We start from the raw sequence: 45,026 nt of genomic DNA, 5'->3' as shown, positions 1-45,026 counted from the left end.
CTGGTCGGCGCGGTGCCGTCCGTTGGCCGGCGAGGGGTGCGGTGCCCCGAGGACGGGGATGACGCGGGCGTCATCGTGCAGGGTCAGATGGCGCATGACCCCGTCGAGCGCCACGGTCCCGTAGGTGACGACGGCTTCGAGTGCGGGCAGCAGCTCCAGCAGCTCACCGAGCGCGACCCGGCCCTGCTCGATGTCCGCGGAGCGGACGCGGCCAGGGATCTCCCACGGGATGAGGTTCCATCGGAGGTAATGGTCGCGGGAGAGTCCGGACTCGATGCGGGCCGCCCGGAACGCGGCGGCGGTGGGCCCGAGGTTGTCTTCGCTGCAGACGGCAGCGGATCCCGCGGCGATCGTCCGAGGACCGGGCGACTGCATCAGCACCAGGACGCGACTGGCGGTGCCGCCGGAACGGGGATCGAAGCCTGGGACGAAGCGTCCGGTTGCGGCCGTGGCATTCCGCCATGTCTCGGCGAGGGCGTTGAGGGTTCGGACATCCACGATGGTCGTCGATCCCGGTCAGGCGGGTCGCGGTGGTGCGAGCAGGGTGCCGCGGATCACGGAACCGTGGAATGTGCGGGCGGCGACGATGATCCACGCGGCGACCAGCCCGACGTAGTAGAGCACGGCGAGGCCGGCGACGACCGCGAGACCGGAGTGCAGGGCGAGCCCGTTCAGTCCGGTGACGCAGGTGCCGACGGGGAACGTGAAGGACCACCAGGTCAGGCTGAACGGCAGGTGTTCGCGGGCAGTGCGGATGGTGATGGCGAGGGCGATGACGGTCCAGAGCAGCGCGAAGCCGAGCATCGCGAACCCGTACACCAGCGCCACGACCAGCAGGGCATGCGCGGTACTCGCATCGACAACGGTGGGGGCGTTCGATGCGAGGAGGTTCACCGCGGTGATCGACTGTCCGACCGGCCCGAGGACGATCCACAGAGTCGGGACCATGCCGGCGGCTCCGACCTTGTGCTGCGCGAGACGGTTCCAGATCAGGGTGATCACGACCAGCGACGTGATGAGGCTGAGGCCGAAGAAGCCGTAGCAGGACCATAGGAGCGTCTCCCGCGCCTGTCCGGCGGGCGCGTATGGCAGTAGCAGGGCGCCGGTGGAGGCGGACACCATCGGCGGGACGATGGGCATCAGCCAGCCGCCGAACGCGGAGTCGGGCTTGTTCTCGTGGCGGGTGAATGCCAGGTACGGCACGAGCACTGCCGTGAGCAGTCCTCCGATGGTGCCGATGGTCCACAGGACCCAGTCGATGGTGACGGCGGCGGGCAGGCCGACCCAGTCCTTGCCGAGCAGGAGTGTCCCGGCGCCGACGGTGAGGAACGCCATCGGTGGTGCGCCGTAGAAGTGCGAGATCACCGGGTTGAGCTGGTGCCCGGCTGCAGTGCTCCGGTAGCGGATCCAGTGCAGCACCGTCGCGGTCGTGAGGGCGACGAGGAGCACCGCGGCGATCGCCCACACGACCGTCGCCGCGAGGCGCAGCCCGGGGAACTGCAGCGGCAGTGACGCAGCTGCGACAGCGACGATCCCCGTGCCCATGATCGACGCGAACCAGTTCGGTGTGAGATTCGACACGATCAGGCCTGGCCGCTCCAGGTCACGGAACAACGCCGTCTGCGGCCGTTGGGGCAGCTGGCTACCGTTCGCGGGTGCAGGGTCCGTGCGGAGCGTTGTCATGGGCCAAGCCTGCGCGAATCCTGCCTCTGGCGGTACCCGGAACCTCTTGGCAGGGCACAATCAATGATTGTGGCACTACGGCGACTCACGGACCGAACCCTCGACCTCGACACACTCGACGTGCTCGCACGCGTCGCCGAGACCGGCTCCCTCTCCGCTGCCGCTGGAGCGCTCGGCGTCACGCAACAGGCAGTGTCTGCTCGGATCCGGGTCGCCGAGCGCATGGTCGGTCACTTGTTGGTGCACCGCTCGACCACGGGGTCGGTGCTGACCGAGACCGGCAGGCTCGTCGTCGGGCTGGCCGGACCGGTCCTCGACGCGTCTCGCCACCTCGAAGCAGGAGTGGCTGCGCTGCGGACTCCCACGGGTTCGCTCGTCGTCGCAGCGTCACAGACGATCGCGGAGCTGCTGCTGCCGGGCTGGCTGCTCGAATTCCGCCGCCGCGAACCCGACGTGCGGGTGCGCCTGATCGCGGGCAACTCCGCCGCGGTGACGGACCTCGTGCAGTCGGGTGGCGCGAACCTCGGGTTCACGGAGACCCCGGTGACGGCGGCAGGTGTGTCCGCGCAGGTGATCGCGGACGATGAGCTCGCGGTCGTCGTTGCGCCGGAACATCCCTGGGCTCGGTCGACCGGGATCACTGCGGAGGTCCTGGCGGCGACGGCTCTGCTCCTGCGGGAAGAAGGTTCCGGAACTCGCGCGACCCTCGCCGCATGGCTCAGGGAGGCCGGTTTGAGCATGTCGGTTCCGGCCGCGGTGCTGGAGACCACGAGCATCATCCGGGCGAACGCGCAGGCTGGAATTGCACCGGCGGTGATGAGCCTTCGCACGGTCGCCGCCGACATCAACGACGGGTCGCTGGTGCGGGTCCCGCTCGCTGGGCCGCCACTTGCCCGGCCGTTGCGGGCGATCTGGTCGGGAGAGCCTCAGCCAGCTGGTTCTGCTTTCCTGCGCGTCGCCCACGAGGTGACCGGTCGGGGTCAGCGCAGCCCGTAGGGCAGCTCCGGATTGTTCTCCGCGATCTCGGTGAGCCGGTTGTACTTGGCGACGCGTTCTCCGCGGGCGGGTGCGCCGGACTTGATCTGTCCGGTTCCGGTGCCGACGACGAGGTCCGCGATGAACGTGTCGGTGGTCTCGCCGGACCGGTGCGACACCATGCTCCGCATCCCGAGCGAGCGTGCGACGCCGATCGCGTCGAGGGTCTGGGAGACGGTGCCGATCTGGTTCGGCTTGATGAGCGCCGCGTTCGAGAGCCCGTCCTTCCCACCGTCGCGGATGCGCTGCGGATCGGTGACGTAGAGATCATCGCCGACGATCTGGAGCATGTCGCCGAGCGCGAACGACATCGCCTTCCAGCCGCCGTGGTCATCTTCGGAGAAGCCGTCTTCGATGCTCCGGATCGGATACCGGCTGATGAGGTCGCGGTAGTAGTCGACCATGCCTGCGCGGTCGAGCCGGCGGTCCACGACCCGGTAGCTACCGTCACCGAGCGCGAACTCGTTCGCCGCCGGGTCGAGTGCGATCGCGACGGTGTCCACGCCGGGCTCGTAACCGGCGGCACTGATCGCGGCGACGAGGAGGTCGAGGGCCTCCTCGGGCGCGGCGATCGACGGGGCGAAGCCGCCTTCGTCCCCGAGACCGAGACTGCCGAACCGTTCCCGGACCAGTGCCGCCAGCGCGTGGTAGACGTCCGATCCGATCCGAACCGCGTCGGTCATGGTCTCGGCGTTCACCGGGGCGATCATGAACTCCTGGAAGTCGAGCGCGTTCGCTGCGTGCGCTCCGCCGTTGAGCACGTTGAAGTGCGGGACGGGCAGGCGGGGCGTGCTGCCGGTGACGTCTGCGATCCAACGCCAGAGCGGCAGCTCCGCTGCGGCGGCGAGAGCGCGTGCCATCGCGATCGAGGTCGCGACGACACTGTTCGCGCCGAGCCGGCGGTGGTTCGGGGTGCCGTCGAGGGCAGCGAGGGCGGCGTCGGCCTGCCCGATCGAGGTCCACGACTGGCCGGTGATCATCGGTGCGACGTCCGTCGTGATGAGGTGCAGTGCCTGGCTCACGTCGCGGCCGCCGTAGCTGCTGCCGCCGTCGCGAAGCTCGACAGCCTCATGCGCGCCAGTGGATGCGCCTGCGGGGGCGTCACCGGTGACGACGGTGCCGTCCTCGAGCTCGAGACGCACCTGGATCGTCGGGTAGCCGCGGGAGTCGAGGATCCGGGAGCCGTGCAGGCTGCTGATGGTGACGGGGCGGCTGGTGTGGGTCACGTACTCGCCCTGATGGTGGGTGGTGTGGTGGACGTTGCTGATGTAGTCGTTCACGGCGGTTGTCGCCTTTCGGGTTGGTCGTGCGGGTGTGGGCCGCGGGGAGGCGGAGGGACGACCTCCTGGCGATCACTGGGCGCCAGTTGCCTCCCCACGGCGGTTCAGGGCGCGCACTGGATGGTGTCGGGTGCGCGGGTGCCGGTCAGGGGTGCGGGGTGAACCGTTCCTGTGCGGCGCGGATGATGGCTTCGGCGTCGACACGGTTCGCCCACCCGTTGGTGGTGACGTGCTTGCCGTGCTCGATCTCCTTGTAGTGGGCGAAGAAGTGCTCGATCTCCGCCAGGACCGGCTCGGCGACGTCGGAGATGTCCTGGACGTGGTCGAAGCGGACGTCTCCGGCGGGGACGGTGAGGATCTTGTCATCGCCGCCGTTCTCGTCGACCATGCGGAGCATCCCGACCGGGCGGACGTCGATGACGACGCCGGGGAACGTGGGCCGGGGCAGCAGCACGAGCGCGTCGAGGGGGTCGCCGTCATCGCCGAGAGTGTCGTCGATCGAGCCGTAGTCCTGCGGGAACACCATGCTGGTGAACACCGCCCGGTCCAGGCGGATCCGTCCGGTGGCGTGGTCGACCTCGTACTTGTTGCCGCTGCCGCGGGGGATCTCGATCGTGATGTCGAAGTGCATGAGCTGTTCGTCTCCCAGTCGGATGGTCAAGTGAGGGTGCCGAGGGTGACGCCCCCGGCGGCTGCGGCGACGGAGACGACGAGCATTCCGAGCCCGTTCACGGCAGCCGCGGTGGTGCGGCCAGTGCGTGCGAGGCGGACGGTCTCGAAGCTGGCGGTGCTGAACGTGGTGTAGCCACCCATGAGCCCTGTTCCGAGCACCGCGACGGGGGTGGCGCCGAGGTGACCGGCGGCGCCGGTGATCAAGCCCAGCAGGAACGAGCCGGTGATGTTGATCGTCAGCGTCCCGACCGGGAGCCGGAACTGCCGACCCCGGTTGATCGCACCATCCACGAAGAACCGTGCGGCCGCGCCGACACCGCCAGCGACCGCGACGCTGAGGAAGGCCAGGGCGCTCATGATGTGGCCCCGTTCGGTCGGACCAAACCCGCGATCGCGAGGCCGCTACCGGTGGCGATCGCGCCGGCGAGGACCGTCAGGAGCGCGTACCCGGTGCCGGCCAACCCGCGGCCAGCGAGGAACAACACCGCGGTGCTGGTCGCGAGGGTGCTGTAGGTGGTGAACCCGCCGAGGACACCGGTTCCCAGAAGCAGGCGCAGTGTCCGGCGGCGACCCTCGTCAGGTCCGCGATGCGCGAGGTGTTCCAGCAGCACACCCAGTAGGAGCGCGCCGGCGATGTTGATCCAGAAGATCGCCCAGGACACCTCCTGCTGAGCGGGGAACGCGGTGCTGAGTCCGTCGCGTGCGGCGGTACCGATGGCGCCGCCGAGTGCGACGACACCGAGGTACCGCCACCGCAGATGCACTGGCCGGTCGATACGTTCCGGGTCGTTGGCGTCGATGTCTGGGTCGGGCGGGAGCTGCCCATCGGGCAGGTGCGTGTCCGTTCGGGAGGTCATCTTCCACCTTCCGCAGCGACCGCTGCCGCTGCTGCTCGTGCTGCCGGATGCAGGTACTCCCCACCCCGCGGACAGAACCCACCGTCGCCGTCGAACCGGTAGATCAGGGGTTCGCCCGTGGGGAGGTTCAGGTCCGCGAGCTCACCGTCAGTTAGGCCGTCCATGCAGGCACACAGTGCCCGCAGTGAGTTGCCGTGCGCGACGACGAGCACTGTCTGCCCGTCGCGGAGTGCCGGGGTGATGCTGTGCGACAGGACGGGTTGGACCCGGCGGATGACGTCGGAGAGTGTTTCGGTTCGACGAAGTGCCGCCCACGGCAGTCCACGAAGCGCCGGCGTCCGCCGGAGCGCCAGCCACGCGCGGATCGACATGCGTGGTGGCCGTCCCGTGCGGGTCCGACGAACAGCGAAGAACTGCTCCGCCCCCAACGCCGCTTGCGCATTCTGCTTGGACATGCCGGTGAGGGCGCCGTAGTTCCGCTCGTTCAACCGCCACGTCGACTCGATCGGCGCATCACGTCCGAGGACGTCGGTGACGAGCTCCGCCGTGTGGAGCGCCCGCTCGAGCGTCGACGTGAGCACGAGGTCCGGTCGGATGCCGGCATGCAGAAGTAGCAACCCAGCCCGATTCGCTTCGGCGCTGCCCTGTTCGGTCAGCGCGACGTCTCGCAAGCCGGTGAAGGTACCGGCAGCGTTCGCAGTGCTCTGTCCGTGGCGGAGCAGAACAAGCTGGCCGGTCACGGGGTGTCCCACGGCAGTGGGGCATCGAACCCGACCGGATCAACGGGCACTACGAGCACTGAACGGTGCTGCTGATGGGTCAGCCGTACCGCGACCGACCCCGTGAAGAACTCCGCGATTCGACCCGCTCCCGTCCTGGCCCCGACGACCAGCATCGCCGCGTCGCGGTCTTCGGCCACCTGCGACAGTGCCCGGCTCGGATCCCCGACACCCGGGACGAACGTGACGTCGACGCCGTAGGTCGTTGCGGCAGCACGTACTGCCGCCTTGTCACTGTCCGACAAGCCCTGCGGTGTCGTGTCAGCGGTGTCAGGGTCGATCGGTTCCACCATCACCGACCCGTCCGAGCGCGTACCGGCATCGAAGAGCGATGCATCCACGCTGACGCACACCAGCGTCGTACCGAAGCGCCGCGCGATAGACGACGCAACCTCGATGACCCCCGGAGCGAGGCCGGGCAGGACGCCGACGACGACCGGTCCGGAACCGATTGGTGCTGTCATGACACTCCCTACCTCAGGCGCGCAGAAGCGCGACCAGCTGAGATAGGGACTGTTGTCGACAACTGTCGAGGTTGGGTCCGGCAAGCCCCACTACCGGGTCCGAAGACACCACCATTATGCACCCGAACCCCAAGTCACGCGGGCCGTCTCGCGCACCCGCGACGTCCCGACACCGAAGGAAGCGATTCCGACGACACGGAGCGAAGCTGCCCACAGGATTCCAGGGTCAGCTGTGGCCAGCTCGGCTGTCCGGTGGACGATCCCCTATCGGACCACCCACAGATCATTGACTCATCTTTTACGAGAAGATGGAAACATCTTTGATGTATGTTGTTAGCACCAGTCACCGGAGGGAACCCCATGATCGTTGTTTCACTGAAACGCAGTTACCCCAACCTCATTGCCGACCTCGATTCACCGAGCGTGGGAGTGGTGGAGTATCGACTTGAAGGAATCACGCGCGGCAACTGGCCTGCCATGCGCGCCGAACTCATCGACGGCTACCTCGACTACGTCGTCGGCACATGGGACGGCGTGATCGTGTCGGCGTACCCCACGAACGCCGTCGAAGTCCTTTCGGACGGACGGATCAAGTTCGGGTACGAGGAAGACGAGACCTCGAAACCGGTCGACGCCTTCACGGATCGGTTCGAGCGAATGAGCGTCAGCAACAACTCCGGCGAGCCGGCCGAATGGCTCATTGGCTGCCCGATGCCAGGTGGGCCGTGGCGACAAGGCGAAGCACGCGGCACCCGACGGTACGACCTGGATTCCTACCTTGCCGACTACCCCGAGCTGGCCGCCCGCCGGGAAGAAGACTTCGGCGGGCGTATGGCGATGAATCTCCTGGCCCACTACGCCGGACAACGGGCGATCGACGTCGAGGACTACCCGGCGTTGACGCCAGTCGGCGCTCACGAGCCCGTGACGCTGACGCCGGCTGCCGCAGCGGACGTCACCGTAGTGCGTCAGCCTGGCGGAACCGTGGTGGTCACCATCCCGACCGGAACCCGAGCACAGATCCTCATCGAGCCGTAGTCCAAAGGTGAAGGCCGGGAACGCGGACAGCTGCTTCCCGGCCTTTTCAGACGGCGGGAGCGGATCCGACGGCAATCGGACGAACCGCCAGGACGCCGATCCCCCCATGCGGTAGAATGGTCCTGTACCACTTTTCGAGAAAAAGTCAAGTAAATCCGACGTATTCTCAGAATTCGTGGTATACTTATATATGTAGACAAATCCGTCTTACATAAGAAAGAACCCCTCAGCTCTTAGACCAGCCTCAGGGTTCTTGAACAACACCGGTCAAGTTCAAGCTTGACCAGAAAGATACAGGTAATACAAGTGTTCATCGTAAATATTAGCCGAAACGGCGAAACTACGCAAGTCAAGTTCCCACTGGTCTCCGTGCTCGTGCTCGTCGGGCTCGTGGTCCTCTGCGTGGTCCACCCTGCCTTCATCCCCGTTCTGCTTGGTGGCGGAGTGTTGGGTACGGTCGCCAAGCTCATTGGGGGCGGGTCGTAGGGTTCAGGCGTCCGGCGCTCCGGTGCCGGACGCCCCCCCGCGGGGCAGTTTCCGTGTTCGAACATATGTTCTAATCTGTTTCAATGGGAGCAAATCGTCGATACGGCTCGGACTTGTCGCGGGAGGCCGTGAATGCCGCTGCGACTCGCCCTCGTCCAGTGTCATTGACGGAGCAGGAGCGTCGAGCCTCAGGTGCCGGCGTCGAACTGCCCGAGCATCCGGAGAAGGTCCTCGCGTGGGTGCGGTACCCCGAAAGCTCGGTCCAGGTCGAAGGTGAAGCCGTGGCATTCAACGAGCGAGCCGTGCTCGTTCGTTTCCCGATCCTCGGTGGCGGTCAGCAGGAAGCATGGGTCTGGCGATCGGCAGTGACCAAGCGACCGTGAACTCCGTGTTCAACGGAGCGCCAAATACTACAATCCTTACTTGTGTTGTTGACACAAGGGCTGCTAGTATAGAATCATGACGAAGCCGCAGAAGTACCGGGACGTGAGCAAGTTCCTCCGCTCGCAGGGGTGGGAGCACATCCGAACACGAGGGAGTCACCACATCTGGTCATCCGCGGACGGCACCTCGAAAATCTCGATCCCGGTCCATGGCGACACGGTGAAAGTCGGCATCGTTCGCCAGGTGCAGGACGCCTTTAACAACACCCCGAGCAACTGGAACTGAGAGGAACGGCCATGACAACGCAGCTCACAGCGCACGCCACCCGCGACGAGGACGGCACCTGGACGATCACGATCCCGGAACTTACGTCGGCCGCGCCCAGCGGGGCGACGATCGTCGCCACCGGTTCCGCACTCACGTTCCGAGGCGTGAAGAAGGCGGCTTCGGATCTCGCCGCGGTGTGGCTCGACGTCGAACCCACAGAACTCGAGGTGACAGTTACGGTCGACGCGCCCAGCGCGATCGTCCAGCTCGTCACCGAGAGCAACGACGCCAACGCGGCCGGCAAAGCTGCGATCGAGCGCGCCGACACCCTGCGCCGCGAGGCAGCACGCAAGCTCCGCGAAGAGGGCTACCCGATGGAAGCGGCCGGCGCCATTCTCGGCGTGAGCTACCAGCGCGTTCAGCAGCTCGCCGGCCCGTCAACCCGTCTCGTCAAAGAGTCTGCATGAGCGAGAACAGCGTCGAGCTCCGGGACGATTACGACCTGCTGGCCGTGCCGGCCGCCGGCCTCCGCGACGCGCACCGCGCCGGAGAGACCGAGGGAGCCGAGGCGGTGTTAGCGACTCTCGCCGCAGCGGTACACCGGCCCAACGCCGAACTCGTGCCCCAGCTGCTGGAAGCATAGAAACATGGCGCAGCGCAGCGTCAAGCCACCGCCGTGGAAGCAGTTCGGCTGGTATGTCACGCTCGGCGTGATCCTCTACGTCATCGTCGGGGGCATCGCGCTCGCGACGGTCCCAGACCAACTGTTAGCGAATTGGTTCCCGGACCTCTCCTCCAAGGAGCGAGCCGCGTTCCTCGGCCCAGCAACCAACGCGGTACTGTTCGCACTCGGCGGCACGATCGCTCTCGTCGGTGTCGGGCTCAGTCTCTCCCGCCACCGCCAAGAGCTTCAAGCGGCAGATCGCGATCGCATACGTTTGCGCGACGATCAGGAACGTGAACGGTCGCGGATCCAGGAAGCCGCCATTGAGCGCGGCACGGAGGCAGAACGCGCGCTGCGGGATCGCTTCGTCACGACGGTGAATCTTCTTAGTGATCCATCCCCCGTTAATCGCCAGGCGGCGCTCTTTGCGCTCGGCGCTCTCGCTGATGACTGGGACGCTTTCGGCAAGCCCGACGAGGTTCAGGTGTGCATTGAGGTGCTCACCGGATATCTACGAGCACCTCGCTCCGACGACATGCTCCTTCCGCTATCCGAAGAGGAACACTCGCAACTCGAAGCCTCTGAGCGACGAGACGCTCAACGCACAACCCCGTGGGAGGTCTCCGTCAAACAAGCTGGTTACACCGTCATCAGGAATCACCTCAAACGAGAAGACGCTCCAGACTGGAGCAGCCGACACCTCAATCTAGACGACGCTCACATCGATTTTGAGGTCGACCTTAGGGGTGGAGAGACCACAGAAAGCGGGCGCTTGTCTCTCCAGAACGTGAAGATCAAGGGCGGCGGGTTCGTAGATCTCTCGAGCTTCTCCGTTCGCGATAGAGCGCGTCTGGATCTCTCTGGCGTGAAGATCACGAACGCGACGAACGAACGTCTTACAGGCGTGAATCTCCACAACGCAACGATCGTCGATGGGGGATGGGTGAGCTTTCATTCTGCCGAGGTTGGCCGTGGAACGGTCGTATTCCTTGACGGTGTGACGGTCGACGGAGAGGGGGTTCTGTTGCTTCAAGAAGCGAGCATCAGGGGGCTCGTGGGTGTTCGAGGCGTGACTGTCCACACGGCTGGAACCGTGGATCTCGTGTACATCGAGGTCGGCCTGAGTGGGGTCGTCGACCTTCAGGGTACGAGAATCTGCCCCGGGGGGAGGATTTCTACCAAGCACGCGAGAGTCATCGGCAGTGGGATCATGGACATCGGCGGCGTGACAATCGAATCGGGTGGGTCGTTGGTGCTGCCGGACGGGTCAGAGCGGACCTAGCGATATGGCCAATTAGGTCTCGGCTCAGCTGGTGATGTTTAGCGGTTGATCGGTGTAGGCGAAGTCAATGTGGACGTGGTTGCAGGAGTCCACGATTTCGGTCAGGTGGGGCCAGGTCTGCCCGCTGCGGCATTGAATCTGGCCGACCCGCGTTCCGTCAGGCGCGACCGATGACAACAGGTCAATGAGCGCGAGGCTCTCAGAGTTCCGCCCATCGAGGGCTGCCCCGCCGACGACGGTGAAGTCCACGCCCATTCCGCCGCCCTTGACCCAGTGGGACGATCCTTCGCCGGCCCCCAGTAGCGAGCCGGTGCACTGTCGGTTGAGGTCGGACAGGCCGATGTTGCCGAACTTGTCGAGTGCCAGGGTGATGAACTGCAGCGTGCGGACGTCGAGCTTGCAGCCCTCGACGGCGGTCCCGTTGGCCATGTTCGTGATCTGCTCGGCGTAGCGCGATTCGAGCAACGTCAGCGTGCCGTTGTCCATCGCCGCTTGGAGCCCCTGCGCGAGCTGCTGCGCGTCGCCCGAGACGCTGCACCCGCCACCGCTGGAACCGCCGCCAAGCTCTGCGAGGTAGGCGGTCACTTCCACGGACGCGGCGCGGAACTTCGTGTAGTGGTAAGGGTCCGCGTTGATCTGCACGGCGTTGATCGCGACCGACGGTTCCAGGCCCTCCCAGCCGGCCACGCCGACGAGTCGCTGGTAGAACGCCGTCGCGGCATAGGTGGGGTCCATCACTTGCTCTTTGCTGCCCCAGTCTCCGAGGCACCATTGCTGTTGGAACAGGCCCAGTGAACAGGTGGGGGAGCCGTCCGGGTTGGTCACACCGTCGCCCTCGTCGCCATAGCCGATGTTGACGAGCGAGGACTCCCCGATCGCGGCCTGCACGCCGATGGTCTGTGCGGCCGGCGGGAGGCCCAGCGCAGATGCGGCGTTGACGATTGCGGCTGCGTTCGCGAGCTGCGATTGGGAGAAGCCGGCGACGTTCGCGTCAGCGGGAATCTTCGTCGCGTCTACGACGCCGGTTGCTGCGGCGCAGGCGTTCGCGGGGCTCCCGAGGGACGCCACGGCGAGCACCAAGCCGAGGATGAGCGCGGCCGGCGCTGCGATCGCTGCGGTGATGACACCGGCAAATCCGCGCTGGTTCATTCGGCGGGTGACATTCGCTCGGCCAACCATGGGTCCGTCGTGTACGAGCGGGTGACGTACACCTCATACATGCCGGCATCGGTGGGGACGTTGATGCGGAACGTGAACGAGTCGTCGCCGTCGCGCACGGCAGGTTCACCGGTGACGGCCGTGCACGGCACGACGGCCGGGTCCACCGTCTCGTATGCGGTGACGCCGCGGGCGGTCAGGAGCGGCGACAGCTCCGCGATCCACTGCGACTTTGGCAGCGTCGGCCGGCAGTACGTGGTGAGCGCGTCGACCGCCGCACGAGAGGCGTCCGTCGCCGCGTTCGGGTCCGGCGCAGCCTCGTCGTCGGATGCCCCGCCGGTCGGCGCAATCGTCCCGGGACCCGGCGTCCCGAAGGGGTTACCCGACGCGCTCGGCGTCGAGGAAGGTGAGCGGGTGGGGTCGGGCTCCGTTGCGCCGACGCACCCGGTCAGAGTGATGGTTCCGAGGGTGAGCAGCGCGAGGACGCCCCCGGCACGCGCTGCCCGAATCATTCGCCCGTTCCGCTCTCAGGGGCGGCGGTCGGAGCCGGTGCGGCGCGACGGCGCGTGCGCGGCCGCGGAGCAAGACCAAGACTCTTTAGCTCAGCTTCGGTCCATCCAGCTTTGAGTGCAGCCCTGCGGTACTTGCTCGCCTCAGCTTCGGCCGAAGTGAGTGCGTCCTGCACCCGGCCGACCTCAGCGACCGCGGCTTCCAACGCTTCTCCCGCAGCGATCTTCGCTGCAACCTGTTCATGGACGAGTTCCTGCACTGATTTGGTCATGTACCTCAGAGTACGTGCACCCACAGACCAAGGCAAAGATCCGTTGTGATTCAGCTTCCCAGGTGCCGAACTGCGTTCGAACCTGAAAAGCTTCACGAACGGATGCACGTATGCTACGGGCTTCGCGCCGTAGTAGTCTGCCGGTATGCGCGGCGGACTGGTGTTCTTTCGAGGGGCGGGAGCCGCTGCGCGCGCCTACCTCGAATCGGACCACTCGCACGCCGACGAGTACTACTTGGCCGACGCGGGAGCAGTCGCCCAGTGGACCGCTTGGGACACCAGGGGCCTGCTGACGGCTGACGCGACCCTCTCAGGGACCGACTACCAGGCGTGGGTTGACTGGAAAGAGCCGGAGACCGGCGCGAGCCGTGGACGGCCGCGAGAAGAGACCCGCGTCACCAAGGACGGTGAAGTTGTGGTCAACCCGGCGTCACCGCGATTCGTTGAGATGACCGTCAACTGCGACAAGAGCCTGTCAGTCGCCGCGGCACTCAACCCGGCGGTTTCGGCAGCACTAGACGAGGCACAGGCCGCAGCGGCCGAGGCCATGAACAAGTACATGGCGCAGAACACCGTGACGCGGACAGGACCGCGCGGAGAGCAGAGGCTCGTGCCCGTGGAACGGCTCGAATCGGTGTCGGTTGTGCACCGTTCTTCGCGTGCCGGCGACCCGCATCGTCACGTGCACGTTCAGTGGAATACGCGCGTGTTCGCGGAGGGCAAGTGGCGGGGCATGCACACCGCTGCGACGTTGAAGCAGCAGGGCGCATTGCGCGGTGTCGGTGAGGCTGCGATCCACTCCCACGACGGCCTGCAAGAAGCCCTCGCAGCGGCCGGGTTCACGTTCGACCCGAGCACTGGGAAGGTCACGAACCTTGAACAGCAGGCGCGCACGATGTCGAAGCGTGCGAACCAGATTCAGAGCAACCTTGCCCGGTTCGAAGCGGCATGGCGCGAGCAGCACCCAGGGCAGGAGCCGGACGCCGCGGTGCTGCGCCGTTGGGACCAACAGGCATGGGCGTTCGAGCGGCCGCAGAAGGTGCAAGCGACCGAGAGCGCGGAGAGCAAGTGGCTCACCGAGCTGCGCGACGCCGGCCTGCAAGTCGATGGGTTCGAGCCCGTCGAGCTGCCGGCATCGACCACCCTGAACCAGCTCGACCGTGCGGCGATCGCGGAGCACGTTGTCACCGTCGCGGGCGCTCGATCGTCTGCCTGGTCGCTGGCGGACCTTGAAGGCCACATCGGCGTCCTCATCGGTGCAGCAGGCGTCACCGCTGCGCCTGAGCGGGTCGTGGACTACGCCCGCAACATGGCCAAAGAAATCGCGGGGAGCTTGCCGTCGCTGCCCGTCGAAGTGACCGGCCAGCTGCCGAACTGGGTGCGGCACTACACCAGCGAGCACGTGCAGCGGATCGAGCGGGAACTCCGCGAGGGGTTCGCCGCCCGCGGCCTCGAATCCGGGCTCGCGCTCGACGCCAACGCCAAGCCGTTGAAGGGCCTGAACGCGGAGCAGTCACTCGCCGCCCGGGCGCTGGCGACCCGTGCACCGCTCGTCGTCATCGAGGGCGCAGCGGGGTCCGGCAAAACGACGATGCTCGCCGCGGCGAAGGAGCTGGCCGCACGCGAGGTCGGAGCGTCCGAGGCAACCCGGTTCGTCGTCCTCGCGCCGACGCTGCGCGCCGCGAACGAAGCCGCGGCGTCGATCGGCGCGGCCGCGTCGAGCGCGCACAAGCTCGTCCACGAGCACGGGTTCCGCTGGGACGACGACGGCCGTTGGACGCGCCTCGAAGTGGGCGACGTCGATCCCGTGAGCGGGGCCGTGTACGAAGGACCGTCCGAGGTGTTCGCCGTCGATGCCGACACCCGTCTGGTGATCGATGAGGCCGGCATGTTGGATCAGGACCTCATGCACGCGGTGATGACCGTCGCGGGCGAGGGCGACGCGAGTCTCGCGCTCATCGGTGACCGGGCGCAGCTGCCGGCGATCGGTCGCGGTGGGGTCCTCGACATGGCCGTGGCGGCGTCACCGCGGCCGCTCGACCTGTCGGAGCTGTACCGGTTCCGCGAGGAAGGGTATGCCGACCTGACGTTGCAGATGCGCGATCGCGAGGCACCCGGCGCGCTGTTCGACAAGCTGCACGAGCGCGGCAACATCGTCATTCACGACACCGACGAAGCAGCGTGGGCGGCGATCACGAGCGACGTCGCCGCGAAGGCCGAGGCCGGCGCGACCGTGGCCGTGGCCGTGGCCACGAACGAGCAGGCCGCAGAGGTCAACGCACTGGTGCAAGCCGCACACGAGCGCGCCGGCCGCACGCGCACCCCTGCGGTCGAGGTCGCCGGCAGCGACAGCCTCACCCTGCGGATCGGTGACCGCCTCATGACCCGGCAGAACAACAGCGAGCTGGGCGTCGCGAACCGAGACACCTGGACGGTGGATCGGGTGCACGAGGACGGGTCCGTGCAGGTCAGTGCCGGCGCACGCAAAGCGCGGCTCCCGCGCGAGTACGTCGAGGAACACACACACCTGGCCTACGCCTCGACGGAGTACGGCGTGCAGGGTGCGACCGTGGACTACGGGCACGGGGTCGTCAGCGACGGATCGTCCGCTCAGGCCGTGTACGTCGCCGCGACCCGAGGCCGCGCACACAACGCCCTGCACATCGTTGCCGGCGATCGCGCCGACGCCCGCGACCTGTTCGTCACGGCGATGGGGCGCGAGGCCGGCGACCGGGGCACCGCGGCCGCGATCGCGGCCGTCGAGCGAGACGTGGAAGGAGTGGTGTTGCCAGACAGCTACGACCGTGAGCTGCGCGCCGCGCGCCTGGCCGCAGAAGAACGAGTGCACCGCGCGGAGGTCCGGGCGTGGGAGAGCGCCCGCGAGCAATGGCAGAGCCGCCACCCGGAGACACCTGTGGACGACTACGCAGCTGCGGTGCAGTCCGCCGGCCACGAGGCGGACGCAGCCACCCAGCACCGGGCGCAGCTCGAAGGGGCTACCTCGAGCGAGGCCGTCGCAGCGGGGGAGCAGCAGTGGGTGACCGACTACGCGGCCGTAGAGCGGGCAGAGAGCGCCGCAGCGTCAGCGTCGGTGTTCCGGCGCGCGGCCGCGCAGAAGGAGGCCGAGGCGGCGCGCAGAGCGTTCGAGGACCGGCACCGGGTTGCGCCGACGCCGCGGCCGTCGGAGGCGCAGCGGCAGGCATGGGCGCGCGCTGCGGTCGCCGCCGGCGCAGGCGGGAAGCTGGGTGCTGCGCGGGCCGCAGAGCAGCGCGCGATCGCGCACCACAACGGGCTGCGCCGCGATCCAGCCCCGACCGCGAAGCAGCCGGCCGCACCGCAGCCGGGCACGCCGGCGCAGGAGAAGTCGAAGGACAACGCCCACGCGGAGCGTCAGCGCGGAGCTGCCGTGCGGGAACAGCAGCGGGACGCCCGGCTGGCGCGTGAGCGTCAGCAGAGCGTCCCGGACAAGTCGCCTTCGATCGAGCGTTAACTCAGCGGAGCATTCTTGAAGTAGCCGCGGTTCTCGCGCAGGACGGTTCGCGCCTCGTCGGCGTGCAACTCGCCGGCACGAACGGACCGCCACAACTTGAACAGCTCACGAGTGTCCAGCACAGTTCCATCGCTACTGTCCGCGAAGTCCGCAACGTCTTCAGGTCGTTCCGCCAAGGGTTCTGGGCGCTGTGAGGGGTCCATTTCCCGGTACGTGTTGACGACATACCACGCGGCGTCCGGCAGCTTCTTCTCGGTAGCCGCATACATCGTCATAGCGCGTTGAACCTGCATCAGATCGTTGGACTTCGCGGCTCCGGTGTACCCCTTCACCTCGACAACCGCGGTCCAGGCACTGTCACTCACTCGCAGATCCTCCCGCTTTTTACCCTTGTGTTGCGGCATCTGATCGGCGTCGATCACGTCGAATCCCAGATCTTGAAGCATGCGGTGCACGATGGCAACAAGGTCCTCACCAGTGGCTTCAAGGATCTTGCGATCATTGTCTCCATCGACGCGGGCCGAATCCACCTGCTCCGCCAGAGCCGCTCGTTGGATCGCCGCTTCAGCCCGTCGCTCGTCCTCTCTCTCGTCGAAGTCGATGAGGGCTGTGCGGGCACGCCGTTCATCCGGGGAAGCCCAAGCATCCGACGATCGCCACTCAGCCGTTTCAGGGAACAGATCAGGGCGAAGTGCGCGCCAACGCGAAACTGCATAACGGAACCAGTCCGCGAGATGAGAGCGCGCGGACGCCGGGAGCCAGAGGGTCGATTGGTAAAAGTCGGCCGTCTTCGGGTCATTGTTGTTCTCAAGAATTGCCGCGAGGACGTAGGGCCTGGCAAGCCTCTCGCGCAGGAGTGGGTACGCAGTATGGCCCGGACTCACGGGGAGGTGGATTCCTCTATACCTGGCACCGGCTTCGGGCACGCAGCTGTTCCGAATGAGGGCCGCGAGCCTCTGTTCCTCGGCGAAAGACGTGATTTCCAGGTTCCTAGCCGGCTTGTCCTGGATCCATGACCTTGAAGCGGAGCTAGCTCCATACTCATCAGAATTCTCGACGGGCGGCGGCATGAACATGATCCGGAATCGGACAGGCGAATGGCTGAGTGTGCGTGCGTTTGTCGTCAACAGCACGTCGTGTTCTTCAGGGTGCCAGTCCGCGTGGAATTGCTCGAGCCCTCCGCAGAGCGGGCGGAGAACGGCCATTTCGGCGTCGCTGAAACCATGCGCCATCACGCGAGGGTGAGGCACCTGCTCAAAAAATTCATTCATCTCGACACATCTTGCCGGTTCGAGGCCGCCGCGGGGGCCATGTAACTGTTGCGGCCAAGTGTTAGCCCGGCTGTCTCACCGAGTCGAGGCGTGCGGGTTCAATGTGCTTGAACTCGCACCCAGCGAATACGCCCCCGTCGTGCCGAGCGACCAGGCGCGGCAGGTGATAGTCGAGGACGTCGCGGATGAACGTGTGCAGCTCCGCGTCCTCCCCGGCGATCATCCGCTGCCACTCGTCCTGGATCGCAGCGAGGCGGTGCACGGCATCGGGGTGCTCGCGCCAGCTGGCGCACCACACTTCGTTCTTGCCGAGGGTGGTCAGACGCGCCAGGAGCACGCCGTCGACGAACTCAGGGAGGCCGGCGGGAACGTCGGTCAGGGGCAGGTGTTCAGACAGCATCGGTAGAGCCTTCCTGGGTGTTGAGCGTGGCTTGGATCAGGTGCCCGTGCTCATCGGTTTCGGTCGTGTAGCGAGGGTCGGCCACGAGCATTCGCGCGCCGAGCTCACGGAGTGCGATCGGCGCTGCGCCGTCCTCGACCCGCTCCACAGCAGCAATGTGGGCGTAGAAGTCATCGACAGTCACCAGCGGGATCTCCACCGTCAGCGTGAGGTAGTTCTCGGTGGTCATGCGGCGTCCTCCAGAGCCTCGGCGTCGTCGTTCGCGGGTGTCGCCGCGGTGGTCGTGTTGAGCTTCACCAGCGCTTTGTCCTCCCACCACGGGACCGCTCGCACGAGTGCCGGCCGGCACCCGGACGCGAACACGACCATGCGGCCCAACGACAGGGAAGCGAGGTCGGCCACATCCATGATCCGCTCGGACCGGCGGGACCGGCTGACGGTGCGCTGACCGTTGCTCGTGCTGGCGGACGACTCGTTGTACTCGTAGTCTCCGATCAGCTCGGAGAGGTCGCGCAGGAACGCGTTCGAGGCGTTGCCGCCACCGAACACCCGCACGGTGGAGGACGCCCAGAGCTGACCGAAGCCGGTCACGCCCCAGACGTTCTCCCCCTGCTCCTGCGATTGCAGGATGGTGATCACGATGATGCCGCGGGAGCCGTAGTGGCTGTACTTGTCGGGCAGGTCCGGGATGCGGCAGATGTTGCCGGCCTCATCAAGAATCGCCATGAACGGCACCCGCATACGGCCGGAGGGTTCAGCCTTCGCGGCGTTCTCCGCGGCCGTCAGGACCGCCTTGGTGAGCGCGGCAACGAGGGGGCCGGCCGAGCCGGGTCCTTCCTCGCTGAACAGGTAGAGCGTGTCGGCCTTGGCCACGACGAACGCCTCCGGATCGAACTCGGGAGCGCCGGGGATCGGCTGAACCCACGCCCGAATCGAGTCGGACGCGAGGAAGCTCAGCGCTTCGCGGGCGTAGGCGTAGACACCCGACCGCGTGCGCTCGGTCAGGTCCACCATCGCCTTGATGCGCGACGCCAGGTGCGGATAGTCATCCTTCAACGCGAGCTGCGGGATCGGGTTCTCCGGGTGGTTCAGCCATTCGAGGACCGTCGGCAGGTACTCACCCGACACGGCCGCAGCGAACAGGTAGTCCGACATGAGCGTCCGCCCGTTCGAAGAGAAGAACGGGTCGTCGTTGCCGGCCGCGCCGTAGGTCGCGGCCGCGAACACCGCGGCAAGGGCCGCAGCGTCCTCCGTCGTGCGGACCTTCGCCAACGGGTTCCACCAGGTGTCGTATCCGCGGTGAGCGGAAGCGAGGCGCTGCGGGTCGAGGACGTGGACTGTCCCGAGCGCGGACCGCGCAGCGAGGGTGTCAGCGAGAATGTCGGGCTTCATCGACGTGATGAGGCACGTCCCGGGCGCTGCGAGCACATTGGGGATCACGGTTGCTGCGGACTTGTTGCGCCGTGGTCCTGCGATCAGCGTCACCGTGTCTTCGTAGGAGGCCCGGACGGGCACCTTGCCGGCGACGGTATAGCCGACGGTCACGCCGACAAACTCAGCCGGGATACCCATCCGGGCATGGCGCTTTCGCAGTGCCGGCGGCAGCAGCGGGGCGATCGCGCGCCCGGTTCCCATCTTCGGAGCCGCCCGGTCGGCCGGCGTCCGGTTCTTCGCTGCCCGCACCGCGGCAACGATCGCCAGCACTGCAATGGCTAGGAAAATGGCGCCGATGAACACCGCGGCCGCGGTGTGAGCGCCTGTCCACGGGTCGCCGCGGCGGATCGCCTCTATCGGGTCAACGAACGCCAGGCCGGCCCCGGACAACCAGGCTGCGATCGTCCAGATGGACGCCACGCCGGCCGCGACCGCCACCGCGCACAGGAGCGCGATGACGGGAGCGGCGGATTCGGTTCTACGTGTGACTGCGGACATGGTTAGGCCCCCCGGCGGATCAAGTCAGCGCGCCGCTGTTCACGGAAGCGCTCATCGGTGATGTGAAGGTTCTTCTGGGTGCGCGTCTGCACCATCTGCACCGGCACCCCGGGCCGGCCCTCGACCTTGAACAGGATCTTTCCGGCACCAGGCGGGGCCGTGCTCGCGTCGTCCTCGTCCTGCGGACGGCGGGGCTTCTTGCCCCACGCGGACGCAGCGTTGAAGCTCGACACGAGCTGGATTTCCTTGTCGGTCAGCGGCTTCACCTTCGACAGCTCGCGCAGGTCCTCAGTCGTCAACGCCATGAGCCCCAGCAAGCCGGAGCGCTCCGCGAGGCCGGCGGCTTTCACCCGGTCCTCCGGGTCCGGGAGCGACAGCATGTCCTTTGGCGAGTGGGTGACTTTCAGCTCCGCAGTGCCCTTGGAGCGGTTCGTGCGCGACAGCTCATCGACCCGATCAACGATGCCCTTGGCAGCTCGCATCGGGTGCCAGAACTCATCCATGAGCGTCGTGTACCCGGTCCACTTGACCGCCGGCATGTAGAAGTCCCCGGCCTCCGCGGCTTCCGCTGCGAGGGCGGCTTCGTGCTTGGCCAGCTCCCAGTGTGCGTCGATCGAATCCATGCCGAGCGACCACGAGACGAGCATGGCCGTGGACAGCAGCGTGGTGGCGTTCGCGGGGATTGAGGACGTGTCGAAGCAGAATCCGCCCCGGTTGCCCGGGTCAATCTCGATCGATTCCGTACCGCCGAGGAGCCGGCCGAGGTCGCCGGAGAGTAGCGCGCCGATCGAGTCGCCCAGCTCCGAATACTTCGCCTCGAATCCCTCAGCTGTCCCCTGCCGAGCGACCGATAGCACGCGCTCCGGCGGCGCGGCAAAAGCTCGAGCGAGGTCCCCGGTGACGGGGGTCCCCTCGCGCTCCAAGATCGACTGCACGAGCGCTTGCACCACAGCGTCCTCCGAGTCCCGGAGGGCGTGGCCACGGCTCAGCCGTAGGGCGAGCTGGGTTTGCTTGATGATCTTCCACAGCGCCAGCTCCCGCAGCTCTGCCCCGGTGGCCCCACCGATACGCGCAGCCGCCCGACCCAGTGGGCCGAGCGACAGGAGGTTCAGTTGGTGGCGGGCGTTCGGACCGAAGTCGAACACCGCCCCGCCGGCCTGCTCGACCAGTGGCGTGTGCTCGTTGCGCTTCAACGGGTTGAACACCGCCGGCACCATCCCGCGGCCCATCTGCCCGAGGATGATCGTCTGGGCGGTGGAGGACTTGCCGACGCCGTTGATGCCGAACAGCATCATGGACGGCGACGAGATAATGTCCTCCCGGTAGAGCGCCTCATGATCGATTGCAACGGCCGTGTGAGTCAGCAGATCGGTCCCAGAAGGAGCACCAGACACCGGCCGGGCAGTGCCGGCAGTGAACGGGTAGATGCCGTTCGCCTGAACGGAGGACCCGTACCAGAACGGCGCGGCCGGAACGCGACCCCACCGGCCCCCGCCGTGGCCGGCGAACCCGGCGGGGGTGAGTGCACGAGGGCGTGAGCGCGCCCACGCCGGCAGACGCTTCATGACATGCCCTTCATCATCGTTTCGACCTGCGACTCGTGCAGCCAAGGCAGCACGCCGAGCGGGAGCGTGGTGTGGAACGCTGGCCCCGAGTCGTAGTCACAGAACCGGTACGAGAGCGCCGACTGTGACAGCAGCGATTTCATCTTCACCAGCGCCTCCCGATACGCCCGCTCATCGGCCTCGAACGTGGCCGTAACGGCGATCGCGAACCGTGTCACCGAAGCCCCTTCCGTGACCTCGGATTCCAGCTTCCCGGCCTTCGCCATCATCGCCTTGTCGTGCGCCGTCAGGCGAGCTTTGGCGGTCGCCGCGGTCGATGCGCTCGCGCCCAACCGCTCGACCATTTGCACGGTCTTCTCCGGGGAAACCGCCCGGTAGAAGATCGCGACCCGCTTCCTCAAGAACCGCTCGGACGGGCGGAACAACGCCGACATGGTGTCCTCGGTGATGTGCAGTTTCGGCGGGGCCAGCACGAGTGCTGTCATCGACGCAACGCCGTCGTGCAGGCAGATGCGCTTGGCCTCGTCATCGAAGTAGTCGGGGCCAGCCTGCGTCACCCGGAGACCGGAGTGCTGCCCGCGCAGCGCATCACTCGCGAACTCGGCCGAGCGTTCGGGGTCGTAGGCGACACGCAGCCCCTCCGCCAGGAGTTCGCTGGTGGCAATGGTGACGGCTCCGCCGCCAGCGTTGCGGAGCGCATCGACTTGATACGGCAGTTTGGACGCGACCTCGGCCACGGCGTCCTCGACGGAAGCCGCCAGAGACGGGATCGACCAGGACAGCGTGACCCACGTCGCTACCTCGGAGTATTTCGCCGGCAGTTCCTCGCCGGCTTCCAAGCTGTGACGACGGGCGACCTCAGGGGCGTCGGGGTCGATGTCGGACACGATGCGTTCAATCAGGGGGCCCTTGTCACGCAGTGCCGACTCAACGACGACCGTCGCCCCGGCCAGCGCCTCATCGGCGGACAGCGAGGCGATCCAGCCACCGTAGGCAACGACGTCCCGGTCGATCATCTGCTGTGTCTGCATGTCGGTGCCGTCGGCGTTGCAGGACAGCACCGCCGTCAGCGTCTTGGTCCGAGGGTTGTGCAGCAGCGTGAACGGCCGGCCGAGCCCGTCGGTGCCGTCGATTTCGCGAAGGTTCGCGAGGATGCCCGGCAGCGAGGTGATCGCGTCCGCCGGCAGGGTCGAGAACAGGCCAGAGTTGAACCTCGTCTCACCACGGTCGGCGCGCATCACGCCGGACAGCGCGGTCATCACACGGTCCGCGATGGTGCGGCCGGTCGCGTCTCCCCCGAAGCGGATGACGAACACCAGCTCGAACAGCAGCGCAGCGCCGACCAGGATCACGCCCTCCAAGAACAGGCCGCGGGTTGAGATCATCGCGCCGACCACCAGCGACCCGATCAGCACCGCCCAGCCGGGCACTGTCAGCCCGCCGAGGGTCATGCGGGTTGTCGGCAGCCAGACGCCGAACCGGACCCGCTGCGGAGCTTCTGCTTGCTCACTCATCGATCATGTCCCCCACTCCCCGGCTACCGCCGGGCATCGCGTTTCCAAGATCACGTGCGGTGTCCCAACCGGACCGCCCAGAACCCGAGGATCCCGAACTACCGGACGAACCGGACCCGCCGGCCGTACCGGCTCCACCCTTTGAGCCAGAGCCGCCGGCCTGTCCTGCGCTGCCCGTGGCACCAGGCGCGCCCGCACTGCCGGCAGCGCCCGAGCCGCCGGCACTTGCAGCGGACCCAGCGGCTGTGGCCGCGCTGCTACCGCCCTTGGCCGCGGCCGCAGCGGCAGGAGCCGCAGCGCCCGCCGTGGCCACGGCGGAACCCGCAGCAACCGTCGCGACAACGGCCGTCTTCGCGGCACCCATCGCCATAGCGCCGGCACTCGCTCGGCCCATCGCAGAGGTGATCGGGACGACCAGGCGCATGATCGCCGCCAGCGCGAAGATCGCGAGGATGAACACGGCAATGCCGTACATCGACGCCTCAGCGCCGTCCTTCCCGTCGCGAAACTTGATCGCGAGCCCGTAGATCGCGGCGGCAACCGGTGTGTACAGCAGGAACGCCAGCAGCCATCCGGTGGTCTTCTCCCACATTGCTTCGTGCTTCTCGAACAGCGCCCCAGAAGCCGCGATCGGCCAGAACGGCAGGAGCACAGAGACGGCGATCGCCCGCAGAATCATGATGATCCACTGAATCCCCACGGCCAGCAGCCCGAAAATGCCGAAGATCAGCCCCATGGCCACGTTGGAACTGAACGTCGCCGCGTCCCAGAGGACCGCCGGAGTGCCCTCCGTCGCCGCGTCCAGGATCGACTTGGCCAGGGCGTTCGACCCCACCTGCAGAATGCCGAACAGGGTCGTGCCGACGAAGATGATCCCCAGGGCACGGAACGTTCTTTTGGCGGCATCTCCGAGGTGGTCACCCCGCGCCGAGAGCATCGTGCGGATGCCGGCGACCATGAGCCCCAGCGTCAGCAGGACAGCCTGAATTGGCAGAGCGATAGTGGCGAACCAGTCCGCTGTGGAACCGCCGACAACGCCGTCTAGACCCGAGTTGATCCAGGACGTGAAGAACCCGTTCCACAGGTCATTCGCGCCGGCCAGGACGTCCTTCGCGAACTTCTCCAGCTCGCCGCCGACGAGGTTCGAGACGCCGCAGGAGACGTCGATCAGACCGCAGTCGTCAGCCATTGCCGGCAGCCGTCCAATCGGTGAAGTCGCCGTCGCGCTCGTCGGTCGGCTGGCCGGTCGAGCCGTTGTCCAGCGGCTTCAACTTCCAGTCACCGTCAGCCCACACCATCGGCGCGGGAATGCCCCGGTAGCCCGTGGTGCTGCCCGGGGCTCGGAGGACGAGGCGGATCGACGCGCTATCGCCGTCGTACTGTTCAACACGGAAGCCGACGAGCGAGAATCTGTTCTCCTGCATCTGTCGGGCGATCGGAGAGTATGCGTCCGGTGCGGTGTTGGCCAGCACGTAGTCGCGACCCGGGGAGTCAGCCAGGTAGAACTTGGCCACGTCGAGCTGTGTCCGATCGGTGGTCGAGAAGTTGATCGCGGCCGCTGCGAGAGCTGCACCGACCGGCGAGTGCTCGAAGCACGAGGCGAATCCCTCGGTCGTCTCGGTCGGCCCAACGGTGTCCGACACCGGCCAGGTGACGCCGCTTACCGTTGAGACTTCCCAGCGCAGGTCCGCCGGCACCTTCCGGTTGTCGCTGGGCGGTGCATCGCAGCCGATCCCAGCCGCTTCCGTCGGCGTCGCGCTCGGAGCCGGCTTGGTGTTGGCCGGGCTCGACGTGTTGGCCGCGTCGGGTTCCCCGTTCGGGACGAGGAAGATCACCAGCACGGCGATCAGCACGAACGCCAGGAAGACGATCGCAGCCCACATGGTGACTTGGTTCGTCCGTCGGCGGTCCATCAGACACCCCCAGGGGTGCAGCCGGTCGGCGTGGAGAGGAAGATCGAGACGATGCCGGCCGCAGCGGAGACGACGATCAGGCCGCCGATGAACCAACCGAGCTTGCTGAGCATTTCGCCGCCGTCGCCGCGGCGGGCCGAGTAGAACATGCCGATGCCGATCATGATCAACGCGATGACGCCGAGGGAGACCGCGACGATCCTCATCCAGAACACCCCTGTGTCCAGAGCATTCTGCGCTGCTTCCGGCATGCAGTACGGGGCGGCGACAAACGAGGTCGATACCGCGTCGAGAACTTCAATCATGGTGTGTCCTTCCAGGTGCTGCGGATGCCCGCAGCGGTTTTCGCTGCGGCTTTTGCCACGGCTGGGGTGTGTGAAACGGTGAGCGTCCCGCGGAGCGCGGGAATCCACGGTGCGCGGACGATCGGAGCGACGCCGGAGAGCACCTTGATGCCGCGGCGCACGTCCGCAGGTAGGGCGCCGGGGGCGTCAGGGACCATGAGCACCGCACCGGCCCGGTGCGTGAGCTTCTTAGCCGCCTCGACGCCCTGCAAGGTGGTCCGAGCGACGACGAGCAGCCGGCCGCTGTAGCTGCCCGGGTCGGCCAGCTCGACACCATCGAGCAGTTCCGTCCAGGTGCTCACGCCGGAACCGTGGTGAGCGCCGAACAGGTGCCAACCCGGTTCGACCGCTCCCCCGTCGGTCGCCGGCCGCGCCTGCGCCGGCCGCAGCCAGTGCAGGATACGCGGGTCGGTGAGGGCGTTCGTCGTGACCGCTCCGTCCGCGCCCAGGGTGAGCGTGAAGGGCTCTTGACCGGTCGGGCGCACGTTGAGCTCGACGGCTGTTCCGCCGGCCGCCGGCACCGCCTCGAGTACGGTTCGGGCGGGGTGCTCGCCGGTCGGGACCTCGACGGTTCGACCGTCAACGGCCCACATCGGCCCGTTCAGCTGCGCGAGGGTGACTATCGACATGTCAGAGCCCATCGACGATCGCCGCCGTCGCTGCGAGGTACGCGCGCTGCGTGGCAGGTGCCAGGTTCTCGTAGACGATTTCGTCGCCCTCTGACAGCGCTTCGTCGTAGGGCACGTTCACGACGTCGCGGACGTAGTGACCGAAGTGCTCCGCGATGTATCCGCGTCGCTCGTCGCTTGCTTTGTCGCGGTTACTGCCCTTGCGTGCCGGCGCGGCCGGCTCTGTGAGGATCAGCACGCCGCGGGCGAGCTTGGACTCCAAGCCCTGCGCGATCAGAATGTCCACGGTCGCGGCGAGCTTCTTCGTGGAGTCGCGCTTGTTCAGCGCGACGAGCACGATTTCGTCAGCGATTTCCACCGCAGCCTGCCAGGTGCTCGCCGTGGCGGCGTTGCCGGTGTCCACGAGGATCAGGTGGTAGAACTGCCGCAGCATCCCGTGCAGCTGCACGAACGCGGCACCGTCGATCACTTCCTGGTTCGACGCCTCGTTCTGCGAGACGAGCGCGTGGAACCGGTTCTCACCCTGCGGCCGCATGTAGTTCGTCAGCTCGGGCGAGTTCGACGGGATCGCGAACCGGTCGATGTTGGCCAGGAGGTCCGTCGCGGTGTTGTCGTGCGACGCCGCCATGGACAGCTGCTCTAGGGTGCCCTGATTCTCGTTGTTGTCCCACGCCAGCACGTTCCCGCCGCGCACCCGGCCCAGCGTCGCGCCGACCAGGAACGTCGCCGTGGTCTTCGTCGCGCCGCCCTTCAGGTTCACGAACACGATCGTTTTGTGACCGGACAGTCCCCGCTGCGCGGCCGCGCGCCAGGCGCGTCGCTGCAACTCCGCGCAGCTCGGCGGCAGGCGGAACGCGTGACCGCTCATCTCGTTGACGACACCCCGCCACCCCTCTTCGGCCGGCCCGGGGGCGCGTTCGGCCCTGTGCGACCCGAAATCGGCCGCTGAAGGCTTCCGGCGCGTTTCTGGGGTATTGGTATCAACCTCGACCCGCACGGCCGGCACGGCGTGGCTGGTGGCCCTTGATTCGGCCGACGTCGCCCGCGGGCGCTCCCCCGTCGTCGTGGGTACTTCCTTCGATGCTTCGTCCGGGTGAGCGGCGACGGCGATCGTGCCCTCCGCGCTCACGGTGAACCAGGTCTCCCCGCCCTCACCAGAGCTGCGCACGAGCACAGGAGCGCCCTGCTCCCTCGCTGCTGCGGCGAACAGGGCAATAGCTGCGCCGTATGCACTGCCCCCGTCGGCTGCGTGTACCAGTTCCCCATCGACTCGGACTGTGCCGTCAGCTTCGCTGACAAAATCACGCCACACTGTGGCCCCCTCTAGTTCTGCGCTCGTTACCGCGGCCGGGTGGCCGGAACCAGGCGACCTGAGGGGCAATTAGTCCCCCAAACAACCGACACAACGGCGTCAAATCTGGATATGTACGTTCTAAACAGATTCAGACTATCAAATTTGAGGCTCAAACGAGGGAAATCACCGGTTTGCGCTGCGTAAGGGGAAGCTCCTTCCCTCTACGATTGACAGATGCCCGCATTTCCGAGCGAAACCTACTTACAGCGCGCCCTAGCGCTGGTGCTTCGCTCGCACACGGCCGCGGCTGACGTCACTCCGACCGTGCTCGCTCGACGGGTCGGTCTCAACCCGCAGACCGTCCTGCGGATCTTGCGAGGGCGACGCCCGGCGACGGTCTACGAGTTCCTCGCCCTGTGCAGCGGTCTGGATCTTCCGCACGAGGCGCTGCTCTCCGACGCGATCGAGCGCGCAGCAGTCGCGGAGGCTGACGACGTGTCGGACGCGCAGGAGATAGACGACCGGCTTCGCCGCAACCTCTAGAGCGGCTGGCACTACTGTCTTTGGGTGCAACCTTCTTCGAGCCCGCGCAGTAGCCTCCGTGTCGCCCAGGTGCTGTCAGAGATATTCGGGCCGGCACCCCTCCTAACGTTCGCCCTCGTCCAAGCTGGGGCGCAAACCGGGGCGCGCGGCATCTGGACCGCGCTGCTCGGATCGCTGTTGATCGCCGTACTGCCCTACGCCGCGCTCATTCTCCTCGCCCGTTCGGGCCGGGTGAGCGGGCGATTCGTCTCCGAACGACGCCAGCGCGGACCGATTCTGGCCTGCGTGCTGGTGTCAGTCATCGTCGGGGTATCGCTGCTGATCTGGCTCGGTGCCGGCGCTCAGCTCCTCGCAGTCGGGATCGCCTCGATACTCGGGCTCCTGGTTGTGACAGCCGTGAACCTCGTGTGGAAGCTCTCGATCCACGCAGCCATAGCCGCGTTCGTTGGCGTCCTGCAGTTCACCTATCTGCCGCCCCTCATCGCGGGCGTGTTGCTGCTCGTCCCAGTCGCAGTCGGCTGGGCCCGCGTCAGGGAGAGCGCACACACTCCCCTCCAGGTCCTAGCTGGGTACGGCAGCGGCGTTGCCGTCTTCCTCTGCTACCTGCCGATCCTGGCCCTGGTAACGAGCTAGCTCGAGCCCCACAGCCCCCGCGAGGAAGAACCCGACCGCGATCCACGTCGGAACGGTGTAGATCCCTCCGACGTCGACGCCCGGGACCAGTTCGAGCGCTTGGATCGGGAGCGTCAGCACCGTGATCGAGAACGCAGCGACCTGTAGTGCCGAAACGACGCGCAGCGACCGAGAACGCTTCTGATTCGCTACGGCGGCAGCCATCGGTGGAATGATCGCCAACGCGATGAAAGCCGGGTACACCCGGCCCATCGTGCCGTAAGCGGTGATCGTCCACTGGCGATCCACCGCGGACATGCCGGTCGCACTGTCCGACGTGTCGCTCAGGGCAAAGAACAGAATCGTGAGCCCGAGCACGAGAGCAAGAACCACCAGGCCCACCGGGCCCTTGATGAGCCGTCGAGCCCGCTCGCCAAGGTGGGCGTCAGCCAGGCCCAGACCGATGAAGAAGAACGCTGCGGTCAGCATCAAGTGCAAGATCAGGTTGGCGACGTTGTGGCCACCCAGCAGCCGGTCGATCACGAGGTATGGCTGTGGGATCGCGAGGCCGATCGAGAGCGTGAGCAAGAGCGTCGCGACGAACGCGTTCGTGCCCTCGCCTCGGAGCAGCCGAGGCAGCTTGGTCACGAGCACAACGCAGCCCACGGCGAACAGCGCAGTGATGATCGTCAATTGAGTGGCCTCCTAGTGGGTACCCACTAGTACACAACGGGTTCACCACCCCAGGCGGCCCTGCGGGGGTAATCACCTATCCCAATTTCTTGACTGACTGTCAGATTTGACTGTGACCGTCACTATTGACGTAGAGAATCCAGTATCGTGGCCCGCATGAATGGGACGATCGTGGCGACCGCTGACTCTGCCGGCCGCTCACACGTCCGCAACACGGAATCCGACACGCCGCGAGGGCGACTGTTAAGCGGTCCCTTAACGCGGGATCATGTGTCCATGACTCAGGGGACCAACGCAGGTGTGAAGCGTAACCGTCTCGCTACCGGCACGACGGCGAAGACTCGCAAGGTCTACCTCGACCCGACGACCGATGCGGAGCTGTCCGCCGTGTGCACAGCGTCCGGCAACGTCTCCCGCTCGCTCTACCTGGAGCAGCTGCTCGCCCTGGTCCGAGCTGAACACGGGAGCCTGCCCGTGTTCTCGCCCACGCTTGAAGTGACGGAGGCCACCGACTCAGCCGCCGCTTAAACGAAGAAGCCCGGTGCTTTCGCACCGGGCCCCTCAAAGATTCGTAGCTCAGAACCTGCACCGACCAAAGTTTCGGTTCGAGCTAATCCCCTAGAAACAGATCCGGATCCGCCCGGAGGCTTTTCCGTACCCACCCACTGGAGGTGATGGAGCCATAGTAACGCACGAGGACACGGTTGTGTCCGTCTTTCTGAACCCTGCGCCCGGCGTGTCCATCGCCAGGGTGCGCAAATGCTGAACCCGAGCACTCGCCACGGTGCCTCCGCCGAGTCGTGGACCCTCACCGGCGCTCTGAGCCCCCGGCCGACCGTCCGCGTGGCTGCCGTAGACGCCTACGGCGACGTCCTGAACACCTACACCGGCTGGCAGCGCATCACCGGGACCGAGCCCGTCCGCCCGTGGGCGGTCTACCTCGCCGGCCGCGATGGGCTGTTCCGTCTGCTCTGCTTCGACCTCGACGCCAAGACTCCCGGTGCGGCCGCCGCAGCTGCTCGCGACGCCGACGTGCTCGCCGGCCTCCTCGTCGACGTCGGCCTACAGCCCGTCGTCTGTGCCTCCGGCCCGTCCGGCGGCCGCCACGTCTGGGCCGCCTTGGCCGAAGGCGTCGACGAGCGCGCCGCGGCCGAGCTGGCTCGCTTCGCGAAGCACGTCTGCCCGACCCTCGACACGTCGCAGCTCAACAACGCGGCCACCGGATGCGTGCGGCCGCCAGGGGCGCCGCACCGTGCCGGTGGTCACTCCACCGTCCTCAGCGGCGAGCTGCGCACGCTCACTGAACCCACGGGCACCGTGGCGCAGGTTCGCGCCCTCACGCAGCGCCTCGCACGCCTCGTCGACGACGCCGAGCCCGCCCACACGATTGACCCCCACAAGCCCCTGCCACTCGACGATCACTCCCGGCTGTTCCTGCCCGGCCCGCGTCGTGAGCTCGCGGCCGTGAGCGCGGCCGCGCTGCGCGAGGATGCCGCCCACGGCGACGCCTCGGCAACCCTTTGGCGGGTACTCATCGGAGCCGCGGCCGCCAGGTGGCGGCACGCCGACGTCGCCGCCCTCGTCGACACCGCGCCGGGCCTGGAGCACGTACGCAGCTACCGCGACGGCGGCACCCGCCGCACACGCGGCCGCACTGACGCCGCCCGAGTACTGCGCCGGCAGTGGGACAAGGCCGTGAAGTTCGTGGCCACGACCGATCGACAGATCGGGGACGATCCCACATTCGACCGCCGGGCCGGCGCGATCGCCGCCCACGTACGCGAGCTGCAAGCCCGCGCCGACGCCTCAGCAGGCCGCTGGACCCGCGGAGGCGGCCCTGCCGATCGCCGCATCCTCGACGTCCTCTGCCTCATCACCCTGCAAGCCCTCAGCGCCGCTGTGGAGGCCGACACCCGCCGCCTGGCCCTGTTGGCCGGAGTAGGACGCGAGACGGCGCGCACGGCGCTCCTGCGTCTCTCCGATGACGGATGGATCGCCCACGTCCGCGCAGCCGATGGACCGCACGGCGCGCACTGGACGATCGACCCCGCGCAGGTTATCCCCAGCTTCCAGTCAGACGTCGGTCACAAGCGGACCCGCGCCCCGCAGGGGCCGGGGCCGCAAGATCAACTCTCCCCGACGACCACTGGTGCCGCCGAACGTACGGCCCTCCTTGCAACTCTCACTGACCGGACTACTGCCGCTGCACACGACCTCTTCACGCTGGGACGTCCTGCCCTTGGCCACCACGCCGGGAACACCTACGCCCGAACCAGTTCCGAACCTCAGACCCTCGATGACATCAGCCGTGCCACCGGAGCCAGCTTCACCCGAACCGCTCTCACCCTCGACCGGCTGACGTCGGCCGGCGTGCTCGTGCGAACCGCACAGGGCTGGCGCAGGACCGCCGTCGACCGGCGTCGAGCCGCTGCCGTCCGAGCCGGGGTCGACGGCAGCCTGGCCCAGCGAGCCGAGCGCTACAGCATCGAGCGCGAACTGTGGGCTTGGTGGCGTGCCGAGGACACCTGGATGCGCGCACCACGGCGCACCAGCTCGAAGCGTCGACCAGGCCGCGGACAGCTCGCCCTCGTGCCCGAGGACGGCACCAACGCCTACGGCCCGCACCCTCGCCGCGGCGACGGTCGGTTGGACTGGCGAGAAGCGCGCCGCGTCGTCCAGGACGAACGCGGAGGGGTCGCCCAGCGTGCTCCGGTGTTCGAGCGCACCGAGCCCCTCGACGCCACCGAGCAGATGCTCAGCGACCTACTCGGAGCCGTACGGATCGCCTGACGCAAAAAGATGCGCAAGATCCCTGACACCTTTTCGTGACCGAGCCCACTCATCAGGTCTCCCCGCCCCCAATCCGGTTCGATACAGTCAACCGAGGGGGCATAGATGACATCCCAGAGTTTCGACACGCTAGTGCGGGCGGTCACTGATGCGTCCGTGTCCAACGCCTGGGCCACGGCGGTCCAGGAATGGGAAGTCATTGAGGTCGAGGAAGACCCAGCCGGCCGGGGAGTCTGCGTCTGTGGTCAGCAGAATCTCGTCCAACTGTTCACGATCGAGAACGTCAACAACCAGGCAGTTCTCTACCCAATCGGCAGCACGTGCGTCAATCAGTTCGGCCGCAACGATCTGAATCGGCAGGTTGACCTTCTCGGCGACCTGTTGGCGCTGCGGAAGACCCTCCGCGACGGAAAGTCGATCGAACTCACCGCCGACCACTTCTCACGAGCGATGCTCGAGTACTTCTGGTTTCAGGACGTGTTCACTCCCGATCAATGGAACAACCACGACGGCGAAGGCGACTACGAGTTCCTGTTGAAGATGTTCAACAAGCGTGACAAGGACGCCATCAATCGCCGTCAGCAAGCCAAGATCTACATGCTCCTCACTCAGAAAGTCTTGCCGTTCGTGGCCTCTGACTCACGGATGAAGTAGTAGCGCCGGGGCGGCCGAGGGCCGTGCTCGACAGCCGCTGCGCGGCCGGCTCCTGTCGCGCCTGCGGCGCTCGTTCTTTTACCGTGAAGCCTTCGGCAGCATACGGTCGGCCAGGCTCCATGCAAGCGGCTACGCCGCCGGCTCCCCCGAGACTTTCCCGCCGCGTCGCTGCGCTCCTTATTTCGGCCAGAAACTCTCTCCTCCCCCGCCCTTCGGGTTGCACTCCACCAGGCGCTCCCTAGCGGCGGATAAACCGCCTTCACGGCAAAAAAACGTGGAGGGGGTCGGGATGTTGGCCCCAATAGTACTAATACCGTTGGAGGTAGTGAGATGGTCCGCAAGGTCAAGAACACCAAGAGCCCCGAAGAGCGTCGCGCCGAGGCCGAGGCGCTGCAAGCCACTATCGCGGAGCAGGTCGAGGAGCTGCGCGAGTCCGAGGTGTGGGCGCGGTTCCTGACGTTCGCCCAGTCGTTCCATCGCTACAGCCTGGGTAACCTCCTGCTGATCTTCGCCCAGTGCCCCGAAGCGTCATACGTCGCCGGATACCGGACATGGCAGCAGCTCAACCGCCAGGTGCGCAAGGGAGAGACGGGCATCCGCATTTTCGGCGGGCGTGACGTCCGCGAGACGGCCGAGAACGAGAAGACCGGCGAGGAGGAAGAACAGCGCCGCGTGCGATTCTTCCCGGTCTCCGTGTTCGAGCTGGGACAGACCGACCTGATCGACGAGGACGAAGGCGACCCGAGCAACATCGCCCAAACACTCACCGGAGACGATCCGGCAGGCATCTTCCACGCCGTGACGGACTACCTCACCGGCAAGGGCTGGACCGTCGACCGCGAGCCCATCGCCGGAGACGTCAACGGCTACACCGTCATGGACGGGACGCAGCGCGTCGTGGTCGACGCGGATCTCTCCCCCGCCCAGGCCGCCAAGACCGCGCTTCACGAGGCTGCCCACGTGTTGCTGCACTCCGACGATGAGCCCGGCGAGTACGTCGCGCACCGCGGCATCAAGGAGACAGAAGCCGAGAGCGTCGCCTACATCGTCGCTGGGATCCTCGGACTCGACACCAGCGACTACAGCGTGGGCTACGTCGCCGGGTGGAGTAACTGCGAAGCCGAGACCATTAAGGCGACCGCCGCGAACGTGCTCCGCACCGCGCACACCCTGGCCGACGCCCTCACCGAGACCGACGAAGACGACACCGCCGCTTAGCTCAATAGTACTATTACCGTTGCTTTCGAGCTGCGGTAATAGTACTATTAGGGGTAGACAAGGAAAGGGAACCACCGTGACGAACCGCACCGCCGAGACCGTGACTATTACCACCCGCCCGTGCATGTTCTGCCGCCGGACGACTGACGTCGAGCTGACGCCTGAGCAGGCCGCCGCCGTTGAGGCTCGCACGCCTATCCAGGACGTCCTGCCCGACGTCGCGCCAGCCACCCGCGAGCTGCTGATTTCAGGCACGCACCCGAGCTGCTGGGAAGAGGCGTTCGGATGATCGGGCAATGTCATGACGGTGGTAATAGTACTGATAGTACCAATAGTGCTGTGAATGTAGGGAAGGGTCAGGACACAATGGGCGACATGATCGACAAGGAGCTGGTGGTCTACTCGAAGACGAGGTGCGTGCAGTGCATGGCCACCTATCGAGCACTCGACAACGGCGGCATCCCCTATCGCATCGTCGATCTGAGCGAGAACCCGGCTGCCGTCGAGTACGTCAAGGAGCTGGGGTATCAACAAGCACCGATTGTCGTTGTCGACGACGATGACCACTGGTCCGGCTTTCGACCTGACCAGATCGAGCGCGTCGGCAAGCTCATCCAGACTTGACGCGACACAACGGTAATAGTACTATTAGTACTAACAGAGTCGAAGGGAATCAGCATGACAAACCACGAACCAACCCCCTATGACACCGGCGCTCGACTGGAACCGCTCGTCTGGGTTCGCGACGGAATCACCGGCAACGAAAGCCCACGCCCGGCCGCGGCCGACGACTACGGCCGTGTGGACTTCGAGGACGACTCCTCGTGCACGATCGCCACGGCGTACATAGCCCGCGAGGGGGAGTCTCACGTGCTGCACGTCGACAGTCTCAGCGACCCGCTCGCTGTCGCCACGGACCACGGCCGCGTGCTCGTGCTCGACGGGGACACCGTGGCGGGCCTGGAGGAGCTGCTGCGCCTGGCTGAGCGAGGCCGTGCCGACTTCAAGCACCAGGCGAGCTATGGCGACTACAGCGCCGAAGACCGAGCCGATGCAGACCGGCGTTGGGCCAGTGCCCGAGCAGTAGCCGAGATGTTGCACCCTCATCTGACAAAGTGACGCTAATAGTACTGTTAGGGTCGCTTGCAATACGCGACCCTAACGGTACTATTAACCCTATTGGAGGCAATACCCATGACCGCTCAGATTCGCGCCTACTGCAACCAGAAGGGCGGGGTTGGCAAGAGCACGACCGTGTTCCAGCACGCACGCCGCGCCGTGCTAGCTGGACGCCGCGTCCTCGCCATCGACCTTGACCCGCAGGGCAACCTCACCAGCAACGCCACCGCAGAGCCCGTAGAAGGGGATCAGGCAGGCCTCGCAGACGCGCTCAGTACTCGAGCCCCCGAAACTCTCCGCGACGTCATCGTGGCGGGCGTCTGGGACGGCCTCGACGTCGTACCCACGAGCGGCGTCACGCTCGGCGCAGTTCGCGACGAGCTCACGATCGCCGGAGCAGGTCGAGAGGTTCGTCTGCGCGAGGCTCTGGCCACCGTGGCGGACGACTACGACCTGATCCTGATCGACTGCGCCCCATCGCTCGACCAGCTCACCATCAACGCCCTGACGGCCGCTCAGGGCGTTGTCGTGGTCACGCACGCGAAGAAATGGAGCTTGGATGGACTGTCGCAGCTCCTCGACACCATCGAGAGCGTCAGGAGCTACTACAACCCCGCATTGCGTGTCGCCGGAATCGTCGTCAACCAGTACGAGGAACGCACCGTGGGCGCTCAGCAGTGGCTCAACGACCTCGAAGACGTAGCCGAGGCCCGCGACCTGCCCTTGCTCTCCCCGCCGATCCCGAAGCGCGTCGTAATCTCCGACGCCACCGAGGCCTCACGAGGCCTCGACGAGTGGGGGAGCGCCGAGGCAACCGCGCTCGGAACGCTCTACGCCGATCACCTCGCCAGCATCGAAGGAGAGCCCTCATGAACCGCCCAGCACCCCGCAAGTCCAGCCTGACCGGATCGAACCCCATCGCCCCGCCCGCAGCCGCTGCCACCGAACCGGCCGAGGTCGCTGCACCGCCGGCCCCCGTAGAGAAGGCGCAGAGCAAGCCTGCCTCGAAGCCTGCGGCAGCGACTGTCGAGGCGAAGAAGTACCGCCCCAAGGTGAGCTTCTACCAGGACCCTGCCGACACTGACCGCGTTCGCGGCGCGATCCTGCACACTCAGGTGCAGGAGGGTTCACGGTCGCTGTCGAAGTTCATCGACGATGCCGTGATGGAGAAGGTCGCCGCACTTGAAGCGAAGTACAACGGCGGACAGCCGTTCCCTGCCATTGGAGCGCGTGAGCTGCCCCAGGGGCGCCCCATGGGGGAGTAGTCGCGTCCGCGACTACAGCCTGCGGAATCGACGAACTCGCCCGTCCTCGAGAACTTGTCGGACGCGAGAACCCAGCTCCGCGCGCAGGTTCCGCTCGTCCTGCAGGACGGCCGCGAAGTCGTTCGGCACCGCGCGTTCCTGGCGTTCCCAGTATCGGAACTCTGAGTTCACGTACTCGTCCTCGATCCGATCGAGGGCGGTGATCCACCGTTTGTGCACCGGATCGATGTCACCCGATCCGTAGGCCGCGAGCAGAGCGGCAGCCTCCGCCAGCTCCTTCGCGGACAGAGCCCGAGCGGCCCGCTGGTGCGGAGCGTATGGATCGTCCGGCTCATGTGTCACGGGGTCCCGTCCCAAGTCGTTCTTCTGCCGAGCCTGGGTCAGGTTGAAGATCCGGTCCTGCACGCCCTGCCCGTTCATTTCGACGATGTGAAGCACGCGAACCAGGGCCTTTGCTCGCTCGCCTCCTCGCTGAGCATCCAGTGCAGTTCGTCGGTTCATTCGGGCTCCACTGAGTCCCACAACGAGAGCCGTCAGCGACGCGACGCTAGCGCCGACGATCGCCCCCGTGCCGGGGTCGATCATGAGTCGATCCGGGGGAGCGTTACCTGAGCGTCGACGTCGATCGGGTTCCGATCCAAGGCGCGGTAGACCGTTGCGCGTCCGATGCCGAACAGAGCGACCAGCTCGCTAACCGAGTGGTCCCCGGCGCGATGTAGGGCTACCAAGTGCCGCTCCTGCACGGGGGAAAGCTTCGGCTTGCGTCCCTTCAGCTTCCCCCGCGCCCTCGCCACGGCCATGCCTTCGCGGGTCCGCGCTCGAATCAGGTCTGACTCGAACTCGGCCACCATGCCGAGGACGTTGAACAGCAGCCGCCCGATTGGGTCCGTCGGATCGTAGATCGTCCCACCCAGGTTCAGTCGGACCTGACGTCTCGTCAGCTCCTCGGCAATATCGGTTGCGTCCCGCAGTGATCTTGCGAGGCGATCGAGCTTCGTGACGACGAGGGTGTCTCCCTCCCTGCACGCCGCCAGAGCTTCTCGGAGCCCTGGCCGTTCACGGTTGGTGCCGGTCATGCCCTTGTCGCTGTAGATCAGCCGCTCAGGTACGCCGAGCGCGAGCAATGCATCGTGCTGCGCCGTAAGGTCCTGAGCGTCGGTCGACACGCGCGCGTAGCCGATGAGAGTAGATGGAGCCATGCGTGCAGTCTCGCATGAGGTACCGTCACCGGAACTTATATCGGACCAGTTATCCGAGACGCGACGGCGACCGGGATTCCTGTGAGCAGCCTCGCTCTGTGTCGTCGTTTTCGCTGCGATCGGTGTCGGGTCAGGTGGTGCCGATGACGAGGGTGCTGCGGGCGGCCTCGACGACGTCGTTGGTGATGACGTCGAGCTCGTTGATCTTCAGGACGCGTTGGATCTGAGGGAGGAGGCGCTCAAGGAGCCGGAAGTTGCCGCGGGTGATGCGTTCGACGGCGGCGATGGCTTGCGCGTCGGTGAAGTCGTCGGGGTCGAGCGTCTTGCCGAGCTTGCGCCATTGACGTTCGAGGACGAAGAGCAGCTCGTCGTGGCCGAGCGGACGGTACTGGTGGGCGAAACCGAGGCGGCTGTAGAGCTGCGGGTAGTGGCTGAACTGCTTCTCGATGCCGGGCATGCCGATGAGGATCATCGCTATGCCGGTGCGGTCGTACTGGTCGCGGAGCCACTCGATCGCGTTGCCGGTGAGGCGTTCGGACTCGTCGATGATGATCAGCTCGAGCAGGGACGGGTTGGGGCCGTGTGCGTGGTCGAAGTGGCGACCCTGGAGCAGGAGGTGTTCCTCGATGCAGCGTTCGGTGCGGAGCATGTCGTGCCGGAGGTCGTCCTGCAGGGCGCGCATCGTGGCGGAGACCTCGGGCGTGTAGAAGACGGTGCGGGCTCGGTGGGCGGCGGCGTAGATCTTCGTGTCGTCTTCGCTGCGTGCGGCCCATCTGGCGATGAACGGGCCGATGCTGTCCCAGTGGGCGTAGCGGCGTGCGGAGAGGGTCTTGCCGACGCCAGCGGGGCCGAAGCAGACGCCGATGGTGTTCTGCTTCCGGACGGCGTCGGCGAACTCCGCGAACCGACGGTGTTCCTTCGTGATGATGAACTGGCTCGTCATGACCGGTCCTCCTCGTAGGTCATCAGTCGCGGTTGATCCGGTGCCGGTGCGGGTGCTGGTGGGGTGTGATCATCGGGTGTGGGGCGGACGATCGCGATGCGTTCGCGGATCTGCCCGCGCAGGGCTCTTCGTTGCGCGTTCCGGGCGGCCTGGATCTGCTTGAGACTGATGGTCTCGGTCTGATGCGCGGTACTGATCGCGGTGCACAGGAACGCGTCGCGGTGAAAGACACGGATCTCGGTGACGTCGCGGGGGTCGTACCGGACGCTGACGGTGCTGCCCACGAAGGGTGCGAGAGTGGTTGCGGTGTAGCGGAGCCCTTCGAAGTGGATGCCGTCTCGTTGCACGACACGCGTGGTCGGGACGGTGAGCAGGAACCCGTCGAGCTGCTCGAGGGAGTCCGGCATTCGTGGCAGCCACCCGTCTGCGATCCACGCTTCCAGTGGGCTCTTCCGGAGCTCGCGGTGGATGCGGGCGTTGTAGCGGCGGATGAACGTGTTGATGGCACTGTCGACACCGGCGAGATCCAGCGCCGGCGTCGGCGCCGGCGCCGAGGATCCGGGTGCGAGGTGGCCGGGGAGCGTTGGGAGCAGCTCGGTGTTGATGGTGCCGAAGAACCGCTCGATCTTCCCGCGGCCCTGGGGGCGAGCGACCTGCGAGTGGATGATGCGGAGGTGCAGCACGGCGGCGGTGTCGCCGATTCGGTGGCTGGTGAAGTCGGACCCGTGGTCTGTGTAGAGCACGTCTGGGATCCCGCAGACAGGCCAGTCCGGTTCCGGCTTGTGCCAGATCGCTTGCCGGAGCGCGAGCGCGGTGTTCGCGGCGGATGGGGCGCCGAGGAACACCATGTACCCGCAGACCGCGCGGGAGTAGTCGTCGAGGATCACCGTCAACCACGGCCGTTCGGGCTTGCCGTCGGGTCCGACGATGAGCAGATCGAGCATCGTGTGGTCCGCCTGCCAGATCGCGTTGGGGCGATCCGCACGACGTCGGAGCAGCAGTTCGTGCTTGTCCCGATATGACGCGGGCCCCTCAAGCGCGAGCGTCACCATCCCGGGATCAAGCCCGTTCACGATCGACCGCACAACGGAGTACGACGGCGCTGAGAGACCTCGTTTGGTGCAGTAATTGTCGACCTGGCGGTGAATCGTGGCGATCGAAGGTCGTGGCTTGGTGAGTGCGAGCCCCTCAATCAGGCGCACCAGTTCCGGTGCCGTCCGTCGGGCGCCGTGATCGGTGCGGGTGCCGTCGGCGAGAGCCGGGTATCCGCCGGTTCGGTAGCGGGCCAACCAGCGTTGCAGGGTGCGCTCAGCGACGCCCGTGGTGCGGGCCAGGGTGGCGAGCGGGATGGCGTCCTCGACGTGCAGTCGAAGGATGCCCCACCGCTCGCTCGCGTCCATAGCCAGCTACATCGTTGGGGAAGGCTTGGTTCGTCGCGCCGCGACGGGCTCGGCGTGCTTCGCGAGTGCACGGTAGATGGTGGTGCGGCTAACGCCGAGCACGTCGCCGATCTGCGCGACGGTCATGTCCTGCTGTTCGTAGAGCCGGCGTGCGGTGCGCACCTGGTCCGCGGAGAGCCGAGATGGTCGGCCGCCGGTGCGGCCGCGGGCTCGAGCGGCGGCGAGGCCGGCGTTGGTGCGTTCCTTGATGAGGTCCCGTTCGAACTCCGCCAACGCGGCGAAGACGTGGAACACGAGCCGGCCGCCGGGCGAGGTGGTGTCGATGGTCTCCTGCAGGGACCGGAACCCGATGCCGCGCTCGGCGAGAGCGTGCAGCTGATCGATGAGGTGCCGGATGGACCGGCCGAGCCGGTCGAGTCGCCAGACGACGAGAGTGTCGCCGGGGCGGAGCTGGTCGAGGAGCTTGTCGAGCTCGGGCCGGTGTTGGAGCGACCCGGACATGGTGTCGACGAACACGCGGTAGCAGCCAGCGGCGTTGAGCGCGTCGATCTGCAGCGACGCGTCCTGGTCTGTGGTGGACACGCGCGCATACCCGAGAAGGTGACCCATGAAGAGAACGTAGCGAAACTCGACCAGGAGGGGTAGTGGCGGCACGTAGATTCTGGGACTGGGTTCCGCTACAAGACACGGCGCCTCGCACCCGGACTGAGCGCCGGTACGGATAGTTGTAGCGGAATCGTTCGTATTTGTTACGTCTGCCGCGCTCGCGCGGCGAGCCGGAGTGCTTGCACGGAACGGAGGTGTTGTTCCGATCGGTGGCGGCCGTTGGCGGGAGACGGATGTGGTGCTGCGATGACCGGAAGGAGTCGGGGGTGCTCGTCCAGGGTGAAGTGTCGCATGACGCCGTCGAGGGCAACGGCCCCGTACGTGACGATCGCAGTGAGAGCGGGGAGGGCCGCGAGCAGTGTGGCGAGGGCATGCCGCCCCTCGTCGATGTCCGCGGGTCGCACGCGGTCGGGCAGTTCCCATGGGATGAGGTTCCAGCGGACGTACTGGCCGCGTGCGAGTCCGGACTCGATACGGGCTGCTCGGAACGCGGCCGCGGTCGGGCCCGGGTTGTCCTCGCTGCAGATCGCTGCGTGCGCTGCGGCGATGGTCTGGGGGCCGGGCGACTGCATCAGGACCAGGACACGGCTGAATCTGCCGCCGGATCGTGGGTCGAAGCTCGGGACGAACCGTCGGCTGCCGTCGGGCGCGGTCCGCCACGTCTCCGCGAGACCGTTCAGTGATCGAACGTCAGCGAGTTCCTCGGGGGTACTCATGCCGGCTGTGGCGGTGCCAGCAGGGTGCCACGGATGACGGATCCGTGAAAGGTGCGAAGGGCAACGGTGATCCATGCGGCGACGAGGCCGGCGTAGTAGATGACGGCGAGGACGGCAACGACGGTCAGGCCTGAGTGCAGGGCGAGCCCGTTCAGGCCGGTGACGCAGGTCCCGACGGGGAACGTGAAGGACCACCAAGTCAGGCTGAACGGCAAGTGTTCGCGGGCAGTGCGGATGGTGATCGCGAGGGCGATGACGGTCCACAGCAGCGCGAAGCCGAGCATCGCGAACCCGTACACCAGCGCCACGACCAGCAGGGCATGCGCGGTACTCGCATCGACAACGGTGCCGGTCGTGTGCTCCCGCACCCCGTCCAACTCGACCACGTACAAGGGCCGCTGGAACCCGCCCTCTGGGTGGCAGACATCGTCTGCGGCGCCATCGTGCAGGACCGCATCGGGAACCCCGGGCCGTTGGCCGCGCTGGGCGAGATCCAGATCATCGCCGTCGACGGCTGACCGGTTAAAGCGCAAAGCCCCGGGCCCTACTTCCAGCAGGAACTCCCGAGGCTCACTTTCATCCCCACCGCGATGGGGTGACTCCCCTAGTGTCTCACGCGTCGATGATCCGTCAACTACGGATCCACACCGGCACGTGTCCTCGCCAGCCCACCGTCGCCGTCTCGCAACCGTGCTCTGGTACCCGTACCGGCCACTCAGCTTGCGACACATGGTTGCGGGCCAGCGCACGCCGGCCGGCCCCTGCGTCAACGCAACGCCTGTCGAGACGTCTCGCAACCCATGACTTGGGACACATTGGAGGTCGGGCCGGCACCTTCCGCGCCAGAGTCAGGGCGGCCCACAACCTGGAGCGCAGCGACCGCGTGCCGAGCACCTCGGAGGAGCTGGCCGCGCAGCGGCTCGCGTGGACACCGGAGGCCCGTACGCTGCCGGAGGCTTCCAGGCACAATGCGCCCAGCGCGCACCACAACGCCGACCGAGGTCGGCGTCCATCTGCTCGTGGTGCCTGCCGCCGAGGCGGTGGGTCGGCCAGAGGACGAGCCTCTACTGGGAGGCTGTCTGCTCGCTAGCAGGTGCGCGCCGAGTGGCGTCCGTCTGGTGGCGATACAGCGATGCGGCGATCCCACCCGACGAGGTGGCCCGGATCCTCAGCAGTACGGCCGCGGGCGCCGTTACCTGGCGGTCTGCGTGCTCGTTCGCCTCGGTCTGCGCGGGGATGCCGGCGAGCAGCGCGCTGTCTCAGGCCCTCACGCGAAGGTACGCGCAACGGATCATCGCTCCCGCTGAAGCCGCCTGCCGCGCAGATGCTCTGCCAGCAATTTATCGCCTCGTTGAACGTTCGCGACTGCTGTGTCGTGTCCTCGGTGGGACCACCTCGGTCCCCGCACTACAGGAGGCATCATGCTCAAGCGAATCGCGACCACTGTGACGACTGCGGCGTTCGCCGCCGTCCTTCTCGCCGGATGCTCGACGGCGGCCGGCCCGGCTGACTCGTCGGAAGCGCCGGCCGACAGCCCCTCCGCTACCGCGACCCCCTCGGCTGAGACGGCGGCTCTCACGACGGCGTCCTCGCCGTTGGGCGAGATCATCACGGACGAGGCCGGTTACACCGTCTACACCTTCATGATGGACACGCAGGACTCGGGCAGCAGCAGCTGCTACGACGAGTGCGCCACGCTGTGGCCGGCGGTATCGGCGACCAGCACGTCCGCCGCGGACGGGATCACCGGAGAGGTCGGCTCGATCACGCGCACCGACGGGACGGCCCAGCTGACCGTCGACGGATGGCCGGTCTACCGCTTCGCGAAGGACACCGCGCCGGGCCAGGTCAACGGACAGGGCGTGAAGGACGCTTGGTACGTCCTCCTCCCTGACGGCACGATGAACAAGGAAGCCGCGGCCATGAGCACCGCCACCCCGGCGCCCTGATGCGACGGCGACCCGTCCCCGCGCGTAGCGAAGCGCCCAGACGGGTCGCCGGTCCTCGACAGGCAAGGACGGAAGGGATGACCGGCAGTGATCGCAGCAACCGGGATGAGGGGGCGCACCGTGGCGCTTCGAGGCGGTGAGTGCTGTGCCCCGCCCCGTCGATGAGCTCCTGGCGGCGTTGTACGAGAGTCACGGCCCGGCGTTGCGGCGATTCGTGCAGAACCTCACTCGGAACGCGGCGCTGACGGAGGACGTCGTGCAGGAGACGATGGTGCGGGCCTGGCAGCGCCCGCAGGTCCTCGAACGCGACGCCGACGCTGCTCGCGCGTGGTTGTTCACCGTCGCCCGCAACCTCGTCATCGACGACGCCCGCTCCGCTCGGAGCCGACGCGAGGTCCCGGCGGAGGACGACGACGGCGGCGGCGGCGTCCCCGATCGCACCGACGCCGTCCTGGACAGCATCCTGATCGCGGACGCTCTCGCATCGCTGTCGGTGGAGCATCGCCAGATCGTGGTGGACGCGTACTTCCTCGGGCACACCACCCCCGAGATCGCCCGCCGGCACTCCATTCCCGAGGGGACAGCGAGATCTAGATTGCACTACGGACTGCGCGGACTGCGACTGGCTCTGCAGGAAAGGGGCGTCACCCGATGAACGACCACCACGGAAGCTCCGCGACGGAGGACGAGTACCGCGACTGGGACGCGTCCTACGTCCTCGGCGCTCTCCCCGCGGATCAGCGACTCGAGTACGAGCAGCACCTCAGCGGCTGCGCGGCCTGCCGCGCAGCCGTGGCAGAGCTGGCAGGACTGCCCGGCATCGTCGGTCGCCTCTCCCTCGAGGACGCTCTCGCCATCACCGCACCGGACGACGGCGAGGACACGCCGCCGACCCTGGTGACCCTGCCCGGCATCGCCCACCGTGTCCGGACGCGCCGACGTCAGCGCCGGCTGGTGACGTCCCTCGCCGTCACAGCCGCCGTGACCGCCTCCGTCTTCGGAGGGATCGCGCTCGGCACGGGCATCGCGGACGCTCCCGTGGCGAGCGAGGCGACCCTGGAACCGATGGACCCGATCGCGGCCGATCCCGCTCTCGCCGCAGACATCCAGGTCGAGGGGAAGCCGTGGGGCACCCGGCTGGAGTGGACCTGCACCTACAGTGGTGACGCGCCCGCCGGCACCGAGTACGAACTCGTCATCACCCGCACAGACGGCAGCACGACCGCCGTCGCCACCTGGACGGCGGCCGGACAGCGCGCCATCGACCTCGCGGCATCCACGGGCATCGCCCGGTCGGAGATCACCGGGGTCGACATCAGGGTCCGCGGCACGGACTCCCCCCTCGTCCGCACCGACACCTGAGACACCGCCCACCCTCAGAAGACACCGACACTGCCCGCGCTGCCGCGCGGACATCGGACAGGAGCAGACCTTGCGCACCGAACCCACGCCGCTGCACATCACTCGCGAGGGCCCGAGGAGCTTCATCGGCCGCAACGCGCGAGGAGCCGAGGTCCGCATCGGCGGGTCGGACGCCGACGGCGTGTTCTCGCCCGGCGAGCTGCTGCACCTCGCCCTCGCCGCCTGCGGCATGCTCTCCTCGGACCACATCCTCGCCAGCCGGCTCGGAGCCGACTTCGAAGCGACCACCGACATCACCGCGACCAAGCCCGATGATGAGGACCGCTACGACTCGATCACCGCCGTGATCCGCGCCGACCTGTCGGCGCTCGATCCCGAGCGGATCGCCTCACTGTCCGAACGCACCCACCGGGCCATCGACCGCCAGTGCACCGTCGGCCACACGCTCCAGCACGGCGCGGCGTGCACCGTCGACGTCGTGGACGACCAGGCCGTTCCCATCAGCGGTCCGAGGACGGGGACCGTCTGAAATCAGCGCCTCATCGGTCACGACGACCGGTGCCGGCCGAGCCTCGGACGTCTGCCTCCAGTGCCGTCAATCTGCGACGCGCCGACCGGATCCGAGACGATCCGCGAGGCGCAGCGCGTTCACGGAGCGGAGGTGCTGGTCGGCGCGGTGCCGTCCGTTGGCCGGCGAGGGGTGCGGTGCCCCGAGGACGGGGATGACGCGGGCGTCATCGTGCAGGGTCAGATGGCGCATGACCCCGTCGAGCGC

Annotated in this window: 53 protein-coding genes and 1 pseudogene; 23 read left to right on the top strand and 31 right to left on the bottom strand. The window is 66.9% G+C overall.

What is annotated here, in order from left to right:
• Together ACQ3HE_RS19405 and ACQ3HE_RS19400 are read right to left on the bottom strand one after the other, a co-directional pair.
• Positions 1 to 498: uracil-DNA glycosylase family protein (locus ACQ3HE_RS19405; RefSeq protein ID WP_430894043.1), on the bottom strand; the 498-nt coding region annotated here is incomplete at its 3' end.
• Positions 499 to 516: 18 nt separating this feature from the next.
• Entirely contained in the window at positions 517 to 1,683 is a 1,167-nt protein-coding gene (locus tag ACQ3HE_RS19400) for a TDT family transporter (protein WP_430894041.1), read from the bottom strand.
• Positions 1,684 to 1,746: 63 nt separating this feature from the next.
• On the opposite strand from ACQ3HE_RS19400, the gene ACQ3HE_RS19395 reads away from it, so the two are divergent.
• Positions 1,747 to 2,679: a LysR family transcriptional regulator gene (locus ACQ3HE_RS19395; protein WP_208385475.1), complete on the top strand. Its 933-nt coding sequence runs from the start codon at positions 1,747 to 1,749 to the stop codon at positions 2,677 to 2,679.
• Here ACQ3HE_RS19395 and eno read toward each other — a convergent pair.
• The 6 genes from eno to ACQ3HE_RS19365 form a co-directional block, all read right to left on the bottom strand.
• Entirely contained in the window at positions 2,664 to 3,998 is a 1,335-nt protein-coding gene (eno, locus tag ACQ3HE_RS19390; protein WP_083393829.1) for a phosphopyruvate hydratase, read from the bottom strand. The genes ACQ3HE_RS19395 and eno overlap by 16 nt on opposite strands.
• 145 nt (positions 3,999 to 4,143) lie before the next feature.
• Positions 4,144 to 4,629, bottom strand: a complete 486-nt coding sequence (locus ACQ3HE_RS19385) for an inorganic diphosphatase (RefSeq protein WP_055960822.1) — start codon at positions 4,627 to 4,629, stop codon at positions 4,144 to 4,146.
• A gap of 26 nt (positions 4,630 to 4,655) precedes the next feature.
• A complete protein-coding gene (locus tag ACQ3HE_RS19380; RefSeq protein ID WP_055960823.1) occupies positions 4,656 to 5,027 on the bottom strand; it encodes a fluoride efflux transporter FluC in 372 nt (123 codons plus the stop codon).
• Positions 5,024 to 5,434, bottom strand: a complete 411-nt coding sequence (locus tag ACQ3HE_RS19375) for a CrcB family protein (protein ID WP_055962328.1) — start codon at positions 5,432 to 5,434, stop codon at positions 5,024 to 5,026. The genes ACQ3HE_RS19380 and ACQ3HE_RS19375 overlap by 4 nt, the downstream gene beginning before the upstream one ends.
• Before the next feature lie 89 nt (positions 5,435 to 5,523).
• Entirely contained in the window at positions 5,524 to 6,267 is a 744-nt protein-coding gene (locus tag ACQ3HE_RS19370) for a 2,3-bisphosphoglycerate-dependent phosphoglycerate mutase (protein ID WP_430894039.1), read from the bottom strand.
• Positions 6,264 to 6,854 (bottom strand): universal stress protein, encoded by a 591-nt coding sequence (locus ACQ3HE_RS19365; protein ID WP_228506158.1) that lies wholly within the window; start codon positions 6,852 to 6,854, stop codon positions 6,264 to 6,266. Before ACQ3HE_RS19365 ends, ACQ3HE_RS19370 begins: the two co-directional genes overlap by 4 nt.
• Before the next feature lie 276 nt (positions 6,855 to 7,130).
• Here ACQ3HE_RS19365 and ACQ3HE_RS19360 point away from each other — a divergent pair, with 276 nt between their 5' ends.
• The 5 genes from ACQ3HE_RS19360 to ACQ3HE_RS19340 all read left to right on the top strand — a co-directional run bounded on the left by ACQ3HE_RS19360 (position 7,131) and on the right by ACQ3HE_RS19340 (position 10,891).
• Complete coding sequence (locus ACQ3HE_RS19360; RefSeq protein WP_430894037.1) at positions 7,131 to 7,808, top strand: hypothetical protein; 678 nt, start codon at positions 7,131 to 7,133, stop codon at positions 7,806 to 7,808.
• Positions 7,809 to 8,753: 945 nt separating this feature from the next.
• Entirely contained in the window at positions 8,754 to 8,963 is a 210-nt protein-coding gene (locus ACQ3HE_RS19355) for a type II toxin-antitoxin system HicA family toxin (protein ID WP_159880438.1), read from the top strand.
• Between the two features lie 11 nt (positions 8,964 to 8,974).
• Positions 8,975 to 9,412 (top strand): hypothetical protein, encoded by a 438-nt coding sequence (locus ACQ3HE_RS19350; RefSeq protein WP_430894035.1) that lies wholly within the window; start codon positions 8,975 to 8,977, stop codon positions 9,410 to 9,412.
• A complete protein-coding gene (locus tag ACQ3HE_RS19345) occupies positions 9,409 to 9,588 on the top strand; it encodes a hypothetical protein (protein ID WP_430894033.1) in 180 nt (59 codons plus the stop codon). The genes ACQ3HE_RS19350 and ACQ3HE_RS19345 overlap by 4 nt, the downstream gene beginning before the upstream one ends.
• 4 nt (positions 9,589 to 9,592) lie before the next feature.
• The gene (locus ACQ3HE_RS19340; RefSeq protein WP_430894031.1) at positions 9,593 to 10,891 is read left to right on the top strand and encodes a hypothetical protein; all 1,299 of its coding nucleotides are present in this window, start codon (positions 9,593 to 9,595) and stop codon (positions 10,889 to 10,891) included.
• 24 nt (positions 10,892 to 10,915) lie between these two features.
• On the opposite strand, the gene ACQ3HE_RS19335 is transcribed toward ACQ3HE_RS19340, so the two are convergent.
• From ACQ3HE_RS19335 to ACQ3HE_RS19325, 3 genes are read right to left on the bottom strand one after another with little or no spacing between them, the layout of a single operon-like run.
• Positions 10,916 to 12,040, bottom strand: coding sequence for a hypothetical protein (locus tag ACQ3HE_RS19335; protein WP_430894029.1), 1,125 nt, complete (start codon positions 12,038 to 12,040; stop codon positions 10,916 to 10,918).
• Entirely contained in the window at positions 12,037 to 12,561 is a 525-nt protein-coding gene (locus tag ACQ3HE_RS19330; RefSeq protein ID WP_430894027.1) for a hypothetical protein, read from the bottom strand. The genes ACQ3HE_RS19335 and ACQ3HE_RS19330 overlap by 4 nt, the downstream gene beginning before the upstream one ends.
• Positions 12,558 to 12,830 carry a hypothetical protein gene (locus tag ACQ3HE_RS19325; protein WP_430894025.1) on the bottom strand — a complete coding sequence of 91 codons (273 nt, stop codon included), beginning with the start codon at positions 12,828 to 12,830 and terminating at the stop codon, positions 12,558 to 12,560. The genes ACQ3HE_RS19330 and ACQ3HE_RS19325 overlap by 4 nt, the downstream gene beginning before the upstream one ends.
• Before the next feature lie 145 nt (positions 12,831 to 12,975).
• Here ACQ3HE_RS19325 and mobF point away from each other — a divergent pair, with 145 nt between their 5' ends.
• Complete coding sequence (gene mobF / locus ACQ3HE_RS19320) at positions 12,976 to 16,320, top strand: MobF family relaxase (RefSeq protein ID WP_430894023.1); 3,345 nt, start codon at positions 12,976 to 12,978, stop codon at positions 16,318 to 16,320.
• On the opposite strand, the gene ACQ3HE_RS19315 is transcribed toward mobF, so the two are convergent.
• The 11 genes from ACQ3HE_RS19315 to ACQ3HE_RS19265 form a co-directional block, all read right to left on the bottom strand.
• Complete coding sequence (locus tag ACQ3HE_RS19315; RefSeq protein ID WP_430894021.1) at positions 16,317 to 17,591, bottom strand: hypothetical protein; 1,275 nt, start codon at positions 17,589 to 17,591, stop codon at positions 16,317 to 16,319. The two genes, mobF and ACQ3HE_RS19315, sit on opposite strands and share 4 nt — an antisense overlap.
• A 61-nt stretch (positions 17,592 to 17,652) precedes the next feature.
• Positions 17,653 to 17,991: a DUF4913 domain-containing protein gene (locus ACQ3HE_RS19310; protein ID WP_430894019.1), complete on the bottom strand. Its 339-nt coding sequence runs from the start codon at positions 17,989 to 17,991 to the stop codon at positions 17,653 to 17,655.
• Entirely contained in the window at positions 17,981 to 18,220 is a 240-nt protein-coding gene (locus ACQ3HE_RS19305; protein ID WP_430894017.1) for a hypothetical protein, read from the bottom strand. The genes ACQ3HE_RS19310 and ACQ3HE_RS19305 overlap by 11 nt, the downstream gene beginning before the upstream one ends.
• The gene (locus ACQ3HE_RS19300) at positions 18,217 to 19,923 is read right to left on the bottom strand and encodes a type IV secretory system conjugative DNA transfer family protein (protein WP_430894015.1); all 1,707 of its coding nucleotides are present in this window, start codon (positions 19,921 to 19,923) and stop codon (positions 18,217 to 18,219) included. Before ACQ3HE_RS19300 ends, ACQ3HE_RS19305 begins: the two co-directional genes overlap by 4 nt.
• A gap of 2 nt (positions 19,924 to 19,925) precedes the next feature.
• Positions 19,926 to 21,488: an ATP-binding protein gene (locus tag ACQ3HE_RS19295; RefSeq protein ID WP_430894013.1), complete on the bottom strand. Its 1,563-nt coding sequence runs from the start codon at positions 21,486 to 21,488 to the stop codon at positions 19,926 to 19,928.
• A complete protein-coding gene (locus tag ACQ3HE_RS19290; RefSeq protein ID WP_430894011.1) occupies positions 21,485 to 23,002 on the bottom strand; it encodes an SCO6880 family protein in 1,518 nt (505 codons plus the stop codon). Before ACQ3HE_RS19290 ends, ACQ3HE_RS19295 begins: the two co-directional genes overlap by 4 nt.
• Positions 22,995 to 24,191 (bottom strand): hypothetical protein, encoded by a 1,197-nt coding sequence (locus ACQ3HE_RS19285; RefSeq protein ID WP_430894009.1) that lies wholly within the window; start codon positions 24,189 to 24,191, stop codon positions 22,995 to 22,997. Before ACQ3HE_RS19285 ends, ACQ3HE_RS19290 begins: the two co-directional genes overlap by 8 nt.
• Positions 24,184 to 24,885 carry a DUF8175 domain-containg protein gene (locus ACQ3HE_RS19280; RefSeq protein ID WP_430894007.1) on the bottom strand — a complete coding sequence of 234 codons (702 nt, stop codon included), beginning with the start codon at positions 24,883 to 24,885 and terminating at the stop codon, positions 24,184 to 24,186. Before ACQ3HE_RS19280 ends, ACQ3HE_RS19285 begins: the two co-directional genes overlap by 8 nt.
• A gap of 29 nt (positions 24,886 to 24,914) precedes the next feature.
• Positions 24,915 to 25,220, bottom strand: coding sequence for a hypothetical protein (locus ACQ3HE_RS19275; RefSeq protein WP_430894005.1), 306 nt, complete (start codon positions 25,218 to 25,220; stop codon positions 24,915 to 24,917).
• Complete coding sequence (locus ACQ3HE_RS19270) at positions 25,217 to 25,888, bottom strand: hypothetical protein (RefSeq protein WP_430894003.1); 672 nt, start codon at positions 25,886 to 25,888, stop codon at positions 25,217 to 25,219. Before ACQ3HE_RS19270 ends, ACQ3HE_RS19275 begins: the two co-directional genes overlap by 4 nt.
• A gap of 1 nt (position 25,889) precedes the next feature.
• Positions 25,890 to 27,062, bottom strand: a complete 1,173-nt coding sequence (locus ACQ3HE_RS19265; RefSeq protein ID WP_430894001.1) for a MinD/ParA family ATP-binding protein — start codon at positions 27,060 to 27,062, stop codon at positions 25,890 to 25,892.
• Between the two features lie 354 nt (positions 27,063 to 27,416).
• Between ACQ3HE_RS19265 and ACQ3HE_RS19260 the strand changes: the two genes are divergently transcribed.
• Positions 27,417 to 27,725, top strand: coding sequence for a helix-turn-helix domain-containing protein (locus ACQ3HE_RS19260; RefSeq protein WP_159880474.1), 309 nt, complete (start codon positions 27,417 to 27,419; stop codon positions 27,723 to 27,725).
• A 69-nt stretch (positions 27,726 to 27,794) separates the two neighbouring features.
• Positions 27,795 to 28,358, top strand: coding sequence for a phosphatase PAP2 family protein (locus ACQ3HE_RS19255; RefSeq protein WP_430893999.1), 564 nt, complete (start codon positions 27,795 to 27,797; stop codon positions 28,356 to 28,358).
• Here the strand turns inward: ACQ3HE_RS19255 and ACQ3HE_RS19250 are convergent.
• Complete coding sequence (locus ACQ3HE_RS19250; protein ID WP_430893997.1) at positions 28,287 to 29,030, bottom strand: hypothetical protein; 744 nt, start codon at positions 29,028 to 29,030, stop codon at positions 28,287 to 28,289. The genes ACQ3HE_RS19255 and ACQ3HE_RS19250 overlap by 72 nt on opposite strands.
• 276 nt (positions 29,031 to 29,306) lie before the next feature.
• Here ACQ3HE_RS19250 and ACQ3HE_RS19245 point away from each other — a divergent pair, with 276 nt between their 5' ends.
• The 9 genes from ACQ3HE_RS19245 (at position 29,307) to ACQ3HE_RS19205 (ending at position 36,076) form a co-directional block, all read left to right on the top strand.
• On the top strand, positions 29,307 to 29,558 hold the full coding sequence (locus ACQ3HE_RS19245; protein WP_159880480.1) for a hypothetical protein: 252 nt from the start codon (positions 29,307 to 29,309) through the stop codon (positions 29,556 to 29,558).
• A 231-nt stretch (positions 29,559 to 29,789) separates the two neighbouring features.
• Positions 29,790 to 31,820 (top strand): hypothetical protein, encoded by a 2,031-nt coding sequence (locus ACQ3HE_RS19240; RefSeq protein ID WP_430893995.1) that lies wholly within the window; start codon positions 29,790 to 29,792, stop codon positions 31,818 to 31,820.
• A 105-nt stretch (positions 31,821 to 31,925) separates the two neighbouring features.
• Positions 31,926 to 32,474: a hypothetical protein gene (locus tag ACQ3HE_RS19235; protein ID WP_159880482.1), complete on the top strand. Its 549-nt coding sequence runs from the start codon at positions 31,926 to 31,928 to the stop codon at positions 32,472 to 32,474.
• A gap of 330 nt (positions 32,475 to 32,804) precedes the next feature.
• A complete protein-coding gene (locus ACQ3HE_RS19230; RefSeq protein ID WP_430893993.1) occupies positions 32,805 to 33,692 on the top strand; it encodes an ArdC-like ssDNA-binding domain-containing protein in 888 nt (295 codons plus the stop codon).
• Positions 33,693 to 33,768: 76 nt separating this feature from the next.
• On the top strand, positions 33,769 to 33,981 hold the full coding sequence (locus ACQ3HE_RS19225; protein WP_430893991.1) for a hypothetical protein: 213 nt from the start codon (positions 33,769 to 33,771) through the stop codon (positions 33,979 to 33,981).
• 86 nt (positions 33,982 to 34,067) lie between these two features.
• The gene (gene nrdH / locus ACQ3HE_RS19220) at positions 34,068 to 34,316 is read left to right on the top strand and encodes a glutaredoxin-like protein NrdH (protein WP_430893989.1); all 249 of its coding nucleotides are present in this window, start codon (positions 34,068 to 34,070) and stop codon (positions 34,314 to 34,316) included.
• A 54-nt stretch (positions 34,317 to 34,370) separates the two neighbouring features.
• Entirely contained in the window at positions 34,371 to 34,811 is a 441-nt protein-coding gene (locus tag ACQ3HE_RS19215; protein WP_430893987.1) for a hypothetical protein, read from the top strand.
• A gap of 75 nt (positions 34,812 to 34,886) precedes the next feature.
• Entirely contained in the window at positions 34,887 to 35,684 is a 798-nt protein-coding gene (locus tag ACQ3HE_RS19210; protein ID WP_430893985.1) for a ParA family protein, read from the top strand.
• Positions 35,681 to 36,076 carry a ParB family protein gene (locus tag ACQ3HE_RS19205; protein WP_430893983.1) on the top strand — a complete coding sequence of 132 codons (396 nt, stop codon included), beginning with the start codon at positions 35,681 to 35,683 and terminating at the stop codon, positions 36,074 to 36,076. The genes ACQ3HE_RS19210 and ACQ3HE_RS19205 overlap by 4 nt, the downstream gene beginning before the upstream one ends.
• Positions 36,077 to 36,088: 12 nt before the next feature.
• On the opposite strand, the gene ACQ3HE_RS19200 is transcribed toward ACQ3HE_RS19205, so the two are convergent.
• The 7 genes from ACQ3HE_RS19200 to ACQ3HE_RS19170 all read right to left on the bottom strand — a co-directional run bounded on the left by ACQ3HE_RS19200 (position 36,089) and on the right by ACQ3HE_RS19170 (position 41,248).
• Entirely contained in the window at positions 36,089 to 36,661 is a 573-nt protein-coding gene (locus tag ACQ3HE_RS19200) for a hypothetical protein (RefSeq protein ID WP_430893981.1), read from the bottom strand.
• The gene (locus ACQ3HE_RS19195) at positions 36,658 to 37,275 is read right to left on the bottom strand and encodes a recombinase family protein (protein WP_430893979.1); all 618 of its coding nucleotides are present in this window, start codon (positions 37,273 to 37,275) and stop codon (positions 36,658 to 36,660) included. Before ACQ3HE_RS19195 ends, ACQ3HE_RS19200 begins: the two co-directional genes overlap by 4 nt.
• A gap of 130 nt (positions 37,276 to 37,405) precedes the next feature.
• A complete protein-coding gene (locus ACQ3HE_RS19190) occupies positions 37,406 to 38,218 on the bottom strand; it encodes an AAA family ATPase (protein ID WP_055960810.1) in 813 nt (270 codons plus the stop codon).
• On the bottom strand, positions 38,215 to 39,618 hold the full coding sequence (locus tag ACQ3HE_RS19185; protein ID WP_071301383.1) for a Mu transposase C-terminal domain-containing protein: 1,404 nt from the start codon (positions 39,616 to 39,618) through the stop codon (positions 38,215 to 38,217). Before ACQ3HE_RS19185 ends, ACQ3HE_RS19190 begins: the two co-directional genes overlap by 4 nt.
• Before the next feature lie 6 nt (positions 39,619 to 39,624).
• A complete protein-coding gene (locus tag ACQ3HE_RS19180) occupies positions 39,625 to 40,227 on the bottom strand; it encodes a recombinase family protein (RefSeq protein ID WP_055960814.1) in 603 nt (200 codons plus the stop codon).
• A gap of 140 nt (positions 40,228 to 40,367) precedes the next feature.
• The gene (locus ACQ3HE_RS19175; protein WP_085514436.1) at positions 40,368 to 40,940 is read right to left on the bottom strand and encodes a uracil-DNA glycosylase family protein; all 573 of its coding nucleotides are present in this window, start codon (positions 40,938 to 40,940) and stop codon (positions 40,368 to 40,370) included.
• Positions 40,937 to 41,248, bottom strand: coding sequence for an SLAC1 family transporter (locus ACQ3HE_RS19170; protein ID WP_430893977.1), 312 nt, complete (start codon positions 41,246 to 41,248; stop codon positions 40,937 to 40,939). Before ACQ3HE_RS19170 ends, ACQ3HE_RS19175 begins: the two co-directional genes overlap by 4 nt.
• Before the next feature lie 12 nt (positions 41,249 to 41,260).
• Between ACQ3HE_RS19170 and ACQ3HE_RS19165 the strand changes: the two genes are divergently transcribed.
• The 5 genes from ACQ3HE_RS19165 (at position 41,261) to ACQ3HE_RS19145 (ending at position 44,780) form a co-directional block, all read left to right on the top strand.
• Positions 41,261 to 41,458 (top strand): hypothetical protein, encoded by a 198-nt coding sequence (locus ACQ3HE_RS19165; RefSeq protein WP_430893975.1) that lies wholly within the window; start codon positions 41,261 to 41,263, stop codon positions 41,456 to 41,458.
• Positions 41,459 to 42,361: 903 nt separating this feature from the next.
• On the top strand, positions 42,362 to 42,889 hold the full coding sequence (locus ACQ3HE_RS19160; protein ID WP_303056898.1) for a COG4315 family predicted lipoprotein: 528 nt from the start codon (positions 42,362 to 42,364) through the stop codon (positions 42,887 to 42,889).
• A 145-nt stretch (positions 42,890 to 43,034) separates the two neighbouring features.
• Positions 43,035 to 43,544 (top strand): sigma-70 family RNA polymerase sigma factor, encoded by a 510-nt coding sequence (locus ACQ3HE_RS19155; RefSeq protein ID WP_194676206.1) that lies wholly within the window; start codon positions 43,035 to 43,037, stop codon positions 43,542 to 43,544.
• Positions 43,541 to 44,251, top strand: coding sequence for an anti-sigma factor family protein (locus ACQ3HE_RS19150; protein WP_430893973.1), 711 nt, complete (start codon positions 43,541 to 43,543; stop codon positions 44,249 to 44,251). The genes ACQ3HE_RS19155 and ACQ3HE_RS19150 overlap by 4 nt, the downstream gene beginning before the upstream one ends.
• 70 nt (positions 44,252 to 44,321) lie before the next feature.
• The gene (locus ACQ3HE_RS19145; RefSeq protein WP_219818178.1) at positions 44,322 to 44,780 is read left to right on the top strand and encodes an OsmC family protein; all 459 of its coding nucleotides are present in this window, start codon (positions 44,322 to 44,324) and stop codon (positions 44,778 to 44,780) included.
• A gap of 66 nt (positions 44,781 to 44,846) precedes the next feature.
• Here the strand turns inward: ACQ3HE_RS19145 and ACQ3HE_RS19140 are convergent.
• Positions 44,847 to 45,026, bottom strand: a pseudogene (locus ACQ3HE_RS19140) (hypothetical protein); the annotation flags it as partial.

Source organism: Plantibacter auratus (assembly GCF_050587365.1).
GTDB lineage: Bacteria > Actinomycetota > Actinomycetes > Actinomycetales > Microbacteriaceae > Plantibacter > Plantibacter auratus.
Note: the sequence above shows the minus strand (reverse complement) of the source record. Positions and strands in the feature narration are given on the sequence as shown.

Bases quoted from the DNA above. Each gene is read 5' to 3' on its own strand.
- ACQ3HE_RS19400 (WP_430894041.1), bottom strand. From the start codon at position 1,683: ATGACAACGCTCCGCACGGACCCTGCACCCGCGAACGGTAGCCAGCTG.
- ACQ3HE_RS19395 (WP_208385475.1), top strand. From the start codon at position 1,747: ATGATTGTGGCACTACGGCGACTCACGGACCGAACCCTCGACCTCGAC.
- ACQ3HE_RS19385 (WP_055960822.1), bottom strand. From the start codon at position 4,629: ATGCACTTCGACATCACGATCGAGATCCCCCGCGGCAGCGGCAACAAG.
- ACQ3HE_RS19380 (WP_055960823.1), bottom strand. From the start codon at position 5,027: ATGAGCGCCCTGGCCTTCCTCAGCGTCGCGGTCGCTGGCGGTGTCGGC.
- ACQ3HE_RS19360 (WP_430894037.1), top strand. From the start codon at position 7,131: ATGATCGTTGTTTCACTGAAACGCAGTTACCCCAACCTCATTGCCGAC.
- ACQ3HE_RS19355 (WP_159880438.1), top strand. From the start codon at position 8,754: ATGACGAAGCCGCAGAAGTACCGGGACGTGAGCAAGTTCCTCCGCTCG.
- ACQ3HE_RS19350 (WP_430894035.1), top strand. From the start codon at position 8,975: ATGACAACGCAGCTCACAGCGCACGCCACCCGCGACGAGGACGGCACC.
- ACQ3HE_RS19345 (WP_430894033.1), top strand. From the start codon at position 9,409: ATGAGCGAGAACAGCGTCGAGCTCCGGGACGATTACGACCTGCTGGCC.
- ACQ3HE_RS19340 (WP_430894031.1), top strand. From the start codon at position 9,593: ATGGCGCAGCGCAGCGTCAAGCCACCGCCGTGGAAGCAGTTCGGCTGG.
- ACQ3HE_RS19335 (WP_430894029.1), bottom strand. From the start codon at position 12,040: ATGAACCAGCGCGGATTTGCCGGTGTCATCACCGCAGCGATCGCAGCG.
- ACQ3HE_RS19330 (WP_430894027.1), bottom strand. From the start codon at position 12,561: ATGATTCGGGCAGCGCGTGCCGGGGGCGTCCTCGCGCTGCTCACCCTC.
- ACQ3HE_RS19325 (WP_430894025.1), bottom strand. From the start codon at position 12,830: ATGACCAAATCAGTGCAGGAACTCGTCCATGAACAGGTTGCAGCGAAG.
- mobF (WP_430894023.1), top strand. From the start codon at position 12,976: ATGCGCGGCGGACTGGTGTTCTTTCGAGGGGCGGGAGCCGCTGCGCGC.
- ACQ3HE_RS19315 (WP_430894021.1), bottom strand. From the start codon at position 17,591: ATGAATGAATTTTTTGAGCAGGTGCCTCACCCTCGCGTGATGGCGCAT.
- ACQ3HE_RS19310 (WP_430894019.1), bottom strand. From the start codon at position 17,991: ATGCTGTCTGAACACCTGCCCCTGACCGACGTTCCCGCCGGCCTCCCT.
- ACQ3HE_RS19305 (WP_430894017.1), bottom strand. From the start codon at position 18,220: ATGACCACCGAGAACTACCTCACGCTGACGGTGGAGATCCCGCTGGTG.
- ACQ3HE_RS19300 (WP_430894015.1), bottom strand. From the start codon at position 19,923: ATGTCCGCAGTCACACGTAGAACCGAATCCGCCGCTCCCGTCATCGCG.
- ACQ3HE_RS19295 (WP_430894013.1), bottom strand. From the start codon at position 21,488: ATGAAGCGTCTGCCGGCGTGGGCGCGCTCACGCCCTCGTGCACTCACC.
- ACQ3HE_RS19290 (WP_430894011.1), bottom strand. From the start codon at position 23,002: ATGAGTGAGCAAGCAGAAGCTCCGCAGCGGGTCCGGTTCGGCGTCTGG.
- ACQ3HE_RS19285 (WP_430894009.1), bottom strand. From the start codon at position 24,191: ATGGCTGACGACTGCGGTCTGATCGACGTCTCCTGCGGCGTCTCGAAC.
- ACQ3HE_RS19280 (WP_430894007.1), bottom strand. From the start codon at position 24,885: ATGTGGGCTGCGATCGTCTTCCTGGCGTTCGTGCTGATCGCCGTGCTG.
- ACQ3HE_RS19275 (WP_430894005.1), bottom strand. From the start codon at position 25,220: ATGATTGAAGTTCTCGACGCGGTATCGACCTCGTTTGTCGCCGCCCCG.
- ACQ3HE_RS19270 (WP_430894003.1), bottom strand. From the start codon at position 25,888: ATGTCGATAGTCACCCTCGCGCAGCTGAACGGGCCGATGTGGGCCGTT.
- ACQ3HE_RS19260 (WP_159880474.1), top strand. From the start codon at position 27,417: ATGCCCGCATTTCCGAGCGAAACCTACTTACAGCGCGCCCTAGCGCTG.
- ACQ3HE_RS19245 (WP_159880480.1), top strand. From the start codon at position 29,307: ATGACTCAGGGGACCAACGCAGGTGTGAAGCGTAACCGTCTCGCTACC.
- ACQ3HE_RS19240 (WP_430893995.1), top strand. From the start codon at position 29,790: ATGCTGAACCCGAGCACTCGCCACGGTGCCTCCGCCGAGTCGTGGACC.
- ACQ3HE_RS19235 (WP_159880482.1), top strand. From the start codon at position 31,926: ATGACATCCCAGAGTTTCGACACGCTAGTGCGGGCGGTCACTGATGCG.
- ACQ3HE_RS19230 (WP_430893993.1), top strand. From the start codon at position 32,805: ATGGTCCGCAAGGTCAAGAACACCAAGAGCCCCGAAGAGCGTCGCGCC.
- nrdH (WP_430893989.1), top strand. From the start codon at position 34,068: ATGATCGACAAGGAGCTGGTGGTCTACTCGAAGACGAGGTGCGTGCAG.
- ACQ3HE_RS19215 (WP_430893987.1), top strand. From the start codon at position 34,371: ATGACAAACCACGAACCAACCCCCTATGACACCGGCGCTCGACTGGAA.
- ACQ3HE_RS19210 (WP_430893985.1), top strand. From the start codon at position 34,887: ATGACCGCTCAGATTCGCGCCTACTGCAACCAGAAGGGCGGGGTTGGC.
- ACQ3HE_RS19205 (WP_430893983.1), top strand. From the start codon at position 35,681: ATGAACCGCCCAGCACCCCGCAAGTCCAGCCTGACCGGATCGAACCCC.
- ACQ3HE_RS19200 (WP_430893981.1), bottom strand. From the start codon at position 36,661: ATGATCGACCCCGGCACGGGGGCGATCGTCGGCGCTAGCGTCGCGTCG.
- ACQ3HE_RS19195 (WP_430893979.1), bottom strand. From the start codon at position 37,275: ATGGCTCCATCTACTCTCATCGGCTACGCGCGCGTGTCGACCGACGCT.
- ACQ3HE_RS19190 (WP_055960810.1), bottom strand. From the start codon at position 38,218: ATGACGAGCCAGTTCATCATCACGAAGGAACACCGTCGGTTCGCGGAG.
- ACQ3HE_RS19185 (WP_071301383.1), bottom strand. From the start codon at position 39,618: ATGGACGCGAGCGAGCGGTGGGGCATCCTTCGACTGCACGTCGAGGAC.
- ACQ3HE_RS19180 (WP_055960814.1), bottom strand. From the start codon at position 40,227: ATGGGTCACCTTCTCGGGTATGCGCGCGTGTCCACCACAGACCAGGAC.
- ACQ3HE_RS19175 (WP_085514436.1), bottom strand. From the start codon at position 40,940: ATGAGTACCCCCGAGGAACTCGCTGACGTTCGATCACTGAACGGTCTC.
- ACQ3HE_RS19165 (WP_430893975.1), top strand. From the start codon at position 41,261: ATGCGCGGTACTCGCATCGACAACGGTGCCGGTCGTGTGCTCCCGCAC.
- ACQ3HE_RS19160 (WP_303056898.1), top strand. From the start codon at position 42,362: ATGCTCAAGCGAATCGCGACCACTGTGACGACTGCGGCGTTCGCCGCC.
- ACQ3HE_RS19150 (WP_430893973.1), top strand. From the start codon at position 43,541: ATGAACGACCACCACGGAAGCTCCGCGACGGAGGACGAGTACCGCGAC.